This window comes from Pseudomonas sp. IT-P218, assembly GCF_949767605.1.
Taxonomy (GTDB): Bacteria; Pseudomonadota; Gammaproteobacteria; order Pseudomonadales; family Pseudomonadaceae; genus Aquipseudomonas; species Aquipseudomonas putida_AE.
Map to the genome: position 1 here is coordinate 459,624 of NZ_CATKQQ010000022.1, position 57,671 is coordinate 517,294.

A 57,671-nucleotide genomic window follows, 5' to 3' on the forward strand; every position below is an offset into this window, starting at 1 on the left:
GGCGACGCTGGTGCATAGCTGGCCCATTGCGCCAGGGCACGCATTACGCACCGATCTGCGCTGGTCCCACGAGAGCGCCGATGGCAGTACCAGTGAGGTGGACAATCGTGCGCTAGGGGCTGCGTTTACCTACAGCTACCGGACGCACCGCTTCGGTTTCTACTATCAACAAATGGACGGTGACACGGGATTCGCCTACCTCACCGCGACCAATCCTTATCTGGTCAACCTGTTGCAGGTCAGCGATTTCGGCTCCGCCAAAGAGCGATCGTACCAATTGCGCTACGACTACGACTTCGCCGCATTGGGCTTGCCGGGCCTGACGTTCATGACGCGTTACGTCCAGGGCAAGAACGTCGAGGTGAGCGGCAGGGCAGAGGATGGCCGGGAATGGGAGCGCGACACCGATATCGCCTATGCGATTCAAAGCGGCCCGCTGAAAAACCTTTCATTGCTGTGGCGTAACGCGAGTGCCCGTTCTGACTTTGGCAGTGATATCGATGAGAGCCGCCTGATTCTCAGCTACTCACTGCCACTGTGGTGACCGCGCATCAATCCGCCTTCACGCCGTTCCAGATCCAGGCAACAACCCAAACCATCCGGAGATCCCCATGTACATCACTCAAGGGCTGCATCGTCATCTGCAAAGTCGTCCCAATGCCGTGGCCATTCGTGCCGATGGCCGTAGCACCACTTACGCGCAATACGGTGACCGGGTAGCCCGCCTTGCCAGCGCGCTGAAGCGCCTGGGCGTCCAGAGCAATGATCGGGTGGCAATGCTTTCGTTCAACAGCCAGCGCTATATCGAGTATTTCCTGGCGGTACCCTGGGCCGATGCCGTGCTCAACCCGGTGAATTTCCGCTGGAGTGCGACAGAGATCATCTACTCTCTCGACGACTCCGAGACCTCCATCCTCATTGTCGACGATCATCACAAGGCGCTCGGCGCCAGGATCCTGCAAGAGGCGAAAACCCTGCGCCGGGTGATCTACGCCGGTGACGGTGAAACCCCTGCTGGCATGCTCGATTACGAAACCCTGATCGCCGCCAGCGAGCCAATTGAGGATGCGCGCCGTAGTGGCGATCAACTGCTGGGTATCTTCTACACCGGCGGTACCACCGGTTTTCCCAAAGGCGTGATGCTCAGTCATGACAACATCGCTTTCACGGTCATGAATGCCCTGATGCACGGCCGTTGCGGGGCCGATGCGGTGTTCCTGCACTCGATGCCGATGTTTCACCTGGCCGACTTCTCCGCGATGGCGGCCTTGTTCGTCAGCGGCGGCACCCATGTGGTCTTGCCGTCCTTCACGCCCAAGGCGGCGCTTGAGGCCATCGACCAGGAAAAAGTTACCGAGATTTTGCTGGCTCCCACGATGGTCCAGATGCTTCTGGACTGGTACCAGAGTCAGGACCATGCACTGCAAGTCGGATCGCTCAAACGTGTCTGTTATGGGGCGTCATCCATTACCCCGGCGTTGCTAGACCGCGCGCGTAACGTTTTTTTCAACGCCGGTTTCTCGCAAAACTACGGCATGACCGAACTGGCACCCACCGCGACCACCCTGGGTGTGCAGCATCACACACCCGAGTGTCAGGCTAACGGCAGGATGTACTCGGCAGGCCTGCCAGCGGCCTGCGTCGAAATCCGTATCGTCGATGCCCAGGACAATGAGGTCCCCCGTGGCACAGTGGGCGAGATCGTCGTCCGCGGCCCGAATGTGATGCTCGGCTACTGGAACAAGCCCGAGGCCACCGCCGAAGTCTTGCGCGGTGGCTGGATGCATACCGGTGACGGTGGCTACATGGACGACGAGGGGTTTGTTTTCGTCTGTGACCGGCTCAAGGACATGGTGGTCAGCGGCGGCGAAAACATCTATAGCGCCGAAGTCGAGACGGCCATTGCCCGCCATCCGGCGGTGGTGCAAAGCGCGGTCATCGGTATCCCTTGCCAGAAGTGGGGCGAGACCGTGCATGCCGTGATCATTCTCAAACCCGATTGCAGCGTCAGTGGCGAAGACATCATCGCTCATTGCCGTCAGTACATCGCAGGCTACAAAGTCCCCCGCAGCATCGAGTTCCGCGAATCACTGCCGCTATCCAGCGTCGGCAAAGTGTTGAAAACCGAGCTTCGCAAACCGTTTTGGCAGAACCAGTCGCGGGGGATTGCGTAGGAGATTCGGCAGGCTGCGATCTTTTGCTCTGGCTTTTAGAAGATCGCAGCCTAGTTTGATTTAATCAGGTTAGAGTGTTCATCAATCTATCAATCGTTAAGTGATGAATGAATCGTCCGCTGTTTGTTTCTCTGGATGGGCCCAAGGGAACCGGTAAAACCACACTGTTGGAAGCCGTTACGAAAGCACTGAGGGCAGACAACAGAAAGGTGATCCGGCTTTGCGAGAAAAAAAGCGATCCCCATAGGGGTGAAACAATGGCCCTCGTCAACAAGCTCGTCAGAAATCCCACCCGGGAGCTGGAGTTGAAAGTTTGTGAGCGCCTGGCTGATAGCCGTAGCTGGATTTCCCGGCACGTGCTGGCTAAACAGCCACCTGGCAGCATCATCCTGATCGATCGCTGGTACCCGTCTGATGCCGCGTTTCGCCGGATAGTCCCGTTTGCAGAGATTCTGCAGTTGAACATTGATCGAAACGTGCAAGTGCCAGACCTGCATGTCGGCGTTGTCACCGACCCGGATATTTCATGGGCAAGGGCAGCGGCACGAGGGCGTGGGCTGAGCAGTACGGTGATCCATAAGCTGGAAGAACAGGTCGCTTGTACCCAGTCGTTCGAGCGGGCGATTGCAGATCACGGCTGGGTTTTATGCCGAAATGAAGGAACGATCGAAGACGCCACGATGCAGGTGGTTTCCGAGATTTATAAAGTCCTTGGCGGTCGGGACTTCACCGCCAATGGTGTGACCACCACTGGCGATGGAAATCGACCGTTCAGAGCGTAGCTTTCACCTGCAAACCGAGCACCAGTGCATTGTCGATGTCCTGCCCGGAAAATGCGCCCGGTTCGATGATGTATTGCATATTCGGGCGCAGCGTCAGCCAGGGAGTGGCCTGGTAGCCGTAGCCAAGCTCGACCAGTTGTTCGGCACTGTCCAGATTTGGCAACGTTGTGCCGTTGGCCAGCGCGGCGTCCTGCTGCACATCGCGGCTGCGCGGGTTAGGTACGGCCCGGCCATAACCCAGGGCGACGGTGTCACGCGGGCGACCTTCGAACGGTTTGTACAGCACCACGCCGGTGCCGTACCAATTGCTGAACGGTGAAGCCGCTTCGCTGGCCGCCGAGTATTGGCCGAAGGCGTGCAGGCTGCGACCCTCGGACGTTTGCGAACGCCACACGGCCTGATCGATCAGCAGGTAATGACCGCCGCGGCCGGACACTTCCTTATCGCTGCCGATGCGTTGCACATCGGAACTGTCGTAGTAGTAGCCAACCTTGTACTCGCCGGGCAACTCGCCCGCGTGCTTGTACACCAGTTCGATCGGCACCACGGTCCCGGTGGTATGTTTCGGGCCCAGGTGCCAGGCACGGCTGGAATTGCCGTTGCTCTCGGGATCGACATTGAAGGCCGCCACGCGCAGCTGCCAGGACGACGACAGGTCGTACTTCACGCGCACGCCCAGGTGGGCGTTGGGGTAGTTGGTCCAGCCACTGCCGCCGGACATGTTCAGCGGATGGCCGCAGAAACCGGCGTTCATGAAGTTGCAGAGAATGCCGCTGTCCAGGCCACCGAGGTCGTTGCCCATGGCCATATAGCCCAGCTTCACGTTGAGCGACGGAGTAAACAGGCTGCGCTCGTAACTCAGTTCAGTCAGGCGAGTGTAGAGACCGCCGTAGTTTTCCTGGATGGGCAGACGGTTGCCGACCAGATCCTCGGAGGCGCTATTGCCGCGTCGGTCGTTGATGGTCAGCTGGATCTTGCCGGCGTTATCCGCGCCATACAGTTTGCTCAGGTCGAACTGCGCGCCGAGCTTGATGTTCTGCGAGTAACGGGCCGAACGGTGCAGGCCGCCATCGGCGTTGTAGGCGGTTTCGCCGCTGTAATCGCCGGTGAATTTGATGCCGTCCTGATCCATCTGGTGGCGCAGACCACCCCAATCACCGGTCAGGGTATTGCGGGTCAAGAGGTTCGAATCGGTATCGGCGAAGGCGGGCAGGGTGGCGCTGCAGGTCAGGCCCAACAGCAAGCCGTTGAGCCAGCCTGCATGAGAAAAGCGAACAGCCAAAAACATGTGAGTCTTCCAGGTGGAATCTTGAATGATTGCGCAAAGCGGCGCGGCACCCGCAGGTGCCGCGCACAGAGGAGTTGCCCTCCAGTGAGGCGGGCACGGGGGCTTACGGCAAGGCGTAAGCCATCACGTAGTCGCCGCGATCGGTCGACTGGCGCGCACCACCGGCGGTGATGACGATGTACTGCTTGCCGGACTTCGGTGAGACGTAGGTCATCGGGCCGCCCTGGCTGCCGACTGGCAGGCGGGCTTTCCACACCTCTTCACCGTTGCCGCTGTTGAAGGCGCGCAGGTAGAAGTCCTGGGTACCGGCGATGAAGATCAAGCCACCTTGGGTCGACAGGGTGCCGCCGAGGGTCGGCAGACCCACCTTGATCGGCAGGTGCATGCGGATACCCAGGGGACCGGTGTCTTCAACGGTGCCGACCGGAACCTGCCAGGCGACTTTCTGCGTCTTCATGTCGATGGCGGTCAGCGTGCCGAACGGCGGTGCCTGACAAGGAATACCGGCCACCGACAGGAAGCGGTTCTTGTTCACCGCATATGGCGTGCCCTTGAGCGGCACAGCGCCCATGCCGGTGTTCAACGCTTCGCCACCGGAAGTGGCCTGGCCTTTGTTCTGCGACGGGATCATCTGAATCCACAGACCCAGGCGCATGTCGTTGACGAAGATGAAACCGTGCACCGGGTCAGTGGAGATACTGCCCCAGTTCATGCCGCCCAGCGAGCCTGGGAAGCTCAGCGATTTATCCATGCCCGGCGCAGTGTACAGACCGTCATAACGCATCGATTTGAAATCGATACGGCACAACAGCTGGTCGTACGGGGTCGCGCCCCACATGTCGGATTCGGTCAGGTGCTGGGCACCGATCTGCGGCATGCCCACCGATTTCGGCTGGGTTGGCGAGTACGGTTCGTTAGGGATGTTGGCCGCCTTGACCGGCACTTCTTCAACGTCGGTCAGCGGTTTGCCGGTGGCACGATCGAGCACATAGATCTGCCCGGCCTTGGTGCCGATGACCAGCGCCGGTACGGTTTTGCCGTCCTTGGTGAAGTCGATCAGGCTCGGCTGCATCGGCAGGTCGAAGTCCCAGAGGTCGTTGTGAACGGTCTGGAAGACCCAGCGTTCTTCACCGCTGGTGGCATCCAGCGCCAGGATCGAGGCGCCGTAGGTGTGATCGAGCTTGCTGCGTTCGACACCATAGATGTCGGTGGACGAACTGCCCATTGGCAGGAACACCGTATTGGTCGCCGGGTCGTAGGACATCGGCGCCCAGCTGTTCGGCGTGCTGCGTACATAAGTGCTGCCTTCTGCCGGCGCATTGCGATCCTGCGGATTGCCCGGGTCGAACGCCCAACGCATGGCGCCGGTGATCACGTCAAAACCACGGATCACGCCACCCGGCATGTCGGTTTGCACGTTGTCAGCCACGCGACCACCCACCACGACAGTCGTGCCGGCCATCAATGGAGCGGAGGACAGCTGATAGTAACTGTCCGGGACATTACCCAGTCCAGCCTTCAGATCCACCTGACCGTTGTTGCCGAACCCCTGGCAGAACTCGCCGGTGTCAGCATCGACCGCGATCAGGCGGGCATCGATGGTGTTGGTCAGCAGACGACGCTGGCAATTGGCAGCCGGCGCGGGCTTGGCTTCGATGATCGTCGAATTGCTCGGCTGGGCGATGACGGTGGAGGCGTCGAAATACGCCATGCCACGGCAACGCTGCCAGACTTTCGACTGCGCGTTGATCGAGTTCTTCCACAGTTCCTTGCCGCTGTCGGCATCCAGTGCGATCAGGTTGTTGTGCGGGGTGCAGATGAACACCTTGTTGCCGACCTGCAGCGGGGTGAGCTGGTCTTCGGCGCCATTGCCATCGCTCTCGGCGACGTCACCGGTGTGGTACGTCCACGCGACCTTCAACTTGTCGACGTTGTCGCGGTTGATCTGATCCAGCGCAGCAAAGCGGCTACCGCCCTCGGTATTACCGTAGTGAGCCCAGTCCTTTTGCGCGTTGGCGGGCTCGACGGGCGTCAGGCCCGGGCCAGTGCCCGTGGCGGCGACAGTCGGGTGCGCAACGAACATGTTGCCAGCGGCCACCGCCAGCGCAATCGCCAACACCGCAGCGATGCCATAGGCACCGCGGCCTGGCACGCCACCATTGGCACGCTTGAGCAGCGGGTAGACCAGCGTCACCGCCAGGCCAACGGCGCTGAACATGAACAGGCGCGAGAAGACCGGCCAGAACACCAGCCCGGCATCACTCACCGCCCAGATCGCCGTGCCCAGCAGAAACACGGCGAATAACCAGGCACCGGCTGTCTTGAAGCGAGCGATCAGCAGACCGGAAACGGCCATCACCAGCCCACCCACCAGGAAGTACCAGGAGCCTCCCAGGCTGACCAACTTCACGCCGCCCGCAGCCAGCGCCAGGCCGAGGAGGGTGATGATCACGCCCAGCCCGACCAGAATGAATTTTGATACGCCCGAGAGGCGTTGACTCTGCTTCACGTTGAATGTCCCGTTGAAATGAGGGGGGCATTATATAGTTAGGTAACTATCTAGTTAAACCATAAATTCTGAATGAAGCGTAGTTCGTTGCTCAATGGCGCGCCTGAACGACGGCCTGCGCGCCTCAGCTGACTTTGCGACCTTTACCTCGCGGCCGATCTGACTGCCGACCATGGCGCTTCAAAGCGAACATCAAGCCACCCAGCAAAAGCGTCGCGCCCACTACGACAGCGAGCGAGGGCCGTTGCGTCGTTACTCGCCATCCACCTTCAACCTGGCGTTGAGCATTCGATGGGGTAAACAGATTGCCCGACGTGGCCTGAGTCTGCGGCCTGTGTTGCAAGCCTAAGCGAGTCAACCAGCCCGACAGATACGCAAAGCCCGGCAGCAAAAAATGCGCTATCCGTGCCATCGTTGCAGCTGCGCCGACGGTAGTACTCGGCCTCGGACGTAATGCGCAAGCCACCATGGCTTCGGCGACGAGATGTGGGTCATAAATGGGCGGCGGGGGTTTCAGCGCATGGCCAGTGAAATTGCCACCGTCACGAAATCCTGGGGTGTCCATGACAGCCGGATAAATGTCACAGACATGAATATCTGGATAGTCATACAGTTCACCGCGCAACGCTTCGCTCAGACCACGCAAGCCATATTTGCTGGCGGAATAGGCAGCGGCATATGGCTGTGCAACCCAGCTGCCCAGTGACAACGTATTGATCAGGATTCCACGTTTCTGCGCTTTGAAAAACGGCCATGCCACATAGGCGCCGCGCAGGTAACCCAACAGGTCCGTCTGCAGTACTTGCTCATGCGCTTCCAGCGGCGTTTCCTCAAAACTGCCTACCGCCCCGACACCGGCATTGTTGATCCAGATGTCGATGCGTCCGTCGCCGAAGGCAGCGGCCTGGTCTGCCAAAGCGCGCATCTGCTCACTGTTCGTGACATCGGTGCGCACGGCCAGTGCTGAAGCGCCACGTGCTGTGCATTCTTCGACAACGTCATCAAGTGCGGCCTCGTCACGCGCACTCAACACCAAGCGTGCGCCCTTGTCAGCAAATGCATGGGCTGCTGCACGACCTATCCCACTTGAAGCTCCGGTGATCACCACCAGTTTTTCATTGAGCGCCGAGGACACAGGGTGAACGAGCACATCGGGACTTTTATCGACTTCGGGTGGGGTGGGTTCTTCTCGAGCGTTGTACCTCACCTCGTTCAGGTTCAGACGTGCACCATCTGCCAGGATGAGCGTCAGGTTTTCAATAGTGCCAGCGACCCGATTCGCAAACACCGGTTCTCCGGTAGGGTCGAGTTGATCGTAAAAAAACGTCTGTCCTTCCAGCCATCCGACCGTCGTCATCAACTCGGGCCCCAGGTAATACTTTCCATCGAGGAAGAATCCTGGAAAGTGTTGGGTACGCTCCAGGCTTTCGACGACATACCGCTCGCCTGGCTTCATACCGGTTTTTGGATCGATCATGGCGGCGTCCTCAGAGTGTCTTGGTGTTGCGATAGAGGACGACGCTTCGCGCAATGTTCCATCGAGATGACTCAATGGCTGCCCCGGAGGACGTCGACGATCGGTACGCGGATAAATCGAACGCTCGAAATTCGAAGCATCTCCAAGCTATACATCCTCAATGGTGAGGGTGCTGAGAGGTGCGTATGAATAATGATCCAAAGTTGCAGGGCGGTGCGGGACAAGACGACCCGATGCCAACTTCACCCGATCCACTGAGTCCTGGTCGCACTGAAGTCGACCCGATGAAGGAGGAGGGCATAGACGAGTTACCTGATAACGAAGGTGAGCGTCCGCTTGATGATGACAGCACCGGACTGGATCCCGACCGGGTGCGTGAAGAAACGGACAATGCGGTAATGGACAGACAGCAAGATCCCCGGTAAAAAACGTGATCCAGCCCTGTATCCAGCGGGGCTTGTCACCGCTCATAAAATTCGAACCTTCGGATGCGCCCTTGAACGCGCAACACGAAAGTAAGGGGCCCTGCATGTCGGAACCGCCTTCTTCATTTGTAGCCCCCTTACGCGCCTTGTTTGTACAGCTGACCCGTTCGGGATGGGGCGGCATGGTGTTTTGGCTGGCTCTACTGTCCGTGATGATAGTGCTGATGGTCAGCGGTTATGGAGCTTTCGCCGGGGCCAACAAGGACAATCTGCGTTTCGCTTTTCTTGGTGGGCTGTCGGGCTTTGCTGCGACAGCCGTGGGGGCTGTCGTCGCGCTTGCACTGCGCGATATTGCGGCGCGCACTCAGGACATCATGCTGGGCTTCGCTGCAGGGATGATGCTGGCTGCCAGTTCTTTCTCGCTCATCTTGCCGGGCATCGAAGCGGCCAAGGAACTCACCGGTAACGGTTTGCTGGCGGCCAGTATCGTGGTGCTGGGATTGGCGCTCGGTGTTGCATTGATGATCGGCCTTGATCGATTTGTTCCTCACGAACATGAGAAAACCGGCCGGCGCGGGCCTGAAGCCAAGCGTATCGATCGAGTCTGGCTTTTCGTCCTGGCGATCACCCTGCATAACCTGCCGGAAGGCATGGCGATTGGTGTCAGCTTTGCCACCGGCGACATGCAGGTCGGTATACCGCTGACGACCGCGATCGCCATCCAGGACATACCCGAGGGTTTGGCCGTCGCCATGGCTTTACGGGTGACCGGCATCTCGGCGCTGCGCGCGGCACTGATCGCAGTGGGGTCTGGCTTGATGGAACCCTTTGGCGCCCTCGTAGGCCTTGGCATTTCCAGTGGCTTTGCCCTGGGCTACCCCATCGCACTTGGCCTTGCTGCGGGGGCAATGATCTTCGTGGTCTCCCATGAAGTCATACCAGAGACGCATCGCAACGGTCATGAAACGCCCGCCACTTTGGGGCTGATGTTGGGTTTTGGCGTGATGATGTTTCTCGATACCGCGTTAGGCTAGGGCACGCTACGTTTCGTCGGGACAGGTTCATAATTTTGGAACACCGACACCCCGCCCGGGGTGCCGGCAGTGGATCTCACGTCCAGTCGCCGCGTTATTCGATTCGCGGATGCTGCTGCACGAGATGCTCGCGTTTAGCTTCCAGCTCGGCAATTTCTTTGTCGATGTCCTCGATCTTCTGCTCGATGTTGTCGTGATGTTCCTGAAGCAGTTCATGCGCTTCCTCAATGTCGGAAGCCGCCGGAGCTGCACCACGCAATGGTTTGTTGGCTGTTTCTTTCATCGTTACGCCGGTTATCAGCCCCACCACGGCAATCACCATCAGGTAGTAGGCCGGCATATACAGATTTTCCGTGCTTTCCACCAGCCAGGCTACGGCGGCAGGGGTAAGACCCGCGATCAACACCGAGACGTTGAAGGCACTGGCCAAGGCGCTGTAGCGGATGTGAGTGGGAAACATCGCCGGAAGGGTGGAAGCCATTACGCCGATGAAAAAGTTGAGCAGCACAGCCAGCACCAGCAAACCGGAAAAGATCAGGCCGATCTTGCCGCTGTTGATGAGCATGAAGGCCGGGATGGCGAGGAAGAACAGGCCGACGCTACCGAAGATAATGAAGGGGCGGCGGCCAATCTTGTCGCTGATGAGCCCAATTACCGGCTGGACGAATAACATGCCGACCATGATCGCGATGATGATCAACACGCCGTGATTTTCGCTGTAGTGCAAGTTGTGTGTCAGGTAGCTCGGCATGTAGGTGAGCAGCATGTAGTAGGTGACGTTAGTGGCCACCACTACGCCAATGCAGGTCATCAGGCTGCGCCAGTGCTGGGTGGCCACCTCCTTGAAAGACACTTTCGGGCCAGTGGCAAGGCCCTCGCGATCACCCTGTTCCAGTTGCTCGACATGCTGCTGGAACGCCGGTGTCTCCTCCAGCGCGTGACGCAGGTAGAGCCCGATCATGCCCAGGGGCAGGGCGAGGAAGAAGGGCAGGCGCCAGCCCCATGCCTCAAACTGCTCTTCACCGAGAATGGTGGAAATCAGCACGACCAGACCTGCGCCGAAGACGAAGCCGGCGATAGAGCCGAAATCCAGCCAGCTGCCTAGGAAACCGCGCTTGCGATCCGGAGCATATTCGGCGACGAAGATCGAGGCACCCGTGTATTCACCTCCCACTGAAAAACCTTGGGCCATCTTAGCGAGCAACAGGAGGATCGGCGCCCAGATGCCGATCGAGGCATACGACGGAATCAGCCCGATGGCGAAGGTGCTGAGGGACATGATCACGATAGTGGCCGCCAGGACTTTCTGCCGACCATACTTATCGCCCAACGTACCGAAAAACAAACCGCCCAGAGGCCTGATCAGGAACGGAACCGAGAAGGTGGCCAACGCGGCAATCATCTGCACACCGGGATCAGCACCGGGGAAAAATACCTTGCCGAGAACATAGGCAACAAAACCATAGACGCCGAAATCGAACCACTCCATCGCGTTGCCGAGTGCAGCGGCAGTGATCGCCTTGCGCATTTTCGCGTCGTCGACAATGGTGATGTCTTCCAATCCGATCGGATTAACGGCTTTCTCAGGTGATTTCATGCGAGCCACCCTGTAACTGATTTGTCCTGATGCACACCACTGAGCTGCGGTGTGGCGCAGGCCAGACGAGCTTGCCTTTACCGATGCCATCTTTTTGATAGCACTGCTTCTTTCTGATCAGATACAGGAAGGCACGAAAAAATTCACATCTTGCCGTTATTTTTGCTGGCAGCCATGGCTGTCAATGCGGTGGCCTTGATCAGAGTCTTCGTTGTCCCATGCATTGACCAGCGATCGCCCAACTGATGAGTAAAGTGAGACTATTTGATGAGAAACACTCATCAAATATACATCTATGTGGACGGTAGAATCCTCTGACGTGGTCGCTGGTCTGGCTTCCATCCCAAATCCAAGTTGTGAGGCCTCATGAATATAAGCCGCGCCAACCTCGCAGACTTTGTCTACTTTCTCGCAATTGCTCGCCATCAGAGCTTTAATCGAGCTGGCATAGAGGTTGGGATCAGTGCCTCCGCCTTGAGCCATGCTATCAAGGGTCTGGAAACCAGAATCGGCGTTCGTCTACTCAATCGCACCACTCGCAGCGTCACCCTCACTGCGGCGGGCGAAGAGCTGCACAACCTGATAAGCGAGCCCATGCTTGAGATGGGGCAGGCCATGGAGGTTCTCAATCGTTTCCGAGATGAGCCAACTGGTCGTATTCGCTTGAACTTGCTCAGCGATGCCGCAGATCTGTTGCTCGGCCCCGTATTGCCCGTCTTCAACGACCGCTACCCGGAAATCCAGATTGACCTGACTGTTACCAACCTGATCGTCGATGTTATCGGCGGAGGCCATGACGCAGGTATACGCTACGGCGGCACTGTTCCGGAGGACATGATCGCTCAACGTTTGTCTCCGGACATTCGCTGGGTCGTGGCTGGCGCTGCGCAATACCTGAAGCGCTTTGGTGTTCCAGAGCATCCGCAGGATTTGCTCAAGCACCGCTGTTTGCGCATTCGCTTGGGCAACGGCTGTATGTACGACTGGGAGTTCGAGAAGGGCGAGGAAGCAATTTCAATTGCGGTTCCTGGGTTGATTACAATTGACGAAACCCGTGTCGGCCTGTCTTTAGCCCGTCAGGGGGCCGGATTGATGTATGCGCCAGAGCCGGCCATGGCGCCTCTTATCGCGAGCGGGTACGTCACAACTGTTCTTGATGATTGGGCCAGCATCGCACCTGGTTTTCACATGTACTACTCCAGTCACCGGCAGTTACCGATGGGGCTGCGTCTGCTTATCGACCTGATCCGCGAGCTGCAGCCCCTTGATGAGCCAGCGATCATCAGCTAGCGGTGGCCGGCGCGAACCGTTGAGGCACAAGCGGCCAGGAGCAGGCCAAGGCAGGCGACGCCTGCTTGAAAAGGCCTCATCGCGATGCCTCGTATTGCGCTTCGCTGACTGGCTCCATCCATACGACATTCTTTCCATCCACAGCCTCTTGAATCGCGATATGGGTCATTCCCGTGGTCGCGGTCGCCCCGTGCCAGTGTTTAACGTCGGGCGGTGTCCAGATTACATCGCCTGGCTTTATTACAGTTTTCTCACCGCCTACCTGCTGAATCCAGCCAACGCCTGTGGTGACTACCAACGTTTGGCCTTTGGGATGTGTGTGCCAAGCCGATCGAGCCCCCGGCTGGAATGTCACCGCACCCGCAGAAACAGTAGAGGGTTCACGCGCAGCGAAAAGAGGGTCGATCCTTACGTTGCCGACGAAATTGCCTGGAGCCCCCATCAGTGAGGCTTGGTCGCCATTCCTGACAATACTCATGGCTTGATCCTTCGGAAGATCCGCTGCATGCGCAGATGCGTCGGACAGGATCGCGGCAGTCAGCATCGAGGCGGTGACGAGTGTTCTCATGAGGCAAGCTCCTGCTGGATATGCGATAGAGCTGACAAACTATTGCAAGACCCTCCTGCGGACTACACGGCAAAACCGACATGAAGCAATGAATATCTCTCATTAGTCCGGCTGTGCGCCTGCTTCTACTGACTCGAGCCCTCTAGCGCAGTCGCTACCTGGATTGCTGAGTAACACTCATCAGAACATCCCACATTTGCCCCATATTCATCTTCTTACTCCTTGATTAGCGTGGGTGGCCTCACCAGAGGAGATCGCCGACGCGGCTCTCTGGTTAAGCAGTAGCGCCTCAAGCTATGTCAAAGGCCAATCCATCTCGGAATCGCCACTCACCTACCTATGCCAATCGGCATGCCAACTCGCGGTGGGCCGACAATACTTAATCGTCAGCGCTGGCGGTAATTCAGCCACGACGCAGAAGGGTGATTACGTGGTGGCGAATGCGCTGCCGCAGTGAAGGAGGGGGAAACCTGATGGGTAAACGTTTATTAGGAGTGGTCGCATTGGTTGGATTACTTGCGGGACAAGCGCTGGCCGCCGAAGAAAATGGCTTGGTGGTACGCATCGCGCAACTCGAAATCGATCCTGCACAGGTTGCGGCCTATCAAGCCGCAGTCAAAGAGGAGATCTCAGAATCGACTCGAGTAGAGCCGGGCGTCATATCAATCTACGCCGTCGCCGAAGTCGACCGCCCAAATTGGTTCCATTTCTTCGAAATCTACGCCAGCGACTCGGCATACCAAAGCCATATCGAATCGCCGCACTTCAAAAAGTACGCTGCCACAACCAAGTCGATGATTCTGTCGAAGCGCTTGATTGAAACCACGCCAATCGAGCTTAGCACCCGGCCTGGCTCGTAACCGGCTAGTTCGAAAGAGATTTGCGCGCTGGGCAAGCTGGTTTTCAATGGAGCAAAGCGATGAAAAATTTAAAGGTGATGGCAATTGCAATGGCGGGACTGGCGTGTTTTGCGGTGGGCAGTTGTCGGGTGATGGCATCGGACGACCATGCGGCAGCACCACCGGCCTACTATGTCGCGGAGTTTGAGGTTACCGATCCGGAGGGGATAAAGCCTTACAGTGCACAGGTTGAATCAACCTTCAAACCCTATGGAGGGCATTTCATCGTGCGTGGTGGGAAGACCATCTCGCTTGAAGGTGAAGCGCCAAAGCGACGCCGTGTTGTCATCGAGTTTGCGAGCGTCGAAAAAGCCCAGGCTTGGTACAACTCTGCGGAGTACACCGAACTGAGGAAAGTCCGCCAGCGTTCAGCCAAGACCGATGTCTACTTGATCGAGGGAGTACCGCCGCAATAGTCACAAATCCAAATCCTCCCCCAGTGGAAGCTTGGTTTTGGCACCGACGTCATACTGATTCCAGGTATCCGCGAGCGTTGAACCATACAGAGAGATCTTTAGGTCTTTACTCTGTGAATGGGTGAATCCGACATATCGGACGTTAGCTGCAGGCGGCAGGAGCATGAGGTTGGTGCGGATATGGTGCGGTGGTGGCTGTAAAATTGCGTTCAGTACGAATTGTGAATAATCGAATCAAGCCGTATGGGGGAGGGGAGTTTCATCAAGCGCAATGTGCGAGAGTTCACCATGAAACCTATGCCCAAAGCCCGCAAAAGCGGGCCTTGGGTTGCAAACCAGACTTACGATTGGCGTGCAGTCAACGCCGAGTAGCTGTTCATCAAGTTGCGATAGTTTGGAATGCGCTGGGACAAGAGATTACCCAGGCCTTCGATGTCGTTGCGCCAGTCGCGCTGTAGCTCACAGGCCACCGAGAACCAGTTCATCATTTGCGCACCGGCCTGTGTCATGCGGTTCCAGGATGCCTGTTGCACAGTCGTGTTGAACGTACCGGAAGAGTCGGTCACCACGAACACGTCAAAGCCTTCTGCCAGTGCCGACAGGGTCGGAAACGCTACGCAGACGTCTGTGACCACGCCGGCGATGATCAATTGCTTGCGACCGGTGGCCTTGATTGCCTTGACGAAATCTTCGTTATCCCAGGCATTGATCTGACCAGGTCGAGCAATGTAAGGCGCGTCAGGAAACATCTCTTTCAGCTCTGGCACCAATGGGCCATTCGGGCCTTGCTCGAAGCTTGTGGTAAGGATGGTCGGCAGTTCGAAAAACCTGGCGACGTCTGCCAGGGCCAGCACGTTGTTCTTGAACTCGTTGGGTGAAAAGTCCTGAACCAGTGAAATCAGGCCGGTCTGGTGGTCGACCAACAGCACTACTGCGTCGTCTTTGTTCAAGCGGTTGTAGGTAGCGTTGCTCATGATGAAGTCCTTTTGAAGTGAGTGAATGTTGTCGTTCAACATGGGCTCAGATTAAGGATCTGGAGGGTGCGGAAAAAGCCGGTGAAATGCGTTTGACTGTCAACTGAGATGAGACAGTTCAGAATTCCAAGCGGTCCGCAGTTTTTGCGGACGAAAAAAAACCCGCGATGGGGAGCGCGGGCTGGGAATCACAAAAGGAGCTAGATCGACTGTACGTAAGACGATGTGAAAATATTGTGAGAGGTCGTTGCCAGTGCGCCGCGCACACGGATTCGCCGCACCAGGTAACGCCTTGATTTTCAGATCCAGGTTTTATTCGAAATCTCAGGTTTCCAGGTGCAGCTCACATAAAGCGGGGAACCCTCTAATACACGATTTTACAAGTGGGCCATGTCATATGTTCATAGGCAGGCCGTTACTATGTTTTGCGGCAGGTCCGAAGGCTATTGGCGTGGAAATGTTCATCGGTCCAAGTTCATGGAAACCGGGCTGCAGCTTCCGAACTGTCCGGCCCAGCAGAACGGAGCACCCCGACCATTCCAGCCAAACGGCGGCAATCTGATACTGTTTTTTATGTTGGATCTGAGCCTTTTTTTAGCGGGTCGGTGCTCTATAGAGTGCGCGTCCGACGCACTAGTGGACAGTGATCGGCCGCCCACTGTTTCAGGCTCTCTGAAGACCGGACGACCTCGAGAGTCTTCAGGAACCACCATGAATACTCGTCCGAGCTTTCACAGCAAGACCTTCCCCGAGTCGCAACGTGACATTCTCGGCATGATCGCGACCGACCATCATCTGGGCGACATACTCTGCGCCATCTGTCAGATGCACGACGCACAGACCCCCGAAACTTTCTGCTCTATCCTGCTCACTGATGCCGAGGGCAAACACTTGCTAAGCGGCGCGGCGCCCGGGCTGCCGGCCGAGTACAGCGAGGCGATTCATGGAATGGCCATTGGTCCACAGGAAGGAACCTGCGGCACCGCAGCATTCCGGCGCGAGCTTGTGGTCACCGAAGACATCGCCCAGGACCCAAACTGGGAGCGTTTCCGCAGCCTGGCGCTGGGGCATAACCTGCGTTCCTGCTGGTCGGTGCCGTTGCTCTCCCATCAAGGAAACGTGTTGGGTACATTTGCCCTGTACCAGAACCGCGCCCATGCGCCGGACGAGGCGCAGATTCAACGATTGGCCTTTGCAGCCCAACTGGCAGTCATTGCGATCCGCCGCGAACGTGACGGCCAACGTCTGGAGGAAAGCGAACAACGTTTTCGATCATTGTTCACCTACAACCCCAACCCGGTGTTCGCCCTCGATCTGGCCGGCAACATCCAGAGTGTGAATCCGGCAGGCCTGAAGCTGAAACCGCACACCGCAACCGATTTCCTCGGTCATCACTTTTCCCGCCTGTTGCTCGAAGAAGACCTGGAACGGGTCAGTCAGCATTTTTCCGCAGCCCGCGCTGGAGAGCCTCAACGCTTCGAGGCACGGCTTCTCGACGAGAGTGATAAATTGCTGACCATGGACATTTCCAACCTGCCGATCATGGTCAACGGAGAGATCGTCGGGGTATTTGGCATAGCCCGAGACATCAGCGAGCAAAAGCATTTCGAGCGCCAATTGAGTTTCAACGCCAGCCATGACCGCCTGACCGGTTTGCTTAACCGTGTTTCGCTTGAAGACCGGCTTATGCTGGATTGTCACATCAGTCGTCGGCGCAAGCGTCGTCTGGCGGTGATGTGCATTGATCTGGATGGATTCAAATCCATCAACGATTCGATCGGGCATTACTTCGGCGATCAGGTGCTGATTGAGGTGGCGCAGCGTATGACCCGGCAGGTTCGTCCCGGTGACACCATCGTGCGCATGGGCGGTGACGAATTTATCGTGCTGCTGCCGGACCTGCTTCGTGATGAGGACGTTGTACCGGTGGTCGAGCGCTTGATGGCCAGCATTGCCAGACCCTACTGCATCCAGGGCATTGACCTGCACGTGAGTGCAAGTATTGGCATCACCCTGAGCGATGGTCACATCGAGCAGCCGATGCAGCTGATCCAGCAGGCTGACATGGCCATGTACAAAGCCAAGCAGCAAGGGCGCAACAACTTTCAGTGGTACACCAGCGATCTCAATCAGCGCGTTTGCGAGCACGCGAGCCTGCGCAATGACCTGCAAAAGGCTATCGAAACTCAATCGTTCAAGCTGCATTATCAACCGCAGATAGAGGCGCGCACGGGGCGGGTGGTCGGGATCGAAGCGTTGCTGCGCTGGGAGCATCCTGAAAAAGGATTTATCTCACCCGCAGTGTTTGTGCCGGTGGCAGAGGACAGTGGTCAGATCATCCCGCTGAGCCTTTGGGTACTCGATACGGCCTGTGCGCACTTGCGCCAGCTAGGCGAGCAGGGCATCACCGGCATCTCGATGGCGGTGAATATTTCGCCGATGCATTTTCAGCGTGGCCATTTCGTCCAGTATGTACAAGCCACCCTGGAGAAACACGGACTCTGTGGTGAGCAACTGGAGTTGGAGATCACCGAGTCGCTTCTGTTGCATAACGCTGAACAGGCGATCGACACATTGCACCGGCTCAAGGCGTTGGGGGTGTGCATTGCGCTCGATGATTTCGGCACCGGTTTTTCCAGCCTCAGCTACCTCAAGCGTTTGCCCATCGACAAGATCAAGATTGACCGCTCGTTCATCCAGGAAATCGCTACCGACCATCACGATGCAGCGATCACCCAAGGCATTATTTCCATGGCCCATCACCTCAGCCTGACGGTGGTCGCCGAAGGCGTGGAAACGGCGTTTCAGGTGGATTTCCTGAAGGGCAGTCGCTGCGATATTTTTCAGGGGTATTTCTTTGCCAAACCGATGCCCTATGCAGAAGTCGAAGCGTTCCTGAGCCTTCTCGCGTCCCATCCCTGACCGGCAATTCTGTCCGGTCCCAAACCTGAAAATCAGACGCTAAGGCAAATTGTCAGACTCCAACGCAGAACTCCCTCTCCCCAGGCAGGGCGCTCCCTGCGCCTTTCTCACACACTCGGCTCTAACGCTATCGCGCTGCAAAACAACAAGAGCCGCGAAAAAATGACTAGTTTCCAACCTGCTACCGAAAGCCAGACCGGCCACATCGGCGCCCGTCAGACCCGTGTCGAGGACGCCGCATTGTTGCGCGGTCTCGGCTGCTATGCCGATGACGCTGCGATCCCGCCGGGTACGCTGCATGCCGCAATTATCCGTTCACCCCACGCTCATGCGCGGATCACCTCGGTGGACTTTTCCAAAGCGCTGCTGATGAAAGGCGTGCACGGCGTGCTGGTCGGCGAAGACGTCAAACGCTGGGCGCTGCCGTTCCCGGTGGGTGTGCGTCAGCCGATGGAGCACTGGTGCGTCGCCGTGGACAAGGTGCGCTATGTCGGAGAGCCGGTGGCCGTGGTGATCGCCGAGAGCCGCTATCTGGCCGAGGACGCCATCGAAGGTGTGCGCGTTGAATACGAGCCGCTGCCCCCGATCATCGATCCCGAACGGGCCACCGCCGAACAGGCGCCGATCCTGCACGAAGCCGTCGGCAGCAACGTGGTCAACGAACGACGCTTTCGTTATGGCGAGCCGGAGCAGGCGTTCGAGCAGGCGCCGCACAAAGTCTCGCTCAAAGTGAAGTTTCCGCGCAGTTCCTGCACACCCATTGAATGCTATGTAGTGCTCGCTCAGTACGAGCGCGCCACCGGCATTTATGACGTGCTGGCCAATTTTCAGGGCCCCTATGCGTTGCACACGGTCATGGCCCGTGCACTGAATGTGCCCGGCAACCGCTTGCGTTTGCGCACACCGAAAGACTCCGGCGGCAGCTTTGGCATCAAGCAAGGGGTTTTCCCTTACGTGGTGATGATGGGCCTGGCGTCACGCAAGGTCGGCGCACCGGTGAAGTGGGTCGAGGACCGTCTGGAACATTTGCAGGGGGCTTCCTCGGCGACCAATCGGGTGACCGAAATTGAAGCAGCGGTAGAAGCAGATGGCCGCATCACCGCTTTGCGTTATGACCAGATCGACGATTGTGGTGCCTACCTGAGAGCGCCTGAACCGGCGACTTTCTACCGCATGCACGGCAACCTGACGGGGGCCTACGCGATCCGTAATTTGCAAGTGCGCAACCGAGTGGTGCTGACCAACAAAACCCCTTCCGGCCTGAACCGTGGTTTTGGTGGCCCACAGGTCTATTTCGCCCTGGAGCGTCTGCTGCAACACATCGCCGTGCAGTTGAAGCTTGATCCGTTGGACGTGATCCGCCGCAACCTGGTGCCGGCCGATGCCTTCCCTTATCGCGCGGCCGCCGGTGCGTTGCTCGATTCCGGCAATTACCAGGCAGGCATTGCCTTGGCGGCGGCTGACGGTGGACTCGACGAGTTGCTCGAACGTCGTGATCAGGCGCGTGCCGAAGGCCGGATCTACGGCATCGGTTATGCCGCCGTCATCGAGCCTTCGATTTCCAACATGGGATACATCACCACCGCGATGACACCCGAAGAGCGGCGCAAGGCCGGTCCGAAAAACGGCGCTGTCGCCACCGCCACCATCAACGTCGGCCCATTGGGTGACGTCAGTGTGCACGTGTCCTCGGCACCGCAAGGGCAGGGCCATCAAACCACCGTCGCTCAGGTCGTCGCTGAAGTGCTTGGGGTTGCGCTGGAATCCATCGTGGTCAACGTCGAACTGGATACCCAGAAGGACGCTTGGTCGATTGCCTCGGGCAACTATTCCAGCCGCTTCGCCGGCGCTGTGGCCGGTGCCGTCTACAAGGCGGCGCTGAAGATCCGCGATCGCCTCGCCGCGATTGCCGCCGAGCAATTGCAGGCCAGCCCCGAAGATATTCGTTTCGCCGGCGGCAAGATTTTTGTGGTCAATGGCGGAGCGGTCGCGCCATTCCATCGGATTGCCGGTGCGACCCACTGGTCGCCGGGCCTGCTGCCGGAAGGTGAAAGTGGCGGACTGCGCGAAACCGCGTTCTGGAGCCCGCCGCAATTGGTGGCCCCGGACGACCAGGATCAGGTCAACAGCTCGCTGTGCTACGGCTTTGTCTTCGACATCTGTGGTCTGGAAATCGACCGCATGACCGGCGAGATCCACATCGATCGCTACGTCACCTGCCATGACGCCGGCCGCCTGCTCAACCCGGCGCTGGTCGATGGCCAGATTCGTGGTGGCTTCACCCAAGGCCTCGGCGCGGCGCTGATGGAAGAGTTCGCCTATGGCGAGGACGGCAGTTTCCTCTCCGGGACCTTCGCCGATTATCTGGTGCCGACCGCACCGGAAGTGATCGAACCGGTGATCCTGCACATGGAAACGCCATCGCCATTCACCCCACTGGGCGCCAAGGGTGTGGGCGAGGGCAACAATATGAGCACGCCGGTGTGCATCGCCAACGCGGTGGCCGACGCCCTTGGCCGCTCGGACATCCGTCTGCCACTGACGCCATCGAAAGTACGCACGCTCATCGGGATCGACGAGCCGCCACGGCCCGCCGGTATGGAGCCCGATGAAAACCTGGACGCGGCAGCTGCCGGTGGACCGGCACTGCGGGCCAACGACTCGGTGGTGATTCCTGCTGCGCCGCAACAGGTCTTCGATACCTTGCTCGACCCGCAGACGCTGGCGGCAATCATTCCCGGTTGCCACGACCTCGTGCTTGAAGGCGAAAACCGTTACCGCGCAGACGTCACCGTCGGCGTCGGCATGATCCGTGCGCGCTTCGAGGCCAAGGTTGCCCTGAGTGATCTGGACCCGCCGCATTCATTGCGTCTGTCCGGTTCCGGCAGCAGCTCGATGGGTTCGGCCCAGGGTCAGGCCAAGGTGCGTTTCGTCCAACTGGAAAATGGCCACACACGTCTGGAATACCAATACCAGGTGGCGGTCAGCGGCAAAGTCGCCGCGGTCGGCGGCCGAATGTTGCAAGGGGCCTCGAAAGTGATCATCGGACAAATCTTTACTCGCCTGTCGCAACGGGTCAGCGGCCAAGCCATCTCCACCGGCTGGTGGGCGCGACTGCGGGCCTCGCTTGGCGCGCTGTTTGGCAAGGGAGGTGCGCAATGAAACCGGCTGCTTTCGATTACGTTCGGGCTGACACCCGTCGTCAGGTGGTTGAGTTGCTCGCCGAGTACGGCCAGGAAGCTCGCATCATCGCCGGTGGCCAATCGCTGATGGCAGTGCTGAACATGCGCCTGGCTCAACCCAAGTTACTGATCGATATCAATCATGTGGCTGAACTGGCCTATATCGAACTGCGCAAGGATTGCCTGGCGGTAGGTGCCGGGGTACGACAGGCGCAGTTGCTGGCGCGTTCGACCCTGATGGACGAGGTGCCTTTATTGGCACTGGCGATGCCCTGGATCGGTCACTTCCAGACGCGTAATCGCGGCACCGTCTGCGGTTCGGTGGCTCACGCCGACCCCAGCGCCGAGTTGCCACTGTGCCTGGTGACGCTGGGCGGCGAGATCGTTCTCGAGTCGAAAAAAGGCAAGCGCATCGTCAAGGCTGCCGACTTCTTCCAAGGCATTCTCACCACCGACAAGCGTGCGGATGAACTGGTCGTCGAGGTGCGTTTTCCGCTCAAGCGCGAAGGCATCACCTATCGCTTCCGCGAAATCGCCATGCGCCACGGCGACTTTGCCATTGTCTCCCTGGCCGCAGCCATCGGCGCGGATCAGGTCGAACTTGGCATCGGCGGGGTCGCTGACCGTCCACAACGTCGCAGTCTGCCTCGTGGTGCGGGGCTGCCGGACGCGCTCAATCAAACTGCCTGGTCGCTCGACGCACAAGACGATGTGCAGGCCAGCGCTGCCTATCGCCGCCAACTGATTCGCGAGCTGGGTCATCAGCTGATCGAAGGAGTCTGAACATGCGTGTAACTGCCGACCAAACCTTTCCGATTCGCCTGGAACTCAATGGCCGCTCCCGCGAAGCCCTGGCTGAACCGCGAACCCAACTCTGCGACTTCCTTCGCCACGACCTCGGTGCCACCGGTGTCCATGTCGGATGCGAACACGGTGTCTGCGGTGCCTGCACGGTGCTGGTGGACGGAGTCGCCATGCGCTCCTGCCTGATGCTCGCCGTACAGGGGCACGAGCGGCGTATCGAGACCGTCGAGTCCCTGGCCGACGACGACACACTGAGCGACCTGCAACAAGCCTTTCGCCGTCATCACGCCTTGCAGTGCGGCTTTTGCACTGCGGGCATTCTCATGTCCTGCGTGGATTTTCTCGAACGGGTACCCAACCCGGACGAGACCCAGGTACGCGACATGCTTTCGGGGCATCTATGTCGCTGCACGGGCTACACCGGCATCGTCCAGGCCGTGCTCGAAGTCGCTGCCCAGCGCCAAACGAACGAAGGGGTATAACAACAATGTTCGATCTCGGACGCAGTTTCCTCGCTGCCGTTGAACGCCGGCCGCACGCCGTGGCGGTCAGTGACGGTGCGTTGAAGAAAACCTATGAAGACTGGTTCGTCGATATCCAGAGTGCCGCTTGGGGCTTGCAATGCCTTGGGCTGCAACGCGGTGATCGACTGCTGGTTGCGATGCAAAACCGCTGGCAGATGGCAACCCTGCATTGGGCCTGTCAGTTTGCGGGCATCGTCATGACCCCGTTGAACTGGCGTTCGACCGCCGATGAACTGGGCTACTGCATCGAAGATGCGCAAATCCGTGCAGTGGCTTACGACGATGCTACCGTGACCGCCGTGGCCGGTTGCAGTGCCGCCACAAGGCTGCCACGGATCGCCACAGGTCTGCGTGCTGCCAACACCGACCTGAGTTTCGAGGAACTGTGTTCGCAGACCCCCTCCGGCATCATTTTGCAGGCCGACGCCGAAGACTTTTCACTGCTGCTGTACACCTCCGGAACCACCAGCAAGCCCAAGGGCGTGCCCCGTCGGCACCGTTGCGAACGTGCCGCGGCGGTGGCCCACGTCGCGCAAAACCTTTACCGCCAGGGCGAGTGCACGCTGGGTGTCATGCCGCTTTACCACACCATGGGCGTGCGTTCGTTGCTGTCCATGGCGCTGATCGACGGACATTTCGTCTGTGTGCCGAAGTTCGACGTGGAAGCGACGTTGCAGGCCATCGAGCGGGAAAAGGTCAGCAACCTGTACCTGGTGCCGACGCTCTACCACATGCTCATCGAACACCCGGCCTTTACCCGCGAGCGAGTCGCCAGTGTGGAGAAAATCGGCTTTGCCGGTGCACCGATGAGCGACGGTTTGATGCGTCGCGTCGAGCAGGCGTTCCAGCCGCAATTGTTCGTCAATCATTACGGCAGCTCGGAGATCTACACCTTCACCATCGACCAGCAAGCCAGCCGCAAACCCGGTTCGTCAGGGCGCAGTGCAATGAACCAGCGCGTGCGCGTGGTGCCGATTGATGCTGAAACGCCGGACGTGCAGGTCAACCCAATGGAGGAGGGCCAGATCATCGCCGACCTGGCGAGTGACGAGGCGTTCGAAGGCTACCTGAACCGCCCCGAAGCGACCGCCAAGGCATTACGTGACGGATGGTATTTCACCGGTGACATCGGCTACTTCGATCTGGAGGGTGATCTGTTCGTCACGGGGCGTGTCGATGACTTGATCATCACCGGCGGCGAAAACGTCAGCCCGGCGGAAATCGAAAACATGCTCTCTCTGCACCCGGCAGTGGAAGAAGTGGTGGTGGTCGGTCTGCCCGACGAGCAGTGGGGCAAGATCATTGCCGCGTTTATCAAGTTGCGCGCCGAGGTCACGGAAGGCGACCTCGATGCCCATTGCATCACTTCGGGCCTGGCCAAATTCAAGCGGCCACGGCGTTACCAGTTCATCGATCAGATTCCAAAATCTCCAGTGGGCAAGGTGCTGCGGCGCGTGCTGCTGGCCCAATTCCAGGAACAGGCCTTGAAGGCCATCAGCTAATCATCCAGAGGACACTCTCATGCAACAACAAGCGATCCAGCAATTTCTCGACACTCAGTTCGATGGCTTCCAGGTTGAAGTCGATGTGTCCCGCGAGCGCGCCGACATCATCCTCAACCGCGCACCGTTGAACGTCATTTCCATGGGTCAGCGTGATGAACTGCGCCAGGTCTTCGAAGCCCTCGATGCACACAAAGGCGTGCGCGTCATCGTGCTGCGCTCGGTGGGTGAACACTTCTCCAGCGGTGGCGACATCAAGGGCTTCCTCGAAGCGTCGCCAGAGCACGTTTCCAAGCTGGCCTGGAACGTCGCGGCACCGGCACGTTGCGAAAAACCGGTGATCGTTGCCAACCGTGGCTACACCTTCGGCGTCGGTTTTGAACTGTCGCTGGCCTGTGATTTCCGAATTGCTTCGCAAACCACTCGCTACGCCTTGCCTGAGCAGAACCTGGGCCAGATCCCGGGCTCGGGTGGCTCCGCACGCCTGCAGAAAATCATCGGCATCACCCGCACCAAGCACATGGTGATGCGCGCCAAACGCATCACCGGCGACCAGGCCTATGCCTGGGGTATCGCGACCGAGGTCGTGCCGGATACCGAACTGGAAAGCACCGTCGATGCATTGGTCGATGAACTGCGTCGCTTCTCGCCGCTGGCTCAGCGCACGGCGAAAAAACTGATCAATGACAACGAAGATGCGCCGCTGACCGTCGCGATCGAAATGGAAGGTCACTGCTACAGCCGTCTGCGTAGTTCCAAGGACTTCAAGGAAGGCGTTGAAGCGTTTCACAGCAAGCGTGCGGCCGTGTTTATCGGCGAGTAAATCGTACTGGCGAGCGGGCCCGGGAGTATGTTGGTAACAGCGTACGCCTTACGGAGCAGGGCCTGCCGCCCCTTCAATGCAACTGAAAGGGCACATCAAGGCATCACCGCTGACCTGCTGATTACCCGCAACCCGCGCACCGGGATGCAGAACGTTTCGATTGACCGTTTGTGTGAGGCAACCATGACTACGACAACAACAATAACTGCATCACCCGCCAGCGCCGCTACCGATACACCGCAGATTCCACCGGGCAAGGCCTTGCTCGCGGCATTTGCCTCGACATTCGGCTGGGCTCTGGATTTGTTCGACCTGTTCATTCTGCTCTACGTGGCGCCCATCATCGGCCGCCTGTTCTTCCCCTCGGACACCCCGACCCTGTCGCTGGCCGCGGTATATGCCTCGTTCGCCGTGGCCTTGCTGGTGCGTCCGCTGGGCTCGGCGATCTTCGGCGCGTACGCCGACAAACACGGCCGCAAGCGTGCGTTGATGGTGTCGATGGTCGGCGTCGGTATTTCCACGGCACTGTTTGGCGCCTTGCCGACCATTCACCAGGTCGGGGTGTTGGCCCCGATACTGTTTTTGGTCTTGCGGGTAATTCAGGGCATTTTCGTTGGCGGCATCGTCGCCTCCACTCACACCATCGGCACCGAATCCATCTCACCGCGCTATCGCGGCTTGATGTCCGGGTTGATCGGTGGCGCCGGTGCCGGCATGGGCGCGCTGTTGGCGTCATTCACTTATCTGGTGTTGTCGGAGATCTTTCCCGGGGAGGAGTTTGACGTCTGGGGCTGGCGCTTCATGTTCTTCTGCGGTTTGCTCAGCACGTTTTTCGGTCTGGTGATGTTCCGTTACCTGGAAGAAACCCCGGTCTGGCAGCAACTGCAACAAGCCCGCAAAACCAAGGGGCCGGCAATCGTGGTCGTGTCGCCACTCAAGCGTCTGTTCGGTCGCGAGTACCGCGGCGTGATGCTGGTCAACCTGCTGATTACGTTTGGAGGCGGTGCCACGTATTACCTGGCCTGCGGTTATCTGCCGACCTTGCTCAACGTGGTCGCCAAAGTGCCCCATACGCAGACTTCGCAGATGCTCATGTATGGGTCGGCGGCAACCATTGTCGGGGCACTGGCGTTCGGTTATCTGAGCGACCTGATCGGCCGCAAGAAGACCTTCATGCTACTGGGTGTGATCAACCTGGTGAGCCTGCCGATAATGTTCCTTGGTGTCGCCGAACCGGGCTCGCTGACCCGCACTGCGCTGTATTGCGTGGGCATAGGCTTCATGGGCGGGGCGATCATCGCGCCGATCCTGATCTTCCTCAACGAACGCTTTGCCACCGAGCTGCGAGCCAGCGGCACCGGGTTGTCCTGGAACATCGGTTTCGCCCTCGGCGGCACCATGCCGACCTTTGTGTCCCTGGTCAGCAGCAGCCCGGCGCAGATCCCCATGGTGCTGGCGATTTTCGCCGCCGGTCTGTCGGTGATCTACCTGATCGGCAGCGTGGTGATTCCGGAAACCCAAGGCAATTTCAAATAAAGGCGGGGAGGCGCTCCAGGAATTCGCAGATCAGCTGCAAGGTGCGCTCGGTCGCTTCGGTCTGGGGAAAGTGTCCGCAGTTGTCCAGCAACACACAGCGGCACGGCCCAGGCACCTGTCGCTGGATGACCACCAGTTGCTCGGGCGTGGCGTAGTGGTCTTCGCGACCCTGAATGACCAGCAACGGCTTTTCGATATAAGCCAACTGCGCTTCGAGATCATCCAAGGAAAAGTCCGGGTGCAACCAACTGTCGCTCCAACCGTGAAAAGCGCCATCGACATTTGTCCCATGGTGGCGTGCCAGGCGCTCGCGCAATTCGCCCAGATGCCAAGCCTCGGTGGTGTGGCGAATGGCATCGAGGCTCTCGGCCTCGACAATCACGTGAGGGGCCAGTGCGATGCTGCCCAACACGCGTGGATCGTTGGTGGCGGCATAGGCAAGGACGATGGATGCGCCGTCACTGTGACCGAGCAAGACCACTTGCGGCAGTTGCAAGGCATCGAGCAATTGCCGCAGTTCCCGAGGGCCGTCGCTGCTCAGGTAGTTCAGCGGACGCGGCAGGGTTACCGGGCTCGATTGCCCATAACCCTGACGGCTGTAAGTGACCACACCGTAACCGCTGACCTGGGCCAGGCGTAGGGGGAAGTCTTTCCATTGTTCGGCGCTGCCGAGGCCTTCGTGCAACAGCACAAGCGTCGGTCGCGAAGGCTCAGCCGCAGGGATTTGGCGATATTCCAGGCGCAGCGGCCCAAGTTGCAAAAACTGTTGTGGCGACATGTTGAATCAACAATTGAACAAGATTGCTCGCAGGTTACCGTAAACGTAACCCCGCATGCAGCACCACGCTTTTGCTTGAGGTATTGAAAACATGCGTCATCTCGATGTTCAGGTGATCGACCAGGCACTGCAATGGGCTCGCGCCGGGCAGGCCCAATGGCTGTGCACAGTGCTCTCCACCTATGGCTCGGCGCCGCGTGCGCCGGGTGCGATGCTGGTGACCAATGGCGCGGGCGAACACGTCGGCTCGCTGTCGGGTGGCTGCGTCGAAGAGGAGTTTCTCGAAAGCCTGACGCGCGGTGAATTACGCGAACCGGCGCAGATCGTCAGTTATGGCGACAGCGTCGAGCAACGCCACCGTCTGCGTTTGCCCTGTGGTGGTGTGCTAATCGTGCTGGTCGAACACCGCGATGCCAGCCTTGAATGGATCGCACACCTGGAGAGTCTGCAAGCGGCGTTACTCGGTCAGCGACGTCTGCAGCGTCATATCGAGCTGAGCAGCGGTGCCTTGCGCCTGGACCCGGACGCGGGACACGGCAGCGAACGGGTACAAGTCGACGACGAAAGAGTTCGCATCAGCGTTGGCCCAGCGTTACGCCTGATTCTGGCAGGGCTCTCGCCGGTCGCTGAAGTTTGCGCCAGTTTCGCCCGAGCCATCGGATGCGAAGTTATCGCCTGCGACCCCCGGGAAGAGATGCTGCATGTGCATCTCGAAGGCGTGGAGATGCAACGTGTGCTGCCTTCGATGTTCATTGCCGCCGGAGGCTGCCACGCGGCGACCGCGGTGGTGGCGCTGACTCACGATCCGCGAATCGATGATCTGGCGCTGATGGAAGCGGTCCACACCCCGGCGTTTTACATCGGCGCCATGGGCTCTCAGGCAACCTCGGCCAAACGCGCCGAGCGGCTGAAGCGCATCGGTGGTCTGACGGATGAACAAATCGCCCGTTTACACATGCCCATCGGCCTCGATCTGGGCAGCAAGGCCCCGGCGGAAATCGCTCTAGCGGTGGTGGCCGATATCCTGCGTGTTTATCACGGCAAAGAACGCCATGCCTTGTAGGCGGTTTTTCCGACGAACGTGGGGGCTGCGAAAGTCGAGGTAGACGCTCGGTCAGTCGCGCGCGATAGTGGTCAGCCAAGTGTTGCTGAACCATGGACCGATCGACGGGCTTGAGTAATAGATAAACGCCCCGATGATAGGCATTGAGGCCGATAACAATATCGCTTCAAGCGAGCGGAGGAATCTGATGTCGATTGCCCAACGGGTTTTCCACGGCAGGTTTGGCCGGGTCGCCTTGCTGAATATGGATCATTCGCTGGTCACCCATACCCATTCCGAATGCCATGTGCTGGTCAAAGTGTCCGGCGAGGACACTTACTTCAACGTTAACGGTCGGCGGGTTCCGCTCAGTGATCGCACTGCGGTGCTGGTCAACGCCTGGGAGCCGCATTTCTATGATCCGCAACCGGGTGCCGGTGCCACCCTTATCCTGGCGCTTTACATCGAACCCGCCTGGCTGGCCACTGCCCAGCAGTCGCTGGCGCTCAGCGGTCGGCCGGACTTTTTCGCCCAATCATGCATCGAGCTGTCGAGTCGAAATCGCACCCTGGCCGACATCCTGGTCGCCGAAGCGCATGGTTGTGGGATCGTGCCGAAAGAGCGCTTGGAGTTCATGCTGTTCGACTTCCTGATCGAACTGATCGAGGCCTTTTCCAGCTGGCGGCATTTGTCTCTACTGGGTGCGCCCAACACAGGTGAGTTCCGGGATGCGCGCGTGCGCCGTGGCACGGCCTGGTTGCTTGAGCACCTCGATGATCCGAACCCGATCGACAACGCCGCGCGGGCCTGTGGTCTGTCTCGGGCACACTTCTTCGCGCTGTTCAAGAAAGACACCGGCATGACGCCGACCCTGTTGCTTAACGACGCGCGCATGCGCCGCGCTTTTGCCTGGCTTGAGCGTGAGCGCAGTGGAACGCTGGGTCTTTTGTCGGAGAACCTCGGGTTCTCCGAGCAAGGTCATTTCACACGGTTTTTCCGTCAGCACATCGGAGCTTCGCCCAGCCAGTATCGGCGTGTAGTGGATAGTTACGCGGCGGTTTGAACCGGGAGGAGGGCGGGGGGTATTTTAGGCAATACTCCCCTATGATGAAGTTTGACTTTAATATTGAAAGTTAGCGGCTTGAATAGTTACAAGCGTTGGGTCTGCCAAATACTCGGGAAGTCATAAATCTCATTCATGCGTTCTTCACGCATCAACTCAAGTTTCTTCTGAGTATCCGCATCTTTCAGCGAGCTTGTAGTTCAGCTCGCTGAGTTAAAAATGATTTTGTAAATTGGCGGCCAGGCAATTCTTCAGGGCGAGATAGGCTCTACCTCGCGATACTATCTTGCGTCATAAAATAAGTATCTATTTGTTCGAGGTCAGGCAGCGCTAAATAGGGTCGTGTCAATTTCCCGCCATCATCCATCCTCTAACACCATGACTTTCAGTCAACTCTTTCACGACTCGGGCCGCGTCCTGTTTCTGTTTGTACGGGCCGATGACTACAAAGTTGTTTTCTTTACGCGCTACCGGTAACTCCAGCTGTTGAATGGCTTTTTTGGCGCGATGTCGGCTGGGTGTGTTCAACGCAATTTCAATCACCCACAGGCCGGATGAAGACGTGGCTGAAGCAGGTTTTACAGCGTGGGAAATGAAGCCTCCACACGTCAAACACGGGCGTTCCAGCGTGATTAGCGACCTTGGCATGGTGCGAAAGACATGCCATTGCGGAACAATGGTTTTTTTGCGGGCGAAGAGTGCCAGGAGCAGGCCGGTAAAAGTAATCATACCGCTGAGAATAATCGTCCAGTTGTGTGAGGGTGTGGGCAATGAAGGCAGCGTAAGTACGGGTGATTCGTCTGGCTTTTCGAGTAAAAACTGTACGGCGTCAGCCTCCGTTGAATCGGTTATATGGAATCCGTTTTTCGCAATGGGTGCGAGCTCAACGGAATGTTTTGTATTGAGCTCTGTCGCAATTTTATTAGCGGCGTCATCGAGTAATTGTTCGAGCTTTGTCACTTTTTGCTGAATGTATGAATTGTCGACGTTATTTTGACAAATTGGTCCTGTGGACGTGTAGGTCCATAGTAGTGCTGATAGTTGCCCAAAAACGCCAGTTACCAGGAAGCCCAAGCCAAGCTTTCGCACGGCACCATCTCCAAATCAGGTGAATAGTAATTTGTCCCATTTGTCACGGATAAAACGGGGTTCTATTGTTGATCCTGGGATGGACTAAATTCTTGAGCGCGTCAGTGTGCCCAAGCGCCAAAATTAGTCGGCTGCTTTTTGTTGTTTTAAAGAATATCGGGCCTGCACTTTATAGACTGTTGGTTAACTAAAAAGGCTCAGATGATCGAAAAAGAACCGAATCAGATGGATTGCAAGGTGGTCCATTAAAGCAAATGACCTGCTCGAAGAGCCGTTGCAACCGATATTCCTTGAACAGGTATCGGCCTGATGATTCAACCTGTTGAACCGCACCACCTCGGCCGGCATGGAAGCGGCCGGCGTATCAATTCGCTCCGGGGCGCGGCTGTACTCCGAATTGCGGAACGATGTGAGTACCCAGTTCCTCAATAACTTGCGCAGCAGGGCGCTTTCCGTATTTGAGATTCAGGATAACGTGGTCCACTCCGATTTCCTCAAGCGACTCGAGCAAAAACCGGAGATGGTAGCGTCCAAGTTTGAACCCCAAATGAATGCGAGTGGGCGGCGTAGACGGGTTCTCATCAAGGTCGATGTAGAGCGACTGAGTGAAGGGCTTATAGACGGAGCCACATTGCTTTATGACCTCCTGCCGCCAATCTTCCACGATCATTCGCTGCATGTTCGGAATGCGTGGATAGTTGATCCATCCGACGCTTTCGCGCGCGATCCAGTCCAGTGACTGGCGGCTATTGCCGGTCACGAACATTGGAATGACTTGGGTTGTGGGTTTCGGAATGAGATCTGCGCCCCGCATCTCACCACCGCTCCAGCGAATGGGCTCAAAGCTGGTGCTGTGGGCTCGGCGAATCACCTCGTAGTGCTCGCGAAAGATTTCTCCGCGCCTTTCGGGATCGACGCCAAAAGCCGAAAACTCCACAGGGCGATCGCCGGAAGCGACCCCCAGTATCAAGCGACCTGCGCTCAACTGATCAACGCTGGCTGATGCCTTGGCCGTGTGTAGAGGATGGTGAACCGGGATGGCAATGGATGCTGTGCCAAGCGCTATCTCCGACGTATGAGCGGCCATGTAACCCAGGTAGACCCAAGGGTCGAACAGTTGGCCAACATCGCCGAAGCCGGGGTCCCGAAGAGGCACGTCGCGAAACCACAGCGCGCAGAAGCCCAGCGCCTCTGCTCGTTTGGCCAGTTCGACCTGGTTGAGCATGCTCGGAGTGTCGCCCTCGAAGGCCTCCAAAGGAAAGAATAATCCAAGGCTCAAATGGCCCTGAGTGAAGGTTCGGCTGAACCCTCGGTGCTGCTGATAAGGAATCGTGCTCGGCCGATACATACTCATTTTCCTCAATGGAAGAAACTTGAACAGCGCCCCTGTTTCCAGAGGTGCTACGGCATCGGTCGCTTGGGAACGACAGGTGGGGTTAGGGTGCAGTCTTCGCCCGTTGCGCTGTACATGTTGGTCGGGTCGACCGGTGTGAAGGGCCAGTTGCTGGCATGCGCGCGGGCGGGTCCGGATTGGCGATGAGCGGACGGTCAAAATAAATCAGATCGCTCCAGCCCGATACATCGCCTGAGCAAAAGCATGGGGACCATCCAACAAGCGTAGGCGGCTTTGCGCGGAACCGCCATGTCGTTCTCCGTCTCGGTACCCGTGACACAGGACGGGTCAGGTCATTGCGCTGAGCTTTTGGGTACTCGATACGGCCCTGGCACCGGGCATTTGGAATTGGAGACGACTGACAATGGGGTCCGGCCCCAGTCCTGACATTCAGACGATAAGGTTAATTGTCATACCCCAACGCAGAACTCCATCTGCCCAGGCAAGGCACTCCCTGTGCCTTTGTCACACACTCGGCTCTAACGCAATCGCGCGGCATAACAACACGTCTTCAAGCGCTGGCGGCACGCCCGGTTCGAGGCATGACGTCAAGGCCGACACGTGGCCCGTATGCTTATTTCCGTTGGCCTGGAAGATTTGCGTTGCTTCTATTACCTGAAAATAACAAATGGAGCGCAGTACAAGTGAGTAGAAAAACAATAACTGCAAGTTCGGTGTTTTTTTGCATGACGCTGAGTGCTCAGGCGCATGCTGACTTCCTGAGTGACAGCAAAGCCACCTTGGGAATGAGAAACTTCTACTTCAATAACGACAACCGCGATGGCATGGCCGCCCCTTCCAAAACCGAAGAATGGGCGCAGGGTTTCATGCTGGACTTCAAATCGGGCTATACCGGTGGCATGGTTGGCTTTGGCGTCGATGGCCTGGGGTTGCTGGGGGTTACCCTGGACAGCGGCCAAGGACGGCATGTCGGCAGCAGCATGATGCCTTCTGACGGTGACAACCGTGCCGTCGACGAGTGGAGCCGGCTAGGGCTGACCGGAAAAGTCAAAATGTCGGAAACGGAATTTCGCTACGGCACCTTGATTCCGAAACTTCCAATACTGGTCGCCAACGATGGGCGCGTGCTTCCACAAACCTTCGAGGGCGGTCAAATAACCTCGAACGAGTTCAAGGGGCTGACCTTGACTGGAGGTCGGATCAACCAGGCAACAGGACGTGGTTCGAGCGATCAGACGGGGCTGGCCGTTGCTGGTGGTACGCGTGAAAGCAATCAGTTTGACTTCGCCGGGGCCGATTGGAAAGTCAACAAGGATGTGACAGCTCAGTACTACTACGCCAGCCTCGATAACTACTATACGCAGCATTTTTTGGGATTAATTCACACCCTTGCTCTCTCGGACAATCAGTCCCTTAAAACCGACCTGCGCTATTTCAAAACTGACTCGTCAGGTGCAAATAGCTCCGGTACGTCTGGCTACAGAATGAGTGGCTACACCAAAGACGGTAGTGGAGAGATCGATAACCGCACCTGGAGTGCCGCGTTGATTTATACACTGGGTGGCCACGCGATTACTGCGGGGTACCAAAGTGTGTCGGATGGCAGCAACTTCACTCAACTCAGTCAGGGTAGCCTTTCTGACAAGGGCGCCGGTGGAGCAAGCCTGTATCTGTATACAGACCGTTTTATCCAGACTTTCACCCGCGCAGGCGAGCGCACAGCTTTCGGTCAGTATGCTTACGACTTCGCCGCTCTGGGTGTCCCTGGCCTGAAAGGCTCGGTCATGTACCTTTCTGGCGATAATATTAAAACTACGACAGGCGACAGCCAGAAGGAATGGGAAAGAGACATTAGCCTGGACTACGTCGTTCAGTCCGGAGCGCTCAAAGGCGTCGGGTTCGGCTGGCGTAACGGCAAGTCCAACAGCGAAGCGGCTCGTAGCGTAGATCAGAATCGTGTTTTTGTGAGCTATAGCCTTCCGCTTCTCTAACTATTGTCATGAGCGGTTAATTCCCAGCTTTGTTTTTGTTTTCAGAGCTAATGATGGATTCAGTCGTCTTGTTCCACTTGAAGAGCTTGGCAAGCGCTGCGGGCGCTGAGACCTGGAACTGATGGCAGACCTCTTTGGGCGTTAATCCCTCCGCCAATAACAGCAGAATTTTGGCCCGCAGCCCAAGACGTTGCCCCAGCCAGCCCATCCGCGACCAGCCTTGTAGTGTGGCGTGGTCAAATCGCATTAAAACGAATGGGGCGGCGGGTTTGTCTACACCCTCTTAGAAGCCTTCCAGCACGACCTTGCCCTTCGCCTTGCCGCTTTCCAGCAGAGCATGGGCACGACGAAGATTTTCTGCGCTGATGCGCCCGTAGTTGTCGCCAACGGTGGTGCGCAAGTCACCCGCGTCAATGCGCCGCGAAACTTCGTTGAGGATGTTGTGCTGCTCCTGTATGTCCTCTGTCTCGTAAAGCGAGCGGGTGTACATCAGCTCCCAGTGCAACGACAGGCTCTTGCGCTTGAGCGGTACGGCGTCCAGCGTGGCCGGGTCATCGATCAGGCCCAGCTTGCCCTGAGGCTTCAGTGATTCGATGATTTGCTCGTAGTGCCGATCGGTCTGGGTCAGGCTAGCGACATGGCTGACTTGTGCGATACCGATGCGCTTGAGCTCCTCGCTGAGTGGCTTGGTATGGTCGATGACATGATGCGCACCAAGCTCGGTGACCCAGGTCTGGGTTTCAGGGCGCGAAGCCGTACCAATGATCGTCAACCCGGTTAGCTGACGCGCCAGCTGAGTCAGGATTGAACCCACCCCGCCTGCAGCGCCGATGATCAGCAGCGTTTCGCCCCGGTCGGTGGTATCGCGTGCAACACCGAGGCGATCAAACAGTAATTCCCAAGCGGTCAAGGAAGTCAGTGGCAATGCCGCAGCCTTGCTGAAATCCAGCGACTGGGGCATTGAGCCGACGATACGCTCGTCCACCAGTTGCAGCTCACTGTTGCTGCCCGGGCGGATCAGCGATCCGGCGTACCAGACCCTGTCACCGGGCTTGAATAGCGTCACGTCGCTGCCGACCGACTTGACCACGCCGGCAGCGTCCCAGCCGAGGATGCGCGGCTGGCTTTCGTCCTCGTGCGGTACGTAGCCCTGCCGCACCTTGGTATCGACAGGATTGACCGATACGGCCTTTACCTCTACGAGCAAGTCGCGCGGCCCCGGCACTGGCTCGGGAATATCGATCTCCACCAAGGCGTCGGGATGTTCAATAGGCAGGCATTTGAAGTGTGCAATGGCTTTCATTCGAAGATCCTCAGGAGATGCGATACATTTTCGTGATGGTGAGCTTTTCAGCTGCACGTTCGATGAAAGGGAGCGCTGCCTGAAAATGCGGTGTCGCTTCGTGATCAGTCAGCGCCGCTTCGTCCCGCCACTGCTCGATCATGTGGAAAGTGCGAGCCTGCTCGGCATCACGATGGAAGTCGTACTGGATACAGTCCGCTTCGCCTCGGCTTGGGCCTTGCAGGCCCTGCAGCGTTTGCTCGAGCTCGGCTTCGAAGCCGGCCTTGGCGACCAAGGTGGCAATCAGTGTCAGAGGGGTGGTCATCAAACCTCCTGTCTGTGTGCGATATAAAGAGGGAGCGCATTGGCTGGCACGGAGTATCGAAGATGTCCATGCCGGCCATGCGGCCAAAAACCTGAATCCGGGTGAGAGCGCGACAACAATCTTGCCCGCTTGGGCATTCGACCAAGTTGATAGCCCTAAGGCCATGCGAGCGCCCTCGCTCCGGCGGGATCACCTGTAGCGTTCAAGCCAATGGGCATAGGGAGCGGGCAGGGTCCAGGCAGCACGCTCTACACCCAGCGCCTGGGCGGCTGAATAGGACCAGTTGGGATTGCCCAGGTGCGCCCGGCCAATCATCGCCAGGTCCAGTTGACCACTCTTCACCGCTTCTTCGGCGACGCTCGGCGTGCCGAAGCCCCATGCCGAGGCCACCGCAATCCCCGCCTCGCGCCGTACACGCTGGGTAACTTCGCCCATGAAACCGGGGGCCCAAGGAATGTTGGATTCAGGGATGGTGAACCCGATACTGACGCTGAGTAAGTCCAATCCACCGTCCTTGAAACGACGTGTCAGTTCGATAGCCTCTGACAAGGTCTGTTCATCCCGACCGTCGTATTCGATGACACCCAGACGAGCGGTCAGCGGCAAGTGCTCTGGCCATACTTCGCGAACCGCCGCCAGTGTTTCCAGCAGAAAGCGGCTACGGTTATCGAAATTTCCGCCATAGGCGTCGTCACGAAGGTTGGAGTGTTCAGAGAGGAATGACTGGGCCAGATAGCCATGGGCGAAATGCAGCTCCAACCACTCGAAGCCGGCTTCACGTGCACGGCGAGCGGCGGAGACAAAATCCTCGCGCACTCGGGCGATATCCTCCAGCGTCATGGCTTTCGGCTGCTTGGCGAGATGAGCGCCAAAGGCAACAGCCGACGGGGCGATGGTCTGCCAGCCACGCAAATCATCCTCGCCGATATGATCGTCACCTTCCCAAGGACGGTTCGCACCGGCCTTGCGCCCCGCGTGGGCAATCTGGATACCTGGCACTGCGCCGGCAGCCTTGATCGATTGCACCACCGGCACGAAGGCACGAGCGAGCTCATCATTCCAGATACCAGCGCAGCCAGGCGTGATCCGTCCTTCGGGTGACACGGCGGTCGCCTCGACAACCACCAGTCCCGCCCCGCCACGCGCGAGGGTGGCATAGTGCACAGTGTGCCAATCGTTGATCAGGCCATCATTGGCCGAGTACATGCACATGGGGGGAATCGCGATCCGGTTGCGAAGGGAGACATCCTTGAGCGTGAAAGGTTGGAACAGTGCAGACATCAGGTTTTTTCTCCGAGGGATACTATTACTATTGTTCGATAATATTCGAACTATTGACCTATAGCAAACCCGTGTATGATTCGCTCATGCGCCCCTTCAAACACCTTCCTCTCAGCGAATTCGTTCTTGAGCGTCTGTTTTACGCCTTGAGCGACCCTGTACGCCTGGAGATTGTCCGGCGCCTCGCCGAGCTGGGAGAGGCCAGCTGCGGCGACCTGGACGGTGGCCGCGCGAAGTCCACCATGTCCCATCATTTTCGGGTGCTGCGTGATGCCGGCCTGGTTCAAACCCAGACCATCGGCACGACCCACATGAATTCGTTGCGCAGGGAAGACTTGAGTCACCGTTTTCCGGGCCTGCTGGAAACGATCCTGTCCCAGCACGACTAAGCCTGTCGCTCAATGACGACTTTGCCAATGGCACGGCCTGACTCAAGGCGATCATGTGCCGCGCTGACACCCGCAGCAGTGAAGTCATGACGCTCATCAATCAGTGGTTTAACCAGGCCGCGATCAACCAGGGCGGCCAGTCTTTGCAGGATCTCGCCATGGTGCTTGCGGCCTTCGTTATGAATGATCGAAATAGCCATGAATACAAAGTCGAGTCTCAATGCCTTAAAGTGCATTTCGGTCAGATCGTAGCTGTCGTAACCGATGATCGAGACAACATGGCCCTTAAGCTTCGCGGCTTTCAGTGAGTTTTGTAAGACCTCACCGCCCAAGGTATCGAAGACCGTATCGAATCCTTTTCCTTCGGTGATTCGCTGACTGTATTCCTGGGGCGTCTCGCTGTTATAAAAAATAATCTCATCGGCGCCCAGTTGACGGGCAATTTCCGCTTTTTCTGGCGTTGAAACCGTCGTCGAAACCCTGGCCCCCAGGATCTTGGCCAATTGAATGCCTATGTGCCCAACACCACCGGTGCCACCATGCACCAAGACGTTGTCATTGGGTTTGATCGAGGCTCGGTCGATCAGCGCCTCCCAGGCCGTAATTGCCACGAGCGGCAAGCTGGCTGCTTCGCCAAAAGAGAGCGACTTGGGTTTTAGAGCAAGCATCTCAGCATCGGCCTCCATCTGATCTGCCAGCGCACCGGGAATCCCCACGATGCCGCCGAAACAGCCATAGACTTCATCGCCTACGTTAAAGCGGGTCACACCAGCACCAATGGAGCTGACCACCCCTGAAACATCGATGTGAAGAATTGCCGGAAAAGTCAGACCGGCCGTACCTTCGCTGCCCCGACGAATTTTCGTGTCCACTGGATTCACGCTTGTCGCCCGCACGTCGATAATCACATGACCTGGGCGGGCAACGGGGTTTTCCGTATTAATTTCTACAAAAAGGTCTGAGTTACCATGCTGATTCATCACAATGGCTTTCAAGGCTTAAACTCCGAGGAACAATAGGCCAACAAATTTATCATCAGTAATATGGGATAAATACGCTAGAATTATTGAATCTTTCGGTCCTTTTGGTTGGTAATAAATGCTGGATTCCATTGATGAATTGCGGTTGTTTATTGCTGTTTTCGAGGAGGGTTCCATCCGCGCAGCGTCCGAACGAATGGGGATGACTGCCGCAGGCGCAAGCAAGCGTCTTCTGGCCCTTGAAGACAGCGTTGGTCGGAGACTTTTTAACCGCACCACCCGCAAGCTAAGTCCCACTTCGGACGGTGAGAAGCTTTATCAACACGCACTAAGCATCCTGGAAAGCGTCGAAAAAGCGGAGCGAGGATTTTTCCAGAAGACCGAGATTACCGGTCATCTACGCATAACCGCTTCCGCGACATTTGCCCAAGGTTATTTATCGAGCGTCGTGAGCAGTTATCTCAAACGCTACCCTGGCGTTATCGTTGATTTACACCCGACAGATCAACTGGTTGATTTGGCCGCCCATGGTACCGACCTTGCGATTCGGCACGGAGTAATGGCCGATTCATCCCTGATCGCGCAGAGGATTTCTGCGTCCCGACGTCTGATTTGCGCCGCCCCCCAATATTGGGAAAAACAGGGTATGCCTACCTCTCCAAAAGACTTAACCACGCTGGACGGCCTCATCGTCGGAAAAGATTCCAGTTGGACCATGTCCCGAGGAGGCGTTAAAAAAACATGCAAAATACGCAACCGTTTTTCATCCAGTTTGGGGGAAGTGGTTCGCCAGATGGCAATAGATGGGCATGGAGTAGCGCTGCTGATGGACTGGCATATACGAGATGATCTTGATTCAGGAAAGCTGGTGGAGGCATTTTCCGATTGGGCCATTGAGCCGCCGGTGGGAATCTATGCGGTATACCCTTCAAGAGAAAACATCGCTCCGACTGTTCTCAGTTTTGTTGCTCATCTCAAAGAGTGGGTCGCGGCCCACCCCGTTTAAACTGAGCGCTGATGGGCGACAATCCACCTTTTGAAGCGCTTTCGTTAAGGGAAAGCTTTGGGCGCCGCCGGTAAACGGTCCTCGGGTAGCCTGGACCTAGATCTTTTCTTGCAGCGCTTTGAAAAAGGCATCGATATTTTCGTCGTGACGTTTGTAATAGGTCCAAGGGCCTATCCGCTGCGAGGTTACCAGGTGCGCGCGCTGCAGGGTTGTGAGGTAAAGCGATGTAGTGGACTGCGAAAGGCCTGTGCGCTCCTGGATGATGCTGACGCACACGCCTACTGTTTCCGGGTCGACTTCCTGCTCGGGAAAGTTCGTCCTGGGATCCTTGAGCCAATTGAGGATGTCAAGGCGCGTCGGGTTCGCCAAGGCTTTCAGGGCTTCGTTGATGTCAATGTTCATAAAATTGGCGATACCTGTTTTTCGCGATATTGCGATATCTTCGTCGTTCGCACGGAGAATTGGAAGGCACCCAAAGTGACCTCTGCGTCCGTTTGTTGCCAGGCAAGATGTTCCCCTTCCTCGGTCAGCAAGCGTAAGCCGCGCCCTGGAGTCTGGGACGCGGCGCGGATTGCTCAGGGGCGATAGCTCGGATAGTCGGTGTAGCCCTTGTCGGTACCGCCATACATGCTTGTCGGGTCGACCGGATTGAGCGGCCAGTCGTTGGCGATACGGGCGGGCAGGTCGGGGTTGGCGATGAAAGGACGACCAAACGCGATCAGATCGCCCCAACCCGCCTGGATGACACGATTTCCGCGTTCAGCGGTGTACCTGCCGGCATAGAGAATCTTACCGCTGAAGATACTGCGAATATCTTCCCGGAACGCTTCAGGTAGATCGGGTGCGTTCTCCCAGTCGGCCTCGGCGAGCGACAGGTAGGCGATACCCACTTCCTCGAGAATCTTCACCGCTTCGACATAGGTTTGATGGGGATCTTTCTCGACGAGGCCGAGGTAGACGCGATCTTCATCGGTGGTCGCGAAGAGCGGGGCGAAGCGAACGCCCATACGCTCCTTGCCAACGACGCCAGCAACTGCCTGGGTGATTTCGCGCAGGAAGCGCAGTCGATTTTGCAACGAGCCACCATATTCATCATCACGCTGGTTTGTGTGGGCGGAAATGAACTGGTTCACCAGGTAGCCGTTCGCGCAGTGCAGTTCCACCCCGTCGAACCCAGCGTCCAGGGCATTGCGGGCCGCCTGGGCATAGAGCTGGACCAGTTCTTTCACCTCTGCGGTGGAAAGAGCGCGCGGGATCGATGGATCGGCCAGTGCACCCGTGCCAGGGCCGGTCTCGATGAATACCTTGACGTTGTCCGCCTTTATGGCTGACGGCGCGACCGGCGCTTCACCGCCGGGCTGCAAGGACGTGTGCGACACGCGGCCGACATGCCAAAGTTGAGCGAAGATCACACCCCCTTCGGCGTGAACGGCGTCGGTGATTTTGCGCCAGCCTTCAATCTGCTCGGCGCTGTGAATGCCGGGAGTCCAGGCATAACCCTGTCCACGAGGCTCGATCTGGGTGCCTTCGGTCACCATGAATCCCGCGCCAGTACGCTGGCGGTAATACGTGGCCATGAGATCGTTCGGAATGTTGCCAGGCTGGGAGCTACGCGAACGGGTAAGCGGTGGCAAAACGATTCGATTCTTGAGGGTGTAGGGCCCCAGCTGTGCGGTTTTGAAGAGCGCGGTCTGTGTCATTTCATTTACCTGCATATATAGAAATATCGATGTATTAAGCTAAATGGATGCGGCTCCACGGGATCAGAGCAAACCGTAAGGCGCTTCGTTGAGGTGTTCACCCACATCTTCTGCATTTGGCGCTTCCTGAGATAAGGGGGGTGGCTTCGAACTCAGACTATTTACGATATCGAGATATGTCAATATCTAGTTTATTCTTTCTCAATTTGGTCAGCTATCGCAGGTTGCTCAGATCGAGATACTGATCAACGCTGCGCAAAAGATGATGTGTTGGGATGCGATCTTCCATCCGGATATCCACCGTATTTGCGCTGCTGGTTCAGAACTTCGATGTAGTAGTCGCCCTAGGCGCGGGCCTGGAGTCCGACGCGCCAGTACTGGTCAAGCTGCACGTCGGTGCCGAGGTAGGTATGTCCTTTTCTACCGGTCGGGGACCATGCACCTCGGGGTGCATTTGAAAGTGTCCCTTGGAAGGCATACGATCGAGGATGAGGCAGTTTACAGGCAAGCTACAGCGCCGCCACGGTGACACCACGCCGAATGCGGTCAGCAGACCGGGAGGCGTTACTTGAAGTGCACAACTGATATGCCCGCTAGCGTCATCACAAAACTCACCTACCTGGTCAAGCACGATGCGAAGCCCTATGTGCATACAGAGGCTCTGACCGGTGACAGTGAACCGCGCTACTTTGCTGAGCAGGAGGAGCGCGAGGTCACGATACACAACGGTCGTCCGTTGGCAGACAGCCTTTCTCTGGACAAGCAGGGGTTTGAACTCCATCGGCGGGATACGGTGGTCGACGATCTCTACGACGATACCTCAGTGGACAGCGTCTACTATGACGAGGTCAGGGCCTTGATCAAGGAGTTGACGGGCGCGAGCCGGGTCGTCATCTTCGACCACACCAGGCGCAGCGACGCCGAGCGGCGGGATATTCGTGGGCCAGCCAGCCGTGTGCATAATGACTACACCGACCGCTCGGGACCTGAGCGTATTCGCGACGTGCTGGGCCAGGATCAGGCCGGCGCACTGGTGTCGGTGGCCCAGATTAACCTCTGGCGCCCGATGAGCGGGCCCGTCAAGCGCTCACCGCTGGCCGTGCTGGATGCCTCGACGCTCGACCCCAATGACCTGCTGGCCACCGACCTGGTCTATCCGGATCGTATCGGTGAGATCTACCACCTGGCCTACAATCCGCAACAGCGCTGGTACTATTTTCCGGACATGCGCCGTGACGAAGTCTTGCTGATCAAGGGGTATGACTCACGTCACGACGGCCGTGCCCGCTTCACGCCCCATACCGCCTTCAAAGACCCAAATACGCCGCCGGGAGCCCCGCCGCGCGAGAGTATCGAAGTTCGCACCCTGGCCTTCTTTGATTAGGTTTTTGCCGCTTGGCGCGGGCCTCCCGCCGCGCGGTGTTTCCCCCCCGTGCTTTACCATGCGACCACCCGCTTCTCGTTGGCAGGGATGTGTAGCGACTGAGTGAAGGGTTTGAACAGCTAACCACATTCAGCACGATCCGCAGTGCGCCAGTCCTCGACAATCAGCTGCTGAGTCTTTGGTGCGCGCGGATAGCTGATCCATCCGTGATATGGCCCAACTTTAAAGATTCAACGATACCTGAAGTTTAATAAAACATAACAGATCATGGTTGCTGTCAGGCCGACCAATATGTACTCGACGCGGGGTAGGAATATAACCAAACCACCTAGAGAAAACACGATCAAGGTGTTTTGTAGTATGTATTTCCTTATTTTAGGTACCGCTATGAAGTAGCCATATTGCTTACCTAAGAAAAATAAGGCCATGCCGATGATTGACGTAATCTGGAAATCGCGCATCGCAATGTCATTCAGGATCGCATGCCTGATCAAATTTGCGAGAAGTGCTAGCCCCATAAATAGAAAAAGGTGCGAGTAGATTAAGGAGTGTCCACTCATACTACTTTCATTTTTGCTCAGCAGGTAAAAGCTATCAAAATAGATCCACCAGATACTGCAAATCATGATAAATCCGGTGATTGCCGCCATCACATTATAACGATCCCATTGAATGTCAGATAACCCTCCAGAAAGGCTAATTACCGACTCGCCCAATAAGATAAGGGTGAGTAAACCTAGTCGTTCAACCAAGTGTTCTGTATGTGCGGGCAATGGCTTTAGCTTACCCCAAGAAAATAAAGGGAGCAGAATGTCAAGAAAAATCCCAATGTAAGCGACAAGGTAACGCATAGGTGGGTCAAAAAAAATGGATGAAAGACTAATCACTGCGCTAACTAACAGGGCGAAGCCAAGCCTGGAGGAGAATTCGCTACGGTGATCAAATTTATTTATGGACGAAATGTACATAATACTGATGATGGCACGTATACCAAAATAGCAGGCAATAACAAGCGCATAGTTTACTTCCAATTCTTCCCCAATCCGTGCAGACAGCACAATGAGCAGCAACATTAAAAATAATGTTGCCAAACGGTGAAGGTTACTGTCTGTATCAAACCTATTTGAGTAAATCGTGTGGCTGGACCAGATCCACCATAATGGAACAAAAAGCAGTAAAAATGTCCATAATTGCTCCTGTTCAAAGTGGCCGTGATGAAGATGTCCGAGAGTATGCGTAACCTTGCCAATTGCTACAACAAAAATCAGGTCAAAAAACAACTCTAACCATGTGGCGTGTCGATTTTTTTCATAATACTTCAAAGATTTCATTCGCTGCTGGCTCCGTGTGCACCTCTTTAATGTAGAAGGAAACTAACGGATAAGCGAACGGGTGGACGGGTATAGGCGTCAACCTTGGGGGCGGTCGCAAAAACTGAGTGCAACACCTGACCTAGTCCACCACCACGTCTGTTAGTACGGTCAATACAGAATCCAGCGTGCCATCGGGCCGATAGCAACATTTCGCACGGGCGGACCTTAGCGGGCAACTGGGCTGCTGTTCCGCCAACCATTCATTCAGCGCCTCGACCAGGACACGGGCCTCGACTATGGAATCTTCCGAACTGTCAAAAATTAACATCGCCATTTTTTATGTCCTCGGTTCGCTGGGCTGATATTTTCGTGCCGCTGCTTTATGAGCGATGCTTATCGTTGGCAGCACCGTGGATTCTTCAATCTCCCGTATTGAAATATTATCGAACGCACACCTGGTGCGCTGCGCAATAGGGCACGTTCGCCCTCGGCTACGGTGTGGGTGATGCCAAGCGATTTCACTATCTAGCGATTTCGTCAACTCACTAACGAAAGCTCAATCATCTGACTCATCTCGGTGAACTCTGGAGCCCCGTCATAGCGAAGCCCGTCAATGTAAAACGCTGGGGTGCCATTCACGCCGCTCCGTACGCCGCCATTAAAATCGGATTTTATTTTGGGTACGTAGGTACCGTCTTGCATGGCAAGATAGAGTTCTTCGTCGGAGAGGCCATGTTTTAGAGCGATGGCCCGAAACAGCGGCAGGCCCAATCGATCCTGATTTTCATACAATTCGTCGTGCGCCTCCCAGAAGAATCCTCGACTCCCGGCAAACTCAGCGGTGACAGCTGCAGCCATCGCATGCGGGTGAGCAGTGGTCAGTGGAAAATTACGGAACACGAACAGCAAATCATCGCGAAAATGCTGTTGCAGATTCTTGACTATCCAATACGCTTCAGCGCAATAGGGACATTGATAGTCGCCAAATTCCACCAGTGTGACCTTGGCATGCGCACTTCCCTGGCGATGGTCGCTGGCACTTACCGGGACTTTGAGAGTGGCCATGGGATCACCTGTTAAATTTAGGTTGGCGTGCTTTGTGATGAATTCGCCAGAGCATCCAGCGCATCCAGAATGCCGTCCGCCCCCGGATTGATTGCCATCGGGGAGACGTAGCTCCAGGCGACCACCCCCTCCTTGTCAATCACGAACAGCGCCCGCTTACAAACCCCCAGGAGGGACTCGTAGGCTCCATACTGCCGCGCCACAGCCCCTTTGGGCTCGAAATCGGCCAGCAGGCTGAAGTGAAAACTCCGATCTTTGGCAAAGGCCTGATGACACCAGGCGCTGTCAACTGAGATACCCAGTAGCGTAGCACCGTATTCTCTGAATGTGGGTAGCAACTGGTTGTACAAAGTCAGTTGGTCGCCACAAACCGAAGTCCAGTCTGCGGGATAAAACGCCAGTATCACGGGATTTCCCTTTAGCTCGCGTAGCGACAACTGCTGATCAGGGGTTGCGTACAGAGTGAAGTCGGGCGCGACAGTGCCGGCCGGCAGCGGCCCCTGAACCAGGTCGCCATTCGTTTCTTTCGCATCATCCAATTCTGAAGTGTGCATGGCTTGAGCCCTTATAGATGGGCGGTTGGGGTCTGCTCAGCGGGATACGACTTGCCCGGGGGGATAACTCCATCCACCGCCAAGTGATTTATAAATGGCGACGATGCCTCGATACACCTCGTTTGAGGCCTGAGCCTGAGTGTCTTCGGTTGCGAGACGTTCACTATCCGCATCAAGAAGCACGAGGAGATCCGCCGTGCCTTCGCGGTATTGGATTGAGGCCAGGTTGGCAGCGGAAAGGCTGGATTCGCTCTGACGCACCATTGACTATAGTCGTTGTTGGCGCTTGCCGTAATCGCTGAACGCGTTCTCCGTTTCCTCCAATGCCGGCAAGACCTCGCGCGCTCGTTCTTTTGCTGTCATTTTCGGCGGCTTTTTTATCCGATGGTTTTGGTGCGAACCGCAATCATGTCCTTGCTGATCGATTCGCCCCTGCGAATTCCGACATCGAAGCGTTGCTCGATCACGCTGGTGATTCCATAGCCTCATTTGCTGATGAGTTGGTGGTTTACGACTGGCGGTATTTTTGAGCACAAATTTATCAGACGTCGTTCGTCGGTATCCTGGGTCGCCCATAGCGTGTTTTGATGAGATCCGACTATCGTTATTGGATGGCGTCGTCTGCCGAGACTGCCATTCCCTCCAACGTAATCGTCTTCCTGAGCAATCTCAGCGTATTGCGGATCTCATGCCCCTGTTGCTTGAGCATCGTTTACGGGGCCGTAGATCCATCTGAATGAGTCCGTGTTATCCATCTTTGGAGACAACTCATCATGGCTACTCTCTGTGAAATATGTAATGCGAGACCCGCTGTAGCGCGAGTGACCGTATCGCAAAATGGCCAAGCCAGGACAATGTCCATTTGCGACCACGATTACCGTCAACTCTTACGCCATCAAAGCATGTTGAATCCATTCGACTCTCTGCTGGGCGGGGGTGTGTCCCGCTTTTTCGACAGCATGGGCGGAGCAAAGGATCAAGCGGGTGATGACTTCAGGCTCTCTGCGCAAGTGCCTCGAGAATCTGTCGATGCAACCGATGCATTCAGTTCCCAGACGCTGGAAATCCTGCAACGCGCGGGTGAGAAAGCCCATGAGCTCAACCGCAGCGAGCTCGATACTGAGCATTTGTTGTATGTGCTTGCGGATACCGATGTGGGTACGGCGTTGCTTAAGGAGCTGAAGCTTTCTCCGGACGAGATCAAAGGTTACATCGATCAACATGCTCAGAGGGGCACAGCGGAGGCCCAGGCCCCGGTGGACCAGATGAGCATTTCGCCGCGGTTAAAGAAAGTTTTCAATTTTGCGTTCCAGGCATCTCGTGATTTAGGACATTCGTACGTTGGCCCAGAGCATTTGTTGATCGGGCTTGCCTCTGTACCAGAAAGTATCGCCGGGACATTGCTTAAAAAATACGGCGTAACGCCTGAAGCCTTGCGGCAGAAGGTGGTAAAGGTGGTGGGTAAGGGGGCTGAGGATGGGCGAGTCGACACCCCGACGGGAACACCGACACTCGACAAGTTCGGTCGCGACCTGACGTCACTGGCTCGTGAGGGCAAACTGGATCCCGTACTGGGGCGCGCGCAGGAAATCGAAAATACCATCGAGGTGCTGGCGCGGCGCAGAAAGAACAATCCGGTTCTTATCGGCGAACCTGGCGTCGGTAAAACAGCCATCGTTGAAGGGCTTGCACAACGAATAGTAAAGGGCGATGTCCCTGAGATTCTGCGTGGCAGACGGCTGGTTGAGATCAATCTGAACTCAATGGTTGCGGGCTCTAAATATCGTGGTGAATTCGAGGAGCGAGCCAAGCAACTACTTGATGAAGTCGCCGCAAAAAGCTCGGAGCTTATTCTGTTCATCGACGAGTTGCATACGATCGTTGGCGCGGGGCAGGGTGGTGAGGAGGGCGGCCTGGATATTGCCAACGTACTGAAACCCGCATTAGCGCGCGGGGAGCTCAGTTTGATCGGTGCGACGACACTCAATGAGTACCAAAAGCACATCGAAAAAGACGCAGCGCTTGAACGACGTTTTCAGCCTGTGCTGATAGCCGAGCCCACCGTCGAACAGACCATCATTATCCTGCGTGGGCTGCGCGATAAGCTTGAGGCTCACCATCAGGTCACATTCGCCGATGAAGCATTTGTGGCGGCAGCAGAGCTGTCGGATCGTTACATCACCTCGCGCTTTTTGCCGGATAAAGCCATTGACCTGATCGATCAGGCAGCCGCCCGCGTTCGAATCAGTTCCTCCTCGAGGCCGGCTGGCATTCAGGAGCTGGAAGCGGAAATCACGCAACTTAAACGTGAACAGGATTATGCATCCTCCCGTAAACGTTTTGATGAATCCAAAGGCTTCGAAGAACGCATTGGTCAAAAACAGACGCAACTGGGAGAGGAAACAGAAGCCTGGGAGCGCAAGACAGGTTCCGAAACCCTTGAGGTGACACTGGAGTCTATTGCCGAGGTGCTGTCCCGTCTCACCGGTATTCCTGTGACCGAGCTTACGCAGGAAGAGCGTCAAAAGCTGTTGAATATGGAAGACACATTGCGTGATCGGCTGGTCGGGCAGGAAGACGCTGTTCGCGCGGTCAGCGATGCCGTTCGTTTGTCTCGAGCCGGACTTGGCCAAGCCAACAGACCTATTGCCACGTTCCTCTTTCTTGGCCCTACGGGCGTTGGCAAAACTGAACTTGCCAAAGCGTTGGCGGAAACGGTGTTTGGTGACGAGCAATCGATCATTCGTATTGATATGTCGGAGTACATGGAGCGGCATGCGGTTGCTCGTTTGATCGGCGCGCCACCCGGTTATGTGGGATATGACGAAGGCGTTCAGTTGACAGAGCGTGTCCGCCGCAAGCCCTACAGTGTGATTCTGCTCGACGAGATCGAGAAAGCGCATCCCGATGTGAGCAACGTATTGCTGCAGGTATTCGACGATGGGCGTCTAACGGACGGTAAGGGACGTGTCGTGGACTTCAGCAATACGATCATCATTGCCACCAGCAACTTGGGCTCTCCCATTATCATGGAGAATCTTGAGCGCCCCGAAGATGAACGCCTTACGGATAAAGCGTTACGCGATGAATTAATGGGCGTCCTGAAAGGGCATTTTCGTCCCGAATTCCTTAACCGTATTGATGACATCATCGTGTTCCATGCCCTTACCCGTGACAACATCCGATCGATTGTGAGCATTCAGCTTGATCGGGTCATTCGAACCGCAGCTGCACAGAACATCACAGTGAAAATTGATGGCTCACTCATCGATCATCTGGCGGATGTTGGTTATCAGCCTGAGTTTGGCGCGCGCGAGTTGAAACGTCAGATTCGCCAGGCCGTCGAAACGCGGCTTGCGAAGGAAATGCTCGCTGGCAAGCTGCAAGCCGGCGACAGTGTTGAGTTGGGTTACGACAAGGGGCGTAGCGAAGTGGTCTTCAATAAGGTGGAGGTGGATGCGCCAAAGGCCTCCGAAAGGAGTAGTCCGCCAGACCAGCCAGATGATCTGGCACCTACTGCGGAGACTGGGACTTAGCCCCAGCACACTCACGTAACCTGGGAGCAGGCCTGTTGATCACGACGTGCAGTGGTGTACTGGATCCTCTAATGCCTGGACGAGCCCGGCAGACTGAAGACGCAAGTGTGGAGGGTTATCGTGTCAAAGCCTGATTCTGAAAGGCGTGAGCGCAACTCGACGCTGAAAAATTTCAGGCTTCAGTGGGCGCTGATGAATGCTTACGAACGTTTCGAACAATTGGTTGTTATTGCGCTCAGTCTCATCATCGCGTCTGTGATTTTGATGGCTCTACTGCAGCTCTGTCGCAGGGTTGTACCGTTGGTGATCGGTGGTGCGATTGACCCTCTAGATCACGATGTTTTCCAGGCCCTCTTTGGCTCAATCTTCACCGTGCTGATAGCCCTGGAGTTTAAGCATTCGATTGTGCGCCCGGCCCTACGACGCAACAGCATCGTTCAGGTTCGCACAGTGCTGTTGATCGCCTTGCTGGCGCTCAGCCGGAAGTTCGTTATTCTCGATTCTGCCGCTACTCCTGCGCTCACCATTGCCGCACTAGGATTTGCCACCCTGGTGCTCGGCATCGTCTGCTGGCTCTTACGGGAGCGTGATAAGGATGAATAGCTACGAGGGCTTCGCAATGCCAACAATTTTCCACCGAGAGAACATCGAAGCCCGCCAGAAATGGCTCGACACCAAAAGCAAGATCAGCCGGTAAACGTGCTCAGATCGCAAAGTCGGTGGAAGGACTCCTTGCATGAGATGATCACCGGTGTGGCGTCGTTCAGTCGGGCGATGTCCGGGTAAGAAACCCAGTACGGAGCATGCACGATGACTTCATCACCCAAGTTTAAGGTCGCGACCAGGGCGTGATAAATGATGTGCTTGCCACCGCAACCGCGATCACTTCGTCTAGGGCATAGTGTAAGTCATTGTCGCGCTCAAGCTTCAGGCAGATCGCCTGAGGCAACGGGCCACGGCGATCATGAGTTTGATCCAGTCTTCTAGTTTGTGACATTTTCGCAAGATCAAATGCCAAAGAACATTTTTCGATCTTCACTCTTATGCAAGTTATGCTTTGCGATGTGATAAAATTTTGGCTCAACCTTATCTGAAAATAACATGAAAGGTAATTCATCTATGCAGATTTCAGCTACAACGGCGCCAAAATCCTTGTCATAGCAATCTTGAAGAATTTTTAGATTGGTAGAAGGGAAACTGTCCTTGAATTCTTTATTAAATTCTGGGTAAAAATACCTAATTAGCGCCGCTTCATACAGAGAAATTTTTTCCGCTTCTGTAGTGTTTTGCGCTTTGTCCAAGCCTTGTTTTATCCGTGCATCACCGCTATCACCATTTTTAGCAAATGGGTTCATCATTGTAATGAGTTGATTGCTAGGCTGAATGGAAAGCAAAAGCAAAGTCAGTTTGTGCCCTGGCGGAACTCCCTTCAGCGCTATTTTTTGCAAGGTTTCATGTTTTAGTAGTCGATCAATAGCATTTCTTGAACCGTCTTGACCGTATGCCTGGCCTATGTACTTTACGTCGAAAGTAACAGCTTTAAATTCATTGTTTAGACGGGCTTGTACATGCTCCATGTCAGGCCACATCCTTTCGCCGGTCGCATCCTCTAGGAAATTATAACCGTCTTCCATCTTGTAGATTAAATCAGGTATTGAATACGTGACAGTATACTCTTTGCCCAATACATTCAATTGTATATTAAGCTCATCTCCCGTTTGGCTTGCACCAGTGAAATCCACAATTGGTGTGTATCCGATGCAGTAAATATGACACGTTTCAATGACGCTCATCATAGATTGCAAAATGGCTTTATCGTAAATAGCCTCAGCGGGCATCGTGCAATAACTGTAGGCATACATGCCTATGGCATGCTCGACATCATTCAAAGCACGACCAAATACATGATGTTTTGAGGGCGACTCGGGATTTTCGATCAATTTTCCTACTCCTTGTGTCAAATCTGTAAAGCTTACCGTTTCCGGCAAGGGCAATGGGAGACCGTCAGCCAGTACATGAGCTCCCTTCCACGCCGGTAATTGAACCCTGCAGTGGTAGCTGCACTTTCTCAGAGGCGCTGCAGAGTCAAGGTCCACGCTCAATGGGAAACGTCATAATCGGCATTACCGGCTGCGCATTCAGCCGTGAGACGGCCAATGCCAAGTTCACTCATCCCAGTAGAGTGGCTCAACCAGGCGGTCAGGGTCTTACGCGCGTGGCGCGTCAGCGAAATGGCTTAAATCAGCGGAGCGAGATCACAACCCTGCTGATGTTACCTTGCTCGACCTCCAGCCCAGGGTCACATGAGTCGGTGTAAACCGCACCCTCTTCGACCTTGAAACGGTAGTAACGGATTGAGCCCTTTGACTTCGGAACGTATGCTATCTCCGTAAGCGGCTCCATTAACCATCTTTCTGTCCCGTTCATACCGGGCGGCGAGGCTAGGAGAATTGACTCAATTGTCACGCTCGATGTCCCGGCCAAGCTCAGTTCCTCCAAAGTTAGGACGTCAGAAATCATGAGCATGTGGCGCGAAGATGAATCGCCACCGCGTTTGAGGGCTGTGAGATAAAACCAAGGCAGTGAGATAATCTGCTCCACACACGACCACAACTGGAGATCTGACTCCAGCCGTGACGAGAGGGGCATTGCGTCTCGTCGATAGGTTCTGAACATAAATGCCTCCCAATGAACACTATAGATTGTAGCTCTATAGTGTTCGAAAAGGCTTCATCTTTCCATTTGCGAGTAAAGCAAATGGAGTTGAAACAAGCCTTCGGATCAGCGCTTCGCGCCTTGCGTATCAGCAGAGGTCTAACGCAAGAGGATTTTGCTTTAGTCAGCAGCCGCACGTTCATGAGCTCGCTGGAGAGAGGTATCAAAGGCGCGACCTTAGAGAAGATCGACGAGCTAGCAGGTACAATTGGAGTGCATCCGGTATCCGTTATCGTCGCCTGTTACCTTGAGAAAGACCCAGCCGTTAAACTGGAGGATCTGCTTGAGCAGATCCGTAGCGATCTCAAGTAGTTTGCGCCTCTCGCGTGTGGTTTTGGACATACATCAGACCGGACTCACATACTATGGGCTTCGACGTGAGTGATGATCCGCTCACTGCTTTCGCAACGGACCCAGTACGCCTTCGACGTCCAACCCTTTCAATAGGCAGTTATGCGCAATTACGGACAGCGCTTCGTAGAGCCTATCGCGCTGTGTAATCAAGGCGGCATTTTCCGCCTGTAGATGAGCAATGCGCTCTTCGAAGCTTCTCCGCCGGCGGGCACCGTCCGGATCTATCCCGCTTTCCTTCAGTTGTGCGATACGGGCAGGATCGTGCAATGAAATGTAGTTGTGGCGGCGTTTCTCTGGTTTTGCATCATGCTCAAAGTGGATGGCGATCTCGGTTAATTGCAGATTATCAATCGTATCCGCTATTACCTGAAGATGAGAGATCGCGTCGTAAAGGTTCTTGTAGCCACTTTCGCGGAGAAAGGCTACGACCCGATCAAAATCGCCTCGCGTCAACTGTGTGGGGTCGGGCACGCGTCTTTCAAACAAGGGATTGTAAAGCCGCCGGACGGCAATATTGTAGGCCGCGACCATCGAAAACTTCAGGTTCCGGGTGCGTTGCAGATACACAATCAAGGCCTTGCTAAAATCTTGGAAAGTGCAGGGGAGTGGTCCCTTAGGCGGGGCGGGATAGCCTGTCTTCTCAAGGCTTGCCGATGCGTTTCGAAGGTAAGAGCATGTTGGTTATCCCGTTGTGGTAACCAACTTCCGACGCCCCACACCGGTGACGCCCACGGTGTTGAAATTGGTAACGACTGAAAAATCGCTTTTTCCTGTGTAATAAAGCCCTCGAGATTCGGCCTTGCCCTAGACAGCGTCATCTGCGGCACCCTCCGTGTGCTGCCGGCAGCGCTCGATGGTAGCGCTTACCGCCAGGATGGTTGTCTGATGCTGGGCGAGAGGCCGATTGTGAAGGAGGTCTCCGGCTTGTTCTGCCATGTCAATGAACCGTTGGGCTTCTCGTTGCAACGCCTCTTTCACCTGCTCATGGCGGCCGTCAGCAAAGGGGTGAAACTTCTTGCAGGTGTAGCAGGCATAGACGGGATTGTAGGGGCAGTGCGTATGAACTGGGAGGGCACATGCACCGATGTCCCCGATGTACTGTGTGTCGATCACGCCACGGATCGCTCTTTCGGCAGCGGTATCGCGGCGTTGCACGACTTCCCCGGTCAAGAGACTGCGCATAATGCGTTGATAGGCGGGACTCTTGCCGAGTGCTTTCTCTTTGACCCGGGCAATGTTGGGGGTTGCCGTGACGTAAGCACGCGCTGCAACAGTGCTGTTGTGGCCAAGCAGTTCGGCAATCATGTCTGCCGGTGTTCCCTGGTCCGCCAAACCTTGCCCTAGGTGATGACGGAGCAACATGGTTACTTGGTTAGGCTTGTCTATCCCAGCCTCTCTCAGTTCATGTTTGAGTCCCATTATGATTTCAGTTACAGACAGTCTTCTTCCGTTAGAATTTACAAATAATGGTTCGCAGTTGCTGCTAAAGCGGCGTTGAATTTCTGAAACATGCCGTGAGATTTTTTCACCCAGTCGGGAGGTGACTTTGCGCGGCCGTCGCTCAGGTCTGCGTTGGCCGACCTTTTTGGCCATGGGTAGCCACAGGGTGTAGTACCTCTCATGATCAGCACTTTCAATGAACTCAAAATCCGAGATGTCAAGGGAATGGAATTGAATCGAGCGTGGTGCGAGTTCGAAACCCAAGTGAAGCATTATATTAAACTGGGCTTCCCCCCAAGAGTTAGATGAAATGTATCGTTCAATGCGTTTGAGCAACCGAACTTCCTCATCAAGGTCTAAGCCAGACTGCGATAGAAAAATTCGCGCATACGGGTCAACCCGTGCTGACTTTGTATCTTTGATCGTTAGGTAAGTATTTAGATCAAAACCTTTAATCCCTCTATCAACTGCCCAGCGATAAAGCCTGCGAAACCCAATGAGATTATGCCTGGAGCGCTTGAATCCTTCTAATTGGGCGATTAAATCTTGATGATCCCAAGGAAAGTGGCGGGCGAGATTGGTACTTGATAAATAGACAAGAGACCTTACAAATATGAACGCTGTTTGGGGAGCATATTTCTCTAACGCATATGCCATAAAGCCTTTGGCTATTTCATTAAACTCTGGAGTTAAGTCAAGCTCGGCCCAATCAATTGTCATCGCAATACCGCCGTCGTACCACGTCCAGGCGCTCAATCGAGTATCGACGTACCTTGGCTGGTCATTAGTGCGAGTTCGAATCGCAACCTGAGCCGGGCCCTCGAACTCGTAGGCCGGAAAAGAGGAGGAGGGTGAAGCCTGTTCTTGATCGGCTGATTTGGTCACGGCGAACCTCTTTAACTGTCAAGTCGGCTCCAGGCTGCCGAGGCACGCTGGGCATTGTGGAGGTTGGCCGACTCAGCTAGATAACGACTTGCATAACGGCGTGGCATCGTCGACGTATCAGACCAACCGCAGACTCGTCGGAGTTCGTCCGTAGCCCGCTCCAGGTCATGCCCACGCTTCTCGACCAGGTAAGCTAAAAAGCGGTCGGCAAACGAGTGGCGAAAGTCATGCGCGGAAAGTGTAGGCAACAAACTTGGATGAGCCAGTTCAATGGTCAGAAACAGCCGATCGAGGACGTTAGACAGTGCGCGAATCGACAGCGGGCGGCCTCGATCCGAGATGAACAGATAGCGGTACAGCAATTTCATCGGTTTGCCGTCACGCAGAGGGCGCCGTTCGCCCTGGATATAGTGTTCGTAGACCTCATACAACTGTGCGGAGATACCTACTGTCCGTCCGTGGGTTTTCAGCGCAGGCTCTTCAGCGCGTGGGTCGGCTGGGTCATGTTCGCGGTCATTGATGCTGACATAGGCATGCTGAGAACCCTGATTGATGTCCGTGGTGTAGAGCTTCAGAAGCTCTCCGCGACGGATACCGGTCTCCAGCAGCAATTCAATCATTAGCCAATTGCGCAACTGCAATCGTTCCGGAAACGGATTCTCCGCAGCGCCCGGGCGAATCAGTGTGCGAATGATCTGGAGTTGAGCATCTGTCAGGCTGCGGTAACGAGCGTGGTCGGGACGAACATTGATGATATGGCTCTCAAAGCGTCGTTCAATGACGTCGGCGACATCTGCAAATACAACCTCGATGTTTGCCAGGGTGGTTGAGTTCTGACGGGCGCGCGGGATGTATCGGGTGACACACCAGGACAGGTACTGCTTCAACAGCCGCAGGTACTGGTCACGGGTACGCGGATCGATCAGCGGAAAAGATGTCGTTTTAGCTGTGCCAATTCGGGCGACTAGGTTGTCGGCTTGACGGCCGCTCTGGAGCCAGATGGCGTAACCGTCCAGTAACGCCAGAATCGCCTCAAAACGGCCCGCCAAGATGGCCTCATCGATATCCAGCTCCCGGCTTTTGGCATAGGTGTAGAAAGCCTGGATCGCCCGCAGGTGCGCTGCTGCGGTGTTGTATGCACGATGCCTGAGCTTGAGCTGGACGTAGATGAATGGGACTAGCTTGGGCAATGGCGCCGCCTGACCATCCTGCACAAGCAGCGGTACACGCTGACCAGAAGAGTAACGGCACTGAATCAGCTTCATCGGCAGCCACCTCATTAAATAACGCGCCATGAACACGAAGGACATGGCCCGTTGAGAGCGTGGACGGTAGAAGCGGGTTTGTCGAATCAGTGCTTTAGGCTGCTGATGAACATACCTAACATAGCACCTCGTTTAACATAATATACATTATGCGTACCAATAGGTATTCCACACAGGGCGTCTCCAAGGTACATTTCAAACCCCAGCCACATCCCTCGACCACATCCCTCAGGATTGCCCCTCATGCATGAAGCAGCTCATCAAATCATCGATCTCTACGAGCGTCACGCTCAAACATGGGATCGTGTTCGCTCGCGGCGCCTCGTCGAGCAATCCTGGCTGGATCGTTTTCGTCAGGCCATGCCTGTTGCTACTGGTGATGTTCTCGACATCGGCTGTGGCTGTGCCGAACCCATGGCCGCTTACTTGATCGACGCCGGACACAGCGTGTGTGGCATTGATTCGTCCATGGCGATGATAACCTTGTGTCAGCAACGTTTCCCACAGCACGACTGGCATGTTGCCGACATGCGCCAGTTAGCGCTTGATCAGCGTTACGCGGGTATCCTGGCGTGGGACAGTTTCTTTCACCTGACGCCTGAGGATCAGCGCCGAATGTTCCCGATTTTCCAGGCCCATGCCCAACCTGGTGCCGCATTGATGTTTACCAGCGGAACGGCCCATGGCATCGCGTTGGGCAGGTTCGAGGGTGAAACGCTTTATCACGCCAGCCTGGACCACGATGAGTATACTGCGCTGCTCAATGCCCATGGTTTTAGCGTCGTTGAGCAAGTAACGGAAGATCCGGATTGTGGTGGGCATACTATATGGTTGGCTGTTTTTGGTTAGAGTCGCACCTTTGCCCTGTGCGTTTATATGAATAATCCTTATAACTCAACTAAACATCTATTTAGTTGAGTTATGTTTCAACAGTCCTGGTAGATGTCCCCTGCCCTCAGGTCAAGAAATTCCTATCCAGGTCGAGGTTAGGGTCAAAGTCCACGAAGTTGCGACGCAAGTAGCTTTCCATTCCAGGAGCCCATGTGAGGTGAGATGCCCTACTTGAACATGCGAGGGTCGTACATGAAGTCAAAGACATCGACCACCTTGATCTGGCTGACCGCCGGATGATTGGGGTTGATCACCACATTACGCTCCAGGACCAACACTGCCGAGGGCACGATCAAGCCAAGGTGAGTGTTCGCCTTCAGCCAGGTAGTGCCGAAGTCCATGCCTGGACGGTCAGCGGGAAGACTCGCCCAGCCTTCAGGCAAGGTTTTTGGATCAGGCTCCCAGTAAAGCGCGGCATCGGCGGGCAGCTCGAAGCAGGTGATCTTCATCGGGAAAGTAGGCTCGCCCCCCGCATGGACGAATGTTTCAAGGCAGCAGATAGCCGGTGTCAGTCCCATGTACACAGCTGGAACATCCTGATCGTTCCACCGCCCTCCTTCGATGGCAGCTCCCATACCTGATAGATCGGTCGCACGTTTCGCTTTCGCGATTCGCCAAGCCCGCATCAGGCTGCACCACCCCATTCAAGGGCATGCAGGACACGGCGAACCTGCCTGGCGCCTATCTCGGTTTCGCAGAGCATGATCGGTGCGGCACCGCCGAGCGCTTTATTGGCAGTCGACATCCATTGAGCCGCTTTCTCCTGGCTCTCAAAGACCTCCTCGGCCAGGTGACCCACTGTGGCGATCCGATCCAGGCGTTCGGAGGCAACGGAATCCAGGTTCTTGTGCTCACGCCGACGTCTTTCCAGTGTCGAGAAGGAGGCATTGAGCAGCGTTTCCAGATTGCGCTCATGGAGGTCGAAGGTCTGCCTGACCGCGTAAACGAGATAGGCGGGAAATCCCTCCCTGATCTGATTCAGCCGCTCGGAGTCCTTGAGAAACTCGCGGGCGGAACTGAATCGCCAAAAGGCCGCAATCCCGGCTTCACGAGGCTCTTCTTTGATTTTGGTCGGACGCGGAGCAACCGTTGAAGCGCTCATCATCACTACCTCCAAATGAATAATTTTTTCAGTCAAATGAACTATACGCCATTTGCTTTCCACAAGGTACTGCCAATGAGCGGCAACTCATGAGGCCTGGTGCTGTGGGGTGCTCAGTCTGCCGGTGATTCGCATACTGCCAGTGCTCATCAGGCTGGCGG

General features: G+C 56.3%; 51 protein-coding genes and 2 pseudogenes (1 of these 53 only partly in view). 26 read left to right on the forward strand and 27 right to left on the reverse strand.

Translation table 11 applies throughout. The features are described 5' to 3' along the window. The 3 genes from ACM6I6_RS16125 to ACM6I6_RS16135 all read left to right on the forward strand — a co-directional run. Window positions 1-544, forward strand: the end of a protein-coding gene (locus tag ACM6I6_RS16125) for an OprD family porin (RefSeq protein WP_414920224.1). The gene continues 707 nt to the left of window position 1, outside the view; only the last 544 of its 1,251 coding nucleotides appear in the window; its start codon lies off the left edge, out of view; its stop codon occupies window positions 542-544. Window positions 545-611: 67 nt separating this feature from the next. Continuing rightward, window positions 612-2,174: a long-chain-fatty-acid--CoA ligase gene (locus ACM6I6_RS16130; RefSeq protein ID WP_414920225.1), complete on the forward strand. Its 1,563-nt coding sequence runs from the start codon at window positions 612-614 to the stop codon at window positions 2,172-2,174. A gap of 107 nt (window positions 2,175-2,281) precedes the next feature. Beyond that, window positions 2,282-2,956 carry a dTMP kinase gene (locus tag ACM6I6_RS16135; protein WP_414920226.1) on the forward strand — a complete coding sequence of 225 codons (675 nt, stop codon included), beginning with the start codon at window positions 2,282-2,284 and terminating at the stop codon, window positions 2,954-2,956. Here ACM6I6_RS16135 and ACM6I6_RS16140 read toward each other — a convergent pair. The 3 genes from ACM6I6_RS16140 to ACM6I6_RS16150 form a co-directional block, all read right to left on the reverse strand. After that, window positions 2,946-4,244, reverse strand: coding sequence for a carbohydrate porin (locus ACM6I6_RS16140; protein WP_414920227.1), 1,299 nt, complete (start codon window positions 4,242-4,244; stop codon window positions 2,946-2,948). The genes ACM6I6_RS16135 and ACM6I6_RS16140 overlap by 11 nt on opposite strands. Before the next feature lie 103 nt (window positions 4,245-4,347). Next, window positions 4,348-6,753, reverse strand: coding sequence for a glucose/quinate/shikimate family membrane-bound PQQ-dependent dehydrogenase (locus tag ACM6I6_RS16145; RefSeq protein WP_414920228.1), 2,406 nt, complete (start codon window positions 6,751-6,753; stop codon window positions 4,348-4,350). A gap of 124 nt (window positions 6,754-6,877) precedes the next feature. Next, entirely contained in the window at window positions 6,878-8,230 is a 1,353-nt protein-coding gene (locus ACM6I6_RS16150) for an SDR family oxidoreductase (protein ID WP_414920229.1), read from the reverse strand. A 185-nt stretch (window positions 8,231-8,415) separates the two neighbouring features. Here ACM6I6_RS16150 and ACM6I6_RS16155 point away from each other — a divergent pair, with 185 nt between their 5' ends. After that, window positions 8,416-8,655: a hypothetical protein gene (locus ACM6I6_RS16155; protein WP_274075216.1), complete on the forward strand. Its 240-nt coding sequence runs from the start codon at window positions 8,416-8,418 to the stop codon at window positions 8,653-8,655. 212 nt (window positions 8,656-8,867) lie between these two features. Then, window positions 8,868-9,689, forward strand: coding sequence for a ZIP family metal transporter (locus ACM6I6_RS16160; protein WP_414920254.1), 822 nt, complete (start codon window positions 8,868-8,870; stop codon window positions 9,687-9,689). 94 nt (window positions 9,690-9,783) lie between these two features. On the opposite strand, the gene proP is transcribed toward ACM6I6_RS16160, so the two are convergent. Further along, entirely contained in the window at window positions 9,784-11,286 is a 1,503-nt protein-coding gene (gene proP / locus ACM6I6_RS16165) for a glycine betaine/L-proline transporter ProP (RefSeq protein ID WP_274075354.1), read from the reverse strand. A 366-nt stretch (window positions 11,287-11,652) separates the two neighbouring features. Between proP and ACM6I6_RS16170 the strand changes: the two genes are divergently transcribed. Further along, the gene (locus tag ACM6I6_RS16170) at window positions 11,653-12,576 is read left to right on the forward strand and encodes a LysR family transcriptional regulator (protein ID WP_274075215.1); all 924 of its coding nucleotides are present in this window, start codon (window positions 11,653-11,655) and stop codon (window positions 12,574-12,576) included. Between the two features lie 76 nt (window positions 12,577-12,652). On the opposite strand, the gene ACM6I6_RS16175 is transcribed toward ACM6I6_RS16170, so the two are convergent. Continuing rightward, on the reverse strand, window positions 12,653-13,144 hold the full coding sequence (locus ACM6I6_RS16175; protein WP_323609197.1) for a cupin domain-containing protein: 492 nt from the start codon (window positions 13,142-13,144) through the stop codon (window positions 12,653-12,655). A 473-nt stretch (window positions 13,145-13,617) separates the two neighbouring features. On the opposite strand from ACM6I6_RS16175, the gene ACM6I6_RS16180 reads away from it, so the two are divergent. Together ACM6I6_RS16180 and ACM6I6_RS16185 are read left to right on the forward strand one after the other, a co-directional pair. Then, window positions 13,618-14,004, forward strand: coding sequence for a putative quinol monooxygenase (locus ACM6I6_RS16180; protein WP_414920230.1), 387 nt, complete (start codon window positions 13,618-13,620; stop codon window positions 14,002-14,004). A 59-nt stretch (window positions 14,005-14,063) separates the two neighbouring features. Further along, window positions 14,064-14,459, forward strand: coding sequence for a DUF1330 domain-containing protein (locus ACM6I6_RS16185; protein ID WP_414920231.1), 396 nt, complete (start codon window positions 14,064-14,066; stop codon window positions 14,457-14,459). Window positions 14,460-14,800: 341 nt separating this feature from the next. On the opposite strand, the gene ycaC is transcribed toward ACM6I6_RS16185, so the two are convergent. After that, entirely contained in the window at window positions 14,801-15,433 is a 633-nt protein-coding gene (gene ycaC, locus ACM6I6_RS16190; RefSeq protein WP_323629237.1) for an isochorismate family cysteine hydrolase YcaC, read from the reverse strand. A 711-nt stretch (window positions 15,434-16,144) separates the two neighbouring features. Here ycaC and ACM6I6_RS16195 point away from each other — a divergent pair. From ACM6I6_RS16195 to ACM6I6_RS16225, 7 genes are all read left to right on the forward strand, one after another. Beyond that, entirely contained in the window at window positions 16,145-18,355 is a 2,211-nt protein-coding gene (locus tag ACM6I6_RS16195) for a putative bifunctional diguanylate cyclase/phosphodiesterase (RefSeq protein ID WP_274075353.1), read from the forward strand. Between the two features lie 162 nt (window positions 18,356-18,517). After that, window positions 18,518-21,517, forward strand: coding sequence for a xanthine dehydrogenase family protein molybdopterin-binding subunit (locus ACM6I6_RS16200; RefSeq protein WP_414920232.1), 3,000 nt, complete (start codon window positions 18,518-18,520; stop codon window positions 21,515-21,517). Beyond that, window positions 21,514-22,320 carry an FAD binding domain-containing protein gene (locus tag ACM6I6_RS16205; RefSeq protein WP_060742345.1) on the forward strand — a complete coding sequence of 269 codons (807 nt, stop codon included), beginning with the start codon at window positions 21,514-21,516 and terminating at the stop codon, window positions 22,318-22,320. The genes ACM6I6_RS16200 and ACM6I6_RS16205 overlap by 4 nt, the downstream gene beginning before the upstream one ends. A gap of 2 nt (window positions 22,321-22,322) precedes the next feature. After that, window positions 22,323-22,823 (forward strand): (2Fe-2S)-binding protein, encoded by a 501-nt coding sequence (locus ACM6I6_RS16210; RefSeq protein WP_064596717.1) that lies wholly within the window; start codon window positions 22,323-22,325, stop codon window positions 22,821-22,823. Window positions 22,824-22,828: 5 nt separating this feature from the next. Next, window positions 22,829-24,367: an AMP-binding protein gene (locus ACM6I6_RS16215; RefSeq protein WP_414920233.1), complete on the forward strand. Its 1,539-nt coding sequence runs from the start codon at window positions 22,829-22,831 to the stop codon at window positions 24,365-24,367. A gap of 19 nt (window positions 24,368-24,386) precedes the next feature. Further along, window positions 24,387-25,190, forward strand: a complete 804-nt coding sequence (locus tag ACM6I6_RS16220; protein WP_064596713.1) for an enoyl-CoA hydratase/isomerase family protein — start codon at window positions 24,387-24,389, stop codon at window positions 25,188-25,190. A 183-nt stretch (window positions 25,191-25,373) separates the two neighbouring features. Beyond that, the gene (locus ACM6I6_RS16225; RefSeq protein WP_274075207.1) at window positions 25,374-26,726 is read left to right on the forward strand and encodes an MFS transporter; all 1,353 of its coding nucleotides are present in this window, start codon (window positions 25,374-25,376) and stop codon (window positions 26,724-26,726) included. Here ACM6I6_RS16225 and ACM6I6_RS16230 read toward each other — a convergent pair. Further along, on the reverse strand, window positions 26,719-27,504 hold the full coding sequence (locus ACM6I6_RS16230) for an alpha/beta fold hydrolase (protein ID WP_414920234.1): 786 nt from the start codon (window positions 27,502-27,504) through the stop codon (window positions 26,719-26,721). The genes ACM6I6_RS16225 and ACM6I6_RS16230 overlap by 8 nt on opposite strands. Before the next feature lie 91 nt (window positions 27,505-27,595). On the opposite strand from ACM6I6_RS16230, the gene ACM6I6_RS16235 reads away from it, so the two are divergent. Continuing rightward, a complete protein-coding gene (locus ACM6I6_RS16235; RefSeq protein WP_210552744.1) occupies window positions 27,596-28,567 on the forward strand; it encodes an XdhC family protein in 972 nt (323 codons plus the stop codon). Between the two features lie 187 nt (window positions 28,568-28,754). After that, window positions 28,755-29,609: an AraC family transcriptional regulator gene (locus ACM6I6_RS16240; protein ID WP_408600870.1), complete on the forward strand. Its 855-nt coding sequence runs from the start codon at window positions 28,755-28,757 to the stop codon at window positions 29,607-29,609. 345 nt (window positions 29,610-29,954) lie between these two features. Here ACM6I6_RS16240 and ACM6I6_RS16245 read toward each other — a convergent pair whose 3' ends face one another. Next, entirely contained in the window at window positions 29,955-30,698 is a 744-nt protein-coding gene (locus ACM6I6_RS16245) for an SPOR domain-containing protein (protein WP_274075203.1), read from the reverse strand. Window positions 30,699-31,062: 364 nt separating this feature from the next. Further along, a complete protein-coding gene (locus ACM6I6_RS16250) occupies window positions 31,063-32,046 on the reverse strand; it encodes an LLM class oxidoreductase (RefSeq protein ID WP_274075202.1) in 984 nt (327 codons plus the stop codon). Between the two features lie 689 nt (window positions 32,047-32,735). Between ACM6I6_RS16250 and ACM6I6_RS16255 the strand changes: the two genes are divergently transcribed. Continuing rightward, a complete protein-coding gene (locus tag ACM6I6_RS16255; RefSeq protein ID WP_274075352.1) occupies window positions 32,736-34,043 on the forward strand; it encodes an OprD family porin in 1,308 nt (435 codons plus the stop codon). A 283-nt stretch (window positions 34,044-34,326) separates the two neighbouring features. Here the strand turns inward: ACM6I6_RS16255 and ACM6I6_RS16260 are convergent, their stop codons facing one another. From ACM6I6_RS16260 to ACM6I6_RS16270, 3 genes are all read right to left on the reverse strand, one after another. Next, window positions 34,327-35,346, reverse strand: a complete 1,020-nt coding sequence (locus ACM6I6_RS16260; RefSeq protein ID WP_274075201.1) for a zinc-binding alcohol dehydrogenase family protein — start codon at window positions 35,344-35,346, stop codon at window positions 34,327-34,329. Window positions 35,347-35,356: 10 nt separating this feature from the next. Further along, on the reverse strand, window positions 35,357-35,650 hold the full coding sequence (locus tag ACM6I6_RS16265; RefSeq protein ID WP_064677804.1) for a putative quinol monooxygenase: 294 nt from the start codon (window positions 35,648-35,650) through the stop codon (window positions 35,357-35,359). A gap of 189 nt (window positions 35,651-35,839) precedes the next feature. Next, window positions 35,840-36,931: an NADH:flavin oxidoreductase/NADH oxidase gene (locus ACM6I6_RS16270; RefSeq protein ID WP_064677805.1), complete on the reverse strand. Its 1,092-nt coding sequence runs from the start codon at window positions 36,929-36,931 to the stop codon at window positions 35,840-35,842. Between the two features lie 86 nt (window positions 36,932-37,017). Between ACM6I6_RS16270 and ACM6I6_RS16275 the strand changes: the two genes are divergently transcribed. After that, a complete protein-coding gene (locus tag ACM6I6_RS16275; RefSeq protein WP_177010346.1) occupies window positions 37,018-37,320 on the forward strand; it encodes an ArsR/SmtB family transcription factor in 303 nt (100 codons plus the stop codon). On the opposite strand, the gene ACM6I6_RS16280 is transcribed toward ACM6I6_RS16275, so the two are convergent. Continuing rightward, window positions 37,317-38,315, reverse strand: a complete 999-nt coding sequence (locus ACM6I6_RS16280; RefSeq protein WP_323607654.1) for a zinc-dependent alcohol dehydrogenase family protein — start codon at window positions 38,313-38,315, stop codon at window positions 37,317-37,319. The two genes, ACM6I6_RS16275 and ACM6I6_RS16280, sit on opposite strands and share 4 nt — an antisense overlap. Window positions 38,316-38,418: 103 nt before the next feature. On the opposite strand from ACM6I6_RS16280, the gene ACM6I6_RS16285 reads away from it, so the two are divergent. Beyond that, window positions 38,419-39,306 carry a LysR family transcriptional regulator gene (locus ACM6I6_RS16285; RefSeq protein ID WP_064677807.1) on the forward strand — a complete coding sequence of 296 codons (888 nt, stop codon included), beginning with the start codon at window positions 38,419-38,421 and terminating at the stop codon, window positions 39,304-39,306. A 96-nt stretch (window positions 39,307-39,402) separates the two neighbouring features. Here ACM6I6_RS16285 and ACM6I6_RS16290 read toward each other — a convergent pair whose 3' ends face one another. Then, on the reverse strand, window positions 39,403-39,708 hold the full coding sequence (locus ACM6I6_RS16290) for an ArsR/SmtB family transcription factor (protein WP_047530947.1): 306 nt from the start codon (window positions 39,706-39,708) through the stop codon (window positions 39,403-39,405). A 173-nt stretch (window positions 39,709-39,881) separates the two neighbouring features. Further along, complete coding sequence (locus ACM6I6_RS16295; protein ID WP_154854657.1) at window positions 39,882-41,006, reverse strand: alkene reductase; 1,125 nt, start codon at window positions 41,004-41,006, stop codon at window positions 39,882-39,884. A gap of 568 nt (window positions 41,007-41,574) precedes the next feature. Here ACM6I6_RS16295 and ACM6I6_RS16300 point away from each other — a divergent pair. Continuing rightward, complete coding sequence (locus ACM6I6_RS16300; protein WP_154854655.1) at window positions 41,575-42,390, forward strand: CmcJ/NvfI family oxidoreductase; 816 nt, start codon at window positions 41,575-41,577, stop codon at window positions 42,388-42,390. A 230-nt stretch (window positions 42,391-42,620) separates the two neighbouring features. Here the strand turns inward: ACM6I6_RS16300 and ACM6I6_RS16305 are convergent, their stop codons facing one another. The 4 genes and pseudogenes from ACM6I6_RS16305 to ACM6I6_RS16320 all read right to left on the reverse strand — a co-directional run. Beyond that, window positions 42,621-43,721, reverse strand: a complete 1,101-nt coding sequence (locus ACM6I6_RS16305) for a low temperature requirement protein A (protein ID WP_154854652.1) — start codon at window positions 43,719-43,721, stop codon at window positions 42,621-42,623. A 519-nt stretch (window positions 43,722-44,240) separates the two neighbouring features. Further along, entirely contained in the window at window positions 44,241-44,768 is a 528-nt protein-coding gene (locus tag ACM6I6_RS16310) for a DsbA family protein (RefSeq protein WP_010459441.1), read from the reverse strand. Window positions 44,769-44,785: 17 nt separating this feature from the next. Beyond that, window positions 44,786-45,322: a redoxin domain-containing protein gene (locus ACM6I6_RS16315; protein ID WP_414920235.1), complete on the reverse strand. Its 537-nt coding sequence runs from the start codon at window positions 45,320-45,322 to the stop codon at window positions 44,786-44,788. A 36-nt stretch (window positions 45,323-45,358) separates the two neighbouring features. Beyond that, window positions 45,359-45,664: pseudogene (locus ACM6I6_RS16320) on the reverse strand (TolC family protein); the annotation flags it as partial. Here ACM6I6_RS16320 and ACM6I6_RS16325 point away from each other — a divergent pair. The 3 genes from ACM6I6_RS16325 to ACM6I6_RS16335 all read left to right on the forward strand — a co-directional run bounded on the left by ACM6I6_RS16325 (window position 45,646) and on the right by ACM6I6_RS16335 (window position 49,461). Beyond that, entirely contained in the window at window positions 45,646-45,852 is a 207-nt protein-coding gene (locus ACM6I6_RS16325; RefSeq protein WP_162493639.1) for a hypothetical protein, read from the forward strand. The pseudogene ACM6I6_RS16320 and the gene ACM6I6_RS16325 sit on opposite strands and share 19 nt — an antisense overlap. Window positions 45,853-46,092: 240 nt before the next feature. After that, the gene (locus ACM6I6_RS16330; protein ID WP_414920255.1) at window positions 46,093-48,858 is read left to right on the forward strand and encodes an AAA family ATPase; all 2,766 of its coding nucleotides are present in this window, start codon (window positions 46,093-46,095) and stop codon (window positions 48,856-48,858) included. A 192-nt stretch (window positions 48,859-49,050) separates the two neighbouring features. After that, a complete protein-coding gene (locus ACM6I6_RS16335; protein WP_274075351.1) occupies window positions 49,051-49,461 on the forward strand; it encodes a phosphate-starvation-inducible PsiE family protein in 411 nt (136 codons plus the stop codon). A 122-nt stretch (window positions 49,462-49,583) separates the two neighbouring features. Here ACM6I6_RS16335 and ACM6I6_RS16340 read toward each other — a convergent pair. The 3 genes and pseudogenes from ACM6I6_RS16340 to ACM6I6_RS16350 all read right to left on the reverse strand — a co-directional run. Then, a pseudogene (locus tag ACM6I6_RS16340) lies at window positions 49,584-49,807 on the reverse strand (aminotransferase class I/II-fold pyridoxal phosphate-dependent enzyme); the annotation flags it as partial. A 58-nt stretch (window positions 49,808-49,865) separates the two neighbouring features. Beyond that, window positions 49,866-50,798 carry a hypothetical protein gene (locus tag ACM6I6_RS16345; RefSeq protein WP_323607652.1) on the reverse strand — a complete coding sequence of 311 codons (933 nt, stop codon included), beginning with the start codon at window positions 50,796-50,798 and terminating at the stop codon, window positions 49,866-49,868. Window positions 50,799-51,099: 301 nt separating this feature from the next. Continuing rightward, window positions 51,100-51,534 (reverse strand): hypothetical protein, encoded by a 435-nt coding sequence (locus tag ACM6I6_RS16350; RefSeq protein ID WP_414920236.1) that lies wholly within the window; start codon window positions 51,532-51,534, stop codon window positions 51,100-51,102. 81 nt (window positions 51,535-51,615) lie between these two features. Between ACM6I6_RS16350 and ACM6I6_RS16355 the strand changes: the two genes are divergently transcribed. Continuing rightward, window positions 51,616-51,885, forward strand: a complete 270-nt coding sequence (locus tag ACM6I6_RS16355) for a helix-turn-helix domain-containing protein (RefSeq protein ID WP_034022979.1) — start codon at window positions 51,616-51,618, stop codon at window positions 51,883-51,885. A gap of 81 nt (window positions 51,886-51,966) precedes the next feature. Here the strand turns inward: ACM6I6_RS16355 and ACM6I6_RS16360 are convergent, their stop codons facing one another. The 3 genes from ACM6I6_RS16360 to ACM6I6_RS16370 form a co-directional block, all read right to left on the reverse strand. Next, window positions 51,967-52,494, reverse strand: coding sequence for a hypothetical protein (locus ACM6I6_RS16360; RefSeq protein ID WP_414920237.1), 528 nt, complete (start codon window positions 52,492-52,494; stop codon window positions 51,967-51,969). Window positions 52,495-52,731: 237 nt separating this feature from the next. Further along, the gene (locus ACM6I6_RS16365; protein WP_274075192.1) at window positions 52,732-54,252 is read right to left on the reverse strand and encodes a tyrosine-type recombinase/integrase; all 1,521 of its coding nucleotides are present in this window, start codon (window positions 54,250-54,252) and stop codon (window positions 52,732-52,734) included. A gap of 11 nt (window positions 54,253-54,263) precedes the next feature. Then, window positions 54,264-55,517: a tyrosine-type recombinase/integrase gene (locus tag ACM6I6_RS16370; protein ID WP_274075191.1), complete on the reverse strand. Its 1,254-nt coding sequence runs from the start codon at window positions 55,515-55,517 to the stop codon at window positions 54,264-54,266. Window positions 55,518-55,760: 243 nt separating this feature from the next. On the opposite strand from ACM6I6_RS16370, the gene ACM6I6_RS16375 reads away from it, so the two are divergent. Beyond that, a complete protein-coding gene (locus ACM6I6_RS16375; RefSeq protein WP_274075190.1) occupies window positions 55,761-56,366 on the forward strand; it encodes a class I SAM-dependent DNA methyltransferase in 606 nt (201 codons plus the stop codon). A gap of 209 nt (window positions 56,367-56,575) precedes the next feature. On the opposite strand, the gene ACM6I6_RS16380 is transcribed toward ACM6I6_RS16375, so the two are convergent. After that, the gene (locus tag ACM6I6_RS16380) at window positions 56,576-57,034 is read right to left on the reverse strand and encodes an RES family NAD+ phosphorylase (RefSeq protein WP_274075189.1); all 459 of its coding nucleotides are present in this window, start codon (window positions 57,032-57,034) and stop codon (window positions 56,576-56,578) included. Further along, window positions 57,034-57,546 carry an antitoxin Xre/MbcA/ParS toxin-binding domain-containing protein gene (locus ACM6I6_RS16385; protein WP_406590778.1) on the reverse strand — a complete coding sequence of 171 codons (513 nt, stop codon included), beginning with the start codon at window positions 57,544-57,546 and terminating at the stop codon, window positions 57,034-57,036. Before ACM6I6_RS16385 ends, ACM6I6_RS16380 begins: the two co-directional genes overlap by 1 nt. Window positions 57,547-57,671: the final 125 nt, after the last annotated feature.

Bases quoted from the DNA above. Each gene is read 5' to 3' on its own strand.
- ACM6I6_RS16130 (WP_414920225.1), top strand. From the start codon at position 612: ATGTACATCACTCAAGGGCTGCATCGTCATCTGCAAAGTCGTCCCAAT.
- ACM6I6_RS16135 (WP_414920226.1), top strand. From the start codon at position 2,282: ATGAATCGTCCGCTGTTTGTTTCTCTGGATGGGCCCAAGGGAACCGGT.
- ACM6I6_RS16140 (WP_414920227.1), bottom strand. From the start codon at position 4,244: ATGTTTTTGGCTGTTCGCTTTTCTCATGCAGGCTGGCTCAACGGCTTG.
- ACM6I6_RS16150 (WP_414920229.1), bottom strand. From the start codon at position 8,230: ATGATCGATCCAAAAACCGGTATGAAGCCAGGCGAGCGGTATGTCGTC.
- ACM6I6_RS16155 (WP_274075216.1), top strand. From the start codon at position 8,416: ATGAATAATGATCCAAAGTTGCAGGGCGGTGCGGGACAAGACGACCCG.
- ACM6I6_RS16160 (WP_414920254.1), top strand. From the start codon at position 8,868: ATGATAGTGCTGATGGTCAGCGGTTATGGAGCTTTCGCCGGGGCCAAC.
- proP (WP_274075354.1), bottom strand. From the start codon at position 11,286: ATGAAATCACCTGAGAAAGCCGTTAATCCGATCGGATTGGAAGACATC.
- ACM6I6_RS16170 (WP_274075215.1), top strand. From the start codon at position 11,653: ATGAATATAAGCCGCGCCAACCTCGCAGACTTTGTCTACTTTCTCGCA.
- ACM6I6_RS16175 (WP_323609197.1), bottom strand. From the start codon at position 13,144: ATGAGAACACTCGTCACCGCCTCGATGCTGACTGCCGCGATCCTGTCC.
- ACM6I6_RS16180 (WP_414920230.1), top strand. From the start codon at position 13,618: ATGGGTAAACGTTTATTAGGAGTGGTCGCATTGGTTGGATTACTTGCG.
- ACM6I6_RS16185 (WP_414920231.1), top strand. From the start codon at position 14,064: ATGAAAAATTTAAAGGTGATGGCAATTGCAATGGCGGGACTGGCGTGT.
- ycaC (WP_323629237.1), bottom strand. From the start codon at position 15,433: ATGAGCAACGCTACCTACAACCGCTTGAACAAAGACGACGCAGTAGTG.
- ACM6I6_RS16195 (WP_274075353.1), top strand. From the start codon at position 16,145: ATGAATACTCGTCCGAGCTTTCACAGCAAGACCTTCCCCGAGTCGCAA.
- ACM6I6_RS16200 (WP_414920232.1), top strand. From the start codon at position 18,518: ATGACTAGTTTCCAACCTGCTACCGAAAGCCAGACCGGCCACATCGGC.
- ACM6I6_RS16205 (WP_060742345.1), top strand. From the start codon at position 21,514: ATGAAACCGGCTGCTTTCGATTACGTTCGGGCTGACACCCGTCGTCAG.
- ACM6I6_RS16210 (WP_064596717.1), top strand. From the start codon at position 22,323: ATGCGTGTAACTGCCGACCAAACCTTTCCGATTCGCCTGGAACTCAAT.
- ACM6I6_RS16215 (WP_414920233.1), top strand. From the start codon at position 22,829: ATGTTCGATCTCGGACGCAGTTTCCTCGCTGCCGTTGAACGCCGGCCG.
- ACM6I6_RS16220 (WP_064596713.1), top strand. From the start codon at position 24,387: ATGCAACAACAAGCGATCCAGCAATTTCTCGACACTCAGTTCGATGGC.
- ACM6I6_RS16225 (WP_274075207.1), top strand. From the start codon at position 25,374: ATGACTACGACAACAACAATAACTGCATCACCCGCCAGCGCCGCTACC.
- ACM6I6_RS16230 (WP_414920234.1), bottom strand. From the start codon at position 27,504: ATGTCGCCACAACAGTTTTTGCAACTTGGGCCGCTGCGCCTGGAATAT.
- ACM6I6_RS16235 (WP_210552744.1), top strand. From the start codon at position 27,596: ATGCGTCATCTCGATGTTCAGGTGATCGACCAGGCACTGCAATGGGCT.
- ACM6I6_RS16240 (WP_408600870.1), top strand. From the start codon at position 28,755: ATGTCGATTGCCCAACGGGTTTTCCACGGCAGGTTTGGCCGGGTCGCC.
- ACM6I6_RS16250 (WP_274075202.1), bottom strand. From the start codon at position 32,046: ATGTATCGGCCGAGCACGATTCCTTATCAGCAGCACCGAGGGTTCAGC.
- ACM6I6_RS16260 (WP_274075201.1), bottom strand. From the start codon at position 35,346: ATGAAAGCCATTGCACACTTCAAATGCCTGCCTATTGAACATCCCGAC.
- ACM6I6_RS16265 (WP_064677804.1), bottom strand. From the start codon at position 35,650: ATGACCACCCCTCTGACACTGATTGCCACCTTGGTCGCCAAGGCCGGC.
- ACM6I6_RS16270 (WP_064677805.1), bottom strand. From the start codon at position 36,931: ATGTCTGCACTGTTCCAACCTTTCACGCTCAAGGATGTCTCCCTTCGC.
- ACM6I6_RS16275 (WP_177010346.1), top strand. From the start codon at position 37,018: ATGCGCCCCTTCAAACACCTTCCTCTCAGCGAATTCGTTCTTGAGCGT.
- ACM6I6_RS16285 (WP_064677807.1), top strand. From the start codon at position 38,419: ATGCTGGATTCCATTGATGAATTGCGGTTGTTTATTGCTGTTTTCGAG.
- ACM6I6_RS16290 (WP_047530947.1), bottom strand. From the start codon at position 39,708: ATGAACATTGACATCAACGAAGCCCTGAAAGCCTTGGCGAACCCGACG.
- ACM6I6_RS16295 (WP_154854657.1), bottom strand. From the start codon at position 41,006: ATGACACAGACCGCGCTCTTCAAAACCGCACAGCTGGGGCCCTACACC.
- ACM6I6_RS16305 (WP_154854652.1), bottom strand. From the start codon at position 43,721: ATGAAATCTTTGAAGTATTATGAAAAAAATCGACACGCCACATGGTTA.
- ACM6I6_RS16310 (WP_010459441.1), bottom strand. From the start codon at position 44,768: ATGGCCACTCTCAAAGTCCCGGTAAGTGCCAGCGACCATCGCCAGGGA.
- ACM6I6_RS16315 (WP_414920235.1), bottom strand. From the start codon at position 45,322: ATGCACACTTCAGAATTGGATGATGCGAAAGAAACGAATGGCGACCTG.
- ACM6I6_RS16325 (WP_162493639.1), top strand. From the start codon at position 45,646: ATGCCGGCAAGACCTCGCGCGCTCGTTCTTTTGCTGTCATTTTCGGCG.
- ACM6I6_RS16335 (WP_274075351.1), top strand. From the start codon at position 49,051: ATGAATGCTTACGAACGTTTCGAACAATTGGTTGTTATTGCGCTCAGT.
- ACM6I6_RS16350 (WP_414920236.1), bottom strand. From the start codon at position 51,534: ATGTTCAGAACCTATCGACGAGACGCAATGCCCCTCTCGTCACGGCTG.
- ACM6I6_RS16355 (WP_034022979.1), top strand. From the start codon at position 51,616: ATGGAGTTGAAACAAGCCTTCGGATCAGCGCTTCGCGCCTTGCGTATC.
- ACM6I6_RS16370 (WP_274075191.1), bottom strand. From the start codon at position 55,517: ATGAAGCTGATTCAGTGCCGTTACTCTTCTGGTCAGCGTGTACCGCTG.
- ACM6I6_RS16375 (WP_274075190.1), top strand. From the start codon at position 55,761: ATGCATGAAGCAGCTCATCAAATCATCGATCTCTACGAGCGTCACGCT.
- ACM6I6_RS16380 (WP_274075189.1), bottom strand. From the start codon at position 57,034: ATGCGGGCTTGGCGAATCGCGAAAGCGAAACGTGCGACCGATCTATCA.